This window comes from Mycobacterium sp. IDUB_9 (assembly GCF_055419505.1).
Genome location: NZ_JBVAXU010000005.1, coordinates 56,586 through 112,730 on the forward strand (window position 1 = coordinate 56,586; position 56,145 = coordinate 112,730).

At 66.7% G+C, this 56,145-nt stretch carries 55 protein-coding genes, 1 tRNA gene, 1 other RNA gene and 1 pseudogene (1 of these 58 cut by a window edge); 30 read left to right on the forward strand and 28 right to left on the reverse strand.

The annotated features are described in order from the left end of the window. Positions 1-136 precede the first annotated feature (136 nt). Complete coding sequence (locus ACZY08_RS21440) at positions 137-979, forward strand: alpha/beta hydrolase (protein ID WP_463746642.1); 843 nt, start codon at positions 137-139, stop codon at positions 977-979. Here ACZY08_RS21440 and ACZY08_RS21445 read toward each other — a convergent pair. Further along, complete coding sequence (locus tag ACZY08_RS21445) at positions 889-1,800, reverse strand: diacylglycerol kinase (RefSeq protein WP_463746643.1); 912 nt, start codon at positions 1,798-1,800, stop codon at positions 889-891. The genes ACZY08_RS21440 and ACZY08_RS21445 overlap by 91 nt on opposite strands. Continuing rightward, positions 1,797-3,377 (reverse strand): FAD-binding oxidoreductase, encoded by a 1,581-nt coding sequence (locus ACZY08_RS21450; RefSeq protein WP_463746911.1) that lies wholly within the window; start codon positions 3,375-3,377, stop codon positions 1,797-1,799. Before ACZY08_RS21450 ends, ACZY08_RS21445 begins: the two co-directional genes overlap by 4 nt. Before the next feature lie 50 nt (positions 3,378-3,427). On the opposite strand from ACZY08_RS21450, the gene ACZY08_RS21455 reads away from it, so the two are divergent. The 3 genes from ACZY08_RS21455 to ACZY08_RS21465 all read left to right on the forward strand — a co-directional run bounded on the left by ACZY08_RS21455 (position 3,428) and on the right by ACZY08_RS21465 (position 6,757). Next, on the forward strand, positions 3,428-4,015 hold the full coding sequence (locus ACZY08_RS21455) for a TetR/AcrR family transcriptional regulator (protein WP_463746644.1): 588 nt from the start codon (positions 3,428-3,430) through the stop codon (positions 4,013-4,015). Continuing rightward, positions 4,012-5,559, forward strand: a complete 1,548-nt coding sequence (locus ACZY08_RS21460) for a glycerol-3-phosphate dehydrogenase/oxidase (protein WP_463746645.1) — start codon at positions 4,012-4,014, stop codon at positions 5,557-5,559. Before ACZY08_RS21455 ends, ACZY08_RS21460 begins: the two co-directional genes overlap by 4 nt. A 79-nt stretch (positions 5,560-5,638) precedes the next feature. Further along, positions 5,639-6,757: a DUF2235 domain-containing protein gene (locus ACZY08_RS21465; RefSeq protein WP_463746646.1), complete on the forward strand. Its 1,119-nt coding sequence runs from the start codon at positions 5,639-5,641 to the stop codon at positions 6,755-6,757. Here the strand turns inward: ACZY08_RS21465 and ACZY08_RS21470 are convergent. After that, on the reverse strand, positions 6,754-7,632 hold the full coding sequence (locus tag ACZY08_RS21470) for a LysR family transcriptional regulator (RefSeq protein ID WP_463746647.1): 879 nt from the start codon (positions 7,630-7,632) through the stop codon (positions 6,754-6,756). The two genes, ACZY08_RS21465 and ACZY08_RS21470, sit on opposite strands and share 4 nt — an antisense overlap. An 87-nt stretch (positions 7,633-7,719) precedes the next feature. Between ACZY08_RS21470 and ACZY08_RS21475 the strand changes: the two genes are divergently transcribed. Further along, the gene (locus tag ACZY08_RS21475; protein ID WP_463746648.1) at positions 7,720-8,469 is read left to right on the forward strand and encodes an SDR family oxidoreductase; all 750 of its coding nucleotides are present in this window, start codon (positions 7,720-7,722) and stop codon (positions 8,467-8,469) included. A gap of 90 nt (positions 8,470-8,559) precedes the next feature. On the opposite strand, the gene ACZY08_RS21480 is transcribed toward ACZY08_RS21475, so the two are convergent. The 7 genes from ACZY08_RS21480 to aceE all read right to left on the reverse strand — a co-directional run bounded on the left by ACZY08_RS21480 (position 8,560) and on the right by aceE (position 18,267). Continuing rightward, positions 8,560-9,984 carry an acyl-CoA carboxylase subunit beta gene (locus ACZY08_RS21480; RefSeq protein WP_463746649.1) on the reverse strand — a complete coding sequence of 475 codons (1,425 nt, stop codon included), beginning with the start codon at positions 9,982-9,984 and terminating at the stop codon, positions 8,560-8,562. Between the two features lie 47 nt (positions 9,985-10,031). Further along, entirely contained in the window at positions 10,032-11,285 is a 1,254-nt protein-coding gene (gene kasB, locus ACZY08_RS21485; RefSeq protein ID WP_463746650.1) for a 3-oxoacyl-ACP synthase KasB, read from the reverse strand. Between the two features lie 78 nt (positions 11,286-11,363). Next, on the reverse strand, positions 11,364-12,614 hold the full coding sequence (gene kasA, locus ACZY08_RS21490) for a 3-oxoacyl-ACP synthase KasA (RefSeq protein WP_463746651.1): 1,251 nt from the start codon (positions 12,612-12,614) through the stop codon (positions 11,364-11,366). Next, positions 12,611-12,907, reverse strand: a complete 297-nt coding sequence (gene acpM, locus ACZY08_RS21495; RefSeq protein WP_003884427.1) for a meromycolate extension acyl carrier protein AcpM — start codon at positions 12,905-12,907, stop codon at positions 12,611-12,613. The genes kasA and acpM overlap by 4 nt, the downstream gene beginning before the upstream one ends. A 93-nt stretch (positions 12,908-13,000) precedes the next feature. After that, entirely contained in the window at positions 13,001-13,921 is a 921-nt protein-coding gene (locus tag ACZY08_RS21500) for an ACP S-malonyltransferase (protein ID WP_463746912.1), read from the reverse strand. Positions 13,922-14,093: 172 nt separating this feature from the next. After that, positions 14,094-15,377, reverse strand: coding sequence for a PucR family transcriptional regulator (locus tag ACZY08_RS21505; protein ID WP_463746652.1), 1,284 nt, complete (start codon positions 15,375-15,377; stop codon positions 14,094-14,096). Between the two features lie 100 nt (positions 15,378-15,477). Further along, positions 15,478-18,267 carry a pyruvate dehydrogenase (acetyl-transferring), homodimeric type gene (aceE, locus tag ACZY08_RS21510; RefSeq protein WP_463746653.1) on the reverse strand — a complete coding sequence of 930 codons (2,790 nt, stop codon included), beginning with the start codon at positions 18,265-18,267 and terminating at the stop codon, positions 15,478-15,480. Positions 18,268-18,412: 145 nt separating this feature from the next. On the opposite strand from aceE, the gene ACZY08_RS21515 reads away from it, so the two are divergent. The 4 genes from ACZY08_RS21515 (at position 18,413) to ACZY08_RS21530 (ending at position 20,156) form a co-directional block, all read left to right on the forward strand. After that, positions 18,413-18,985 (forward strand): hypothetical protein, encoded by a 573-nt coding sequence (locus tag ACZY08_RS21515; RefSeq protein ID WP_463746654.1) that lies wholly within the window; start codon positions 18,413-18,415, stop codon positions 18,983-18,985. Positions 18,986-19,133: 148 nt separating this feature from the next. Further along, complete coding sequence (locus ACZY08_RS21520; RefSeq protein WP_463746655.1) at positions 19,134-19,568, forward strand: DUF3052 domain-containing protein; 435 nt, start codon at positions 19,134-19,136, stop codon at positions 19,566-19,568. After that, entirely contained in the window at positions 19,568-20,029 is a 462-nt protein-coding gene (locus ACZY08_RS21525) for a peroxiredoxin (protein ID WP_463746656.1), read from the forward strand. Before ACZY08_RS21520 ends, ACZY08_RS21525 begins: the two co-directional genes overlap by 1 nt. 52 nt (positions 20,030-20,081) lie before the next feature. Beyond that, positions 20,082-20,156: transfer RNA gene (locus ACZY08_RS21530), tRNA-Val, on the forward strand. Positions 20,157-20,228: 72 nt separating this feature from the next. Here ACZY08_RS21530 and ACZY08_RS21535 read toward each other — a convergent pair. From ACZY08_RS21535 to ACZY08_RS21550, 4 genes are read right to left on the reverse strand one after another with little or no spacing between them, the layout of a single operon-like run. After that, positions 20,229-20,504 (reverse strand): hypothetical protein, encoded by a 276-nt coding sequence (locus ACZY08_RS21535; protein WP_463746657.1) that lies wholly within the window; start codon positions 20,502-20,504, stop codon positions 20,229-20,231. Positions 20,505-20,522: 18 nt separating this feature from the next. Continuing rightward, positions 20,523-20,852 carry a hypothetical protein gene (locus tag ACZY08_RS21540; RefSeq protein WP_463746658.1) on the reverse strand — a complete coding sequence of 110 codons (330 nt, stop codon included), beginning with the start codon at positions 20,850-20,852 and terminating at the stop codon, positions 20,523-20,525. Positions 20,853-20,887: 35 nt separating this feature from the next. Further along, entirely contained in the window at positions 20,888-22,057 is a 1,170-nt protein-coding gene (locus tag ACZY08_RS21545) for a polymorphic toxin type 44 domain-containing protein (protein WP_463746659.1), read from the reverse strand. After that, complete coding sequence (locus ACZY08_RS21550) at positions 22,054-22,329, reverse strand: hypothetical protein (protein ID WP_463746660.1); 276 nt, start codon at positions 22,327-22,329, stop codon at positions 22,054-22,056. The genes ACZY08_RS21545 and ACZY08_RS21550 overlap by 4 nt, the downstream gene beginning before the upstream one ends. Positions 22,330-22,779: 450 nt before the next feature. Between ACZY08_RS21550 and ACZY08_RS21555 the strand changes: the two genes are divergently transcribed. Then, positions 22,780-23,874: a hypothetical protein gene (locus ACZY08_RS21555; protein WP_463746661.1), complete on the forward strand. Its 1,095-nt coding sequence runs from the start codon at positions 22,780-22,782 to the stop codon at positions 23,872-23,874. Between the two features lie 82 nt (positions 23,875-23,956). Further along, a complete protein-coding gene (locus ACZY08_RS21560; protein ID WP_463746662.1) occupies positions 23,957-24,151 on the forward strand; it encodes a hypothetical protein in 195 nt (64 codons plus the stop codon). Between the two features lie 363 nt (positions 24,152-24,514). On the opposite strand, the gene ACZY08_RS21565 is transcribed toward ACZY08_RS21560, so the two are convergent. From ACZY08_RS21565 to ACZY08_RS21575, 3 genes are all read right to left on the reverse strand, one after another. Further along, positions 24,515-24,820 (reverse strand): hypothetical protein, encoded by a 306-nt coding sequence (locus ACZY08_RS21565; RefSeq protein WP_463746663.1) that lies wholly within the window; start codon positions 24,818-24,820, stop codon positions 24,515-24,517. 175 nt (positions 24,821-24,995) lie between these two features. Then, on the reverse strand, positions 24,996-25,499 hold the full coding sequence (locus ACZY08_RS21570) for a hypothetical protein (protein WP_463746664.1): 504 nt from the start codon (positions 25,497-25,499) through the stop codon (positions 24,996-24,998). A gap of 61 nt (positions 25,500-25,560) precedes the next feature. Next, complete coding sequence (locus ACZY08_RS21575; protein ID WP_463746665.1) at positions 25,561-25,953, reverse strand: VOC family protein; 393 nt, start codon at positions 25,951-25,953, stop codon at positions 25,561-25,563. Positions 25,954-26,079: 126 nt separating this feature from the next. Here ACZY08_RS21575 and ACZY08_RS21580 point away from each other — a divergent pair, with 126 nt between their 5' ends. After that, positions 26,080-27,039 carry a cobalamin biosynthesis protein gene (locus tag ACZY08_RS21580; protein ID WP_463746666.1) on the forward strand — a complete coding sequence of 320 codons (960 nt, stop codon included), beginning with the start codon at positions 26,080-26,082 and terminating at the stop codon, positions 27,037-27,039. On the opposite strand, the gene ACZY08_RS21585 is transcribed toward ACZY08_RS21580, so the two are convergent. Genes ACZY08_RS21585 through ACZY08_RS21595 form a run of 3 tightly spaced genes read right to left on the reverse strand, consistent with a single transcriptional unit; the run spans position 26,993 to position 29,002 of the window. Then, positions 26,993-27,823: an SURF1 family cytochrome oxidase biogenesis protein gene (locus tag ACZY08_RS21585; RefSeq protein ID WP_463746667.1), complete on the reverse strand. Its 831-nt coding sequence runs from the start codon at positions 27,821-27,823 to the stop codon at positions 26,993-26,995. The genes ACZY08_RS21580 and ACZY08_RS21585 overlap by 47 nt on opposite strands. Further along, entirely contained in the window at positions 27,823-28,332 is a 510-nt protein-coding gene (locus ACZY08_RS21590; protein WP_463746668.1) for a low molecular weight protein-tyrosine-phosphatase, read from the reverse strand. Before ACZY08_RS21590 ends, ACZY08_RS21585 begins: the two co-directional genes overlap by 1 nt. Next, the gene (locus tag ACZY08_RS21595; RefSeq protein ID WP_463746669.1) at positions 28,325-29,002 is read right to left on the reverse strand and encodes an HAD-IA family hydrolase; all 678 of its coding nucleotides are present in this window, start codon (positions 29,000-29,002) and stop codon (positions 28,325-28,327) included. The genes ACZY08_RS21590 and ACZY08_RS21595 overlap by 8 nt, the downstream gene beginning before the upstream one ends. Before the next feature lie 75 nt (positions 29,003-29,077). Between ACZY08_RS21595 and cobC the strand changes: the two genes are divergently transcribed. Genes cobC through ACZY08_RS21615 form a run of 4 tightly spaced genes read left to right on the forward strand, consistent with a single transcriptional unit; the run spans position 29,078 to position 33,119 of the window. Then, positions 29,078-30,109, forward strand: a complete 1,032-nt coding sequence (gene cobC, locus ACZY08_RS21600; RefSeq protein WP_463746670.1) for an Rv2231c family pyridoxal phosphate-dependent protein CobC — start codon at positions 29,078-29,080, stop codon at positions 30,107-30,109. After that, positions 30,106-31,254: a Nif3-like dinuclear metal center hexameric protein gene (locus tag ACZY08_RS21605; protein WP_463746671.1), complete on the forward strand. Its 1,149-nt coding sequence runs from the start codon at positions 30,106-30,108 to the stop codon at positions 31,252-31,254. The genes cobC and ACZY08_RS21605 overlap by 4 nt, the downstream gene beginning before the upstream one ends. Positions 31,255-31,308: 54 nt before the next feature. Beyond that, positions 31,309-32,037: a zinc ribbon domain-containing protein gene (locus ACZY08_RS21610; RefSeq protein ID WP_463746672.1), complete on the forward strand. Its 729-nt coding sequence runs from the start codon at positions 31,309-31,311 to the stop codon at positions 32,035-32,037. Further along, complete coding sequence (locus ACZY08_RS21615) at positions 32,034-33,119, forward strand: bifunctional RNase H/acid phosphatase (RefSeq protein ID WP_463746673.1); 1,086 nt, start codon at positions 32,034-32,036, stop codon at positions 33,117-33,119. Before ACZY08_RS21610 ends, ACZY08_RS21615 begins: the two co-directional genes overlap by 4 nt. 1 nt (position 33,120) lies before the next feature. Here ACZY08_RS21615 and ACZY08_RS21620 read toward each other — a convergent pair whose 3' ends face one another. Further along, on the reverse strand, positions 33,121-33,702 hold the full coding sequence (locus ACZY08_RS21620) for a helix-turn-helix domain-containing protein (RefSeq protein WP_463746674.1): 582 nt from the start codon (positions 33,700-33,702) through the stop codon (positions 33,121-33,123). Between the two features lie 47 nt (positions 33,703-33,749). On the opposite strand from ACZY08_RS21620, the gene ACZY08_RS21625 reads away from it, so the two are divergent. After that, complete coding sequence (locus tag ACZY08_RS21625) at positions 33,750-35,303, forward strand: FAD-dependent oxidoreductase (protein WP_463746675.1); 1,554 nt, start codon at positions 33,750-33,752, stop codon at positions 35,301-35,303. A 361-nt stretch (positions 35,304-35,664) separates the two neighbouring features. Further along, positions 35,665-36,816 carry an LLM class flavin-dependent oxidoreductase gene (locus ACZY08_RS21630; RefSeq protein WP_463746676.1) on the forward strand — a complete coding sequence of 384 codons (1,152 nt, stop codon included), beginning with the start codon at positions 35,665-35,667 and terminating at the stop codon, positions 36,814-36,816. A 226-nt stretch (positions 36,817-37,042) separates the two neighbouring features. On the opposite strand, the gene ACZY08_RS21635 is transcribed toward ACZY08_RS21630, so the two are convergent. Both ACZY08_RS21635 and ACZY08_RS21640 read right to left on the reverse strand, forming a co-directional pair. Continuing rightward, positions 37,043-37,891: an alpha/beta fold hydrolase gene (locus ACZY08_RS21635; protein ID WP_463746677.1), complete on the reverse strand. Its 849-nt coding sequence runs from the start codon at positions 37,889-37,891 to the stop codon at positions 37,043-37,045. A 58-nt stretch (positions 37,892-37,949) separates the two neighbouring features. Beyond that, a pseudogene (locus ACZY08_RS21640) lies at positions 37,950-38,144 on the reverse strand (ATP-binding protein); the annotation flags it as partial. 52 nt (positions 38,145-38,196) lie between these two features. On the opposite strand from ACZY08_RS21640, the gene ACZY08_RS21645 reads away from it, so the two are divergent. Next, positions 38,197-39,486, forward strand: coding sequence for a DUF222 domain-containing protein (locus tag ACZY08_RS21645; RefSeq protein WP_463746678.1), 1,290 nt, complete (start codon positions 38,197-38,199; stop codon positions 39,484-39,486). A 7-nt stretch (positions 39,487-39,493) separates the two neighbouring features. Here the strand turns inward: ACZY08_RS21645 and ACZY08_RS21650 are convergent, their stop codons facing one another. Both ACZY08_RS21650 and ACZY08_RS21655 read right to left on the reverse strand, forming a co-directional pair. Beyond that, on the reverse strand, positions 39,494-39,913 hold the full coding sequence (locus ACZY08_RS21650) for a VOC family protein (protein ID WP_463746679.1): 420 nt from the start codon (positions 39,911-39,913) through the stop codon (positions 39,494-39,496). Between the two features lie 9 nt (positions 39,914-39,922). Then, positions 39,923-40,375 carry a helix-turn-helix transcriptional regulator gene (locus tag ACZY08_RS21655; protein ID WP_463746680.1) on the reverse strand — a complete coding sequence of 151 codons (453 nt, stop codon included), beginning with the start codon at positions 40,373-40,375 and terminating at the stop codon, positions 39,923-39,925. A gap of 29 nt (positions 40,376-40,404) precedes the next feature. On the opposite strand from ACZY08_RS21655, the gene rnpB reads away from it, so the two are divergent. After that, positions 40,405-40,800: RNase P RNA component class A (gene rnpB / locus ACZY08_RS21660), an RNA gene on the forward strand. 20 nt (positions 40,801-40,820) lie between these two features. On the opposite strand, the gene ACZY08_RS21665 is transcribed toward rnpB, so the two are convergent. Continuing rightward, positions 40,821-42,317, reverse strand: coding sequence for a CYTH and CHAD domain-containing protein (locus tag ACZY08_RS21665; RefSeq protein ID WP_463746681.1), 1,497 nt, complete (start codon positions 42,315-42,317; stop codon positions 40,821-40,823). A gap of 161 nt (positions 42,318-42,478) precedes the next feature. Between ACZY08_RS21665 and ACZY08_RS21670 the strand changes: the two genes are divergently transcribed. Both ACZY08_RS21670 and ACZY08_RS21675 read left to right on the forward strand, forming a co-directional pair. Beyond that, positions 42,479-43,174, forward strand: coding sequence for a TetR/AcrR family transcriptional regulator (locus tag ACZY08_RS21670; protein WP_463746682.1), 696 nt, complete (start codon positions 42,479-42,481; stop codon positions 43,172-43,174). A 10-nt stretch (positions 43,175-43,184) separates the two neighbouring features. Then, entirely contained in the window at positions 43,185-43,970 is a 786-nt protein-coding gene (locus ACZY08_RS21675; protein WP_463746683.1) for an enoyl-CoA hydratase/isomerase family protein, read from the forward strand. Here ACZY08_RS21675 and ACZY08_RS21680 read toward each other — a convergent pair. Then, entirely contained in the window at positions 43,967-44,830 is an 864-nt protein-coding gene (locus ACZY08_RS21680; protein WP_463746684.1) for an oxidoreductase, read from the reverse strand. The two genes, ACZY08_RS21675 and ACZY08_RS21680, sit on opposite strands and share 4 nt — an antisense overlap. Before the next feature lie 89 nt (positions 44,831-44,919). Here ACZY08_RS21680 and ACZY08_RS21685 point away from each other — a divergent pair, with 89 nt between their 5' ends. Beyond that, a complete protein-coding gene (locus tag ACZY08_RS21685; protein WP_463746685.1) occupies positions 44,920-45,351 on the forward strand; it encodes a MarR family winged helix-turn-helix transcriptional regulator in 432 nt (143 codons plus the stop codon). Positions 45,352-45,394: 43 nt separating this feature from the next. Here ACZY08_RS21685 and panB read toward each other — a convergent pair whose 3' ends face one another. Then, positions 45,395-46,240, reverse strand: coding sequence for a 3-methyl-2-oxobutanoate hydroxymethyltransferase (panB, locus tag ACZY08_RS21690; protein ID WP_463746686.1), 846 nt, complete (start codon positions 46,238-46,240; stop codon positions 45,395-45,397). Positions 46,241-46,398: 158 nt separating this feature from the next. Here panB and ACZY08_RS21695 point away from each other — a divergent pair, with 158 nt between their 5' ends. The 7 genes from ACZY08_RS21695 to ACZY08_RS21725 form a co-directional block, all read left to right on the forward strand. Next, positions 46,399-47,790, forward strand: a complete 1,392-nt coding sequence (locus tag ACZY08_RS21695) for a WS/DGAT/MGAT family O-acyltransferase (RefSeq protein WP_463746687.1) — start codon at positions 46,399-46,401, stop codon at positions 47,788-47,790. Positions 47,791-47,855: 65 nt separating this feature from the next. Further along, positions 47,856-49,373 carry an alpha/beta hydrolase gene (locus ACZY08_RS21700; RefSeq protein ID WP_463746688.1) on the forward strand — a complete coding sequence of 506 codons (1,518 nt, stop codon included), beginning with the start codon at positions 47,856-47,858 and terminating at the stop codon, positions 49,371-49,373. An 88-nt stretch (positions 49,374-49,461) separates the two neighbouring features. Beyond that, on the forward strand, positions 49,462-50,985 hold the full coding sequence (locus ACZY08_RS21705) for an alpha/beta hydrolase (RefSeq protein WP_463746689.1): 1,524 nt from the start codon (positions 49,462-49,464) through the stop codon (positions 50,983-50,985). Positions 50,986-51,037: 52 nt separating this feature from the next. Then, positions 51,038-52,378 (forward strand): type I glutamate--ammonia ligase, encoded by a 1,341-nt coding sequence (glnA, locus tag ACZY08_RS21710; RefSeq protein ID WP_463746690.1) that lies wholly within the window; start codon positions 51,038-51,040, stop codon positions 52,376-52,378. 9 nt (positions 52,379-52,387) lie between these two features. Then, positions 52,388-55,393, forward strand: coding sequence for a bifunctional [glutamine synthetase] adenylyltransferase/[glutamine synthetase]-adenylyl-L-tyrosine phosphorylase (locus tag ACZY08_RS21715; protein WP_463746691.1), 3,006 nt, complete (start codon positions 52,388-52,390; stop codon positions 55,391-55,393). A 96-nt stretch (positions 55,394-55,489) separates the two neighbouring features. Continuing rightward, positions 55,490-56,119 carry a PaaI family thioesterase gene (locus ACZY08_RS21720; protein ID WP_463746692.1) on the forward strand — a complete coding sequence of 210 codons (630 nt, stop codon included), beginning with the start codon at positions 55,490-55,492 and terminating at the stop codon, positions 56,117-56,119. Next, positions 56,116-56,145, forward strand: partial view of a TIGR03619 family F420-dependent LLM class oxidoreductase gene (locus tag ACZY08_RS21725; protein ID WP_463746693.1) — the beginning only. Its footprint extends 834 nt past the window's final position; only the first 30 of its 864 coding nucleotides appear in the window; the start codon lies at positions 56,116-56,118; its stop codon lies beyond the right edge, outside the window. Before ACZY08_RS21720 ends, ACZY08_RS21725 begins: the two co-directional genes overlap by 4 nt.

Here is a 56,145-nt window from a genome sequence, read left to right on the forward strand (position 1 = left end):
TCGCCGAACCCTTCTCGTACAGATACGCAGATCGGTTGCCTACCAAGGGGATCGATCCGCAGAGGATCGCCTCTCCGCGATCGGTCGTCGCATCAACGCGCTCGCGCGGCTCCAGCGCCTTCGCCCGCGGCGGGGGTTGCGGGTCAGCCGTATCACGCTCGGTCATGTCACGATCGAGTCCGTCCGGACAGCCGAGTCGGCTCACCGCCCGCTTTCCGACGGCGCCATCCTGTACCTGCACGGCGGGGGGTTCTTTCTCGGCGGCTTCGACACCCACTCGCATGTCGTGGTCGCACTCGCTCGACAGACGCAACTTCCCGTGGTGCACGTCGAGTACCGTCAGCACCCCCACGTGACGGTCGACGAGTCCGTCGCGGACTGCCTACGCGCCTACCGCTGGCTGTTGGACCAGGGCGCGGAGCCGGCCAAGACGGTCATCGCAGGCGATTCGGCAGGTGGATTCCTCGCGTTCGCAACTGTTCTCGCCGCCCAGGAGCAGGCGCTGGATGCGCCGGCCGGCGTCATCGGCATCAGCCCGCTGCTCGAACTCGACGGTGAACGCCGCGCCGGCCATCCCAACTTCACTGCCGATCGGATGGGGATCGGACTGGCCCTGCCGATGGTCGTCGGATGCGTCGGCCCCAAGAACTCTGACCACCACGCGCTGTCCCCGGTCAACGGCGTACTCACCGACTTTCCGCCCAGCCTGATCATCGCGGCGGAGTCCGAGGCTCTGCGTTGCGACGCCGAACGCATGCATGAGATGCTGACACAAGCCGGCCGGTCGAGCACCCTCAAGCTCTGGCCAGGACAGCTCCACGCTTTCCCGGCGTTCCTGCCGTTTCTGCCGGAGAGCCGTGAGGCCCGCGACTACATCGTGGAGTTCATTCAGGACTGTTTGGGCACGAGCAAGCGCAGTGCCCCCGGCACCGCTGACACCGTGACCGGCAACGGGAGGGCGAAATCCCCGTCGGCGTAGGCATTGATACTTGGGGAGCTGCCCGGGCACTCGACATGAATTGTCTTGGCACGCTTGGTCGTCACCTCGTCGAGGTCGACGTGGGTGCCCTTGAAAACGGTCGGGAACAGGCGCACCAACCTGGTGCGGGACGCCGAGGTGATCATCGTGACGTCGAGCAGTCCGTCCGAATGGTCGGCGCCCGGGCAGATCAACATGCCGCCGCCATAGCTGCGGGTGTTGCCGAATGCCGCCAGGGTGAGGTCGGTGCGGATCTCCGGGCCGTCGTCGAATGCGAGACGGAACGGCAGCAGTCGTAGCCTCGAGATCTCGGCGACCATCGCCACGTTGTAGCGCATCCGGCCGTGAGGCCAACGCATCCGATTGGTCCGGTCGCTCACCAGCGAATCGAACCCGGCGGCCATCACGGTGCCGAACCACTTGACTGCGCCGGCGACGTCCTCGATGCGGCCGAGATCGACCGTTTCGGTGTGGCCATCGGCCACGATGTCGGCCGCCGCCTCGGGATCGCCTGTCGGCAGACGATATTCGCGGGCATGGTCGTTTCCCGTCCCGGCGGGGACGATACCCAGCGGGACATCGCCTTGGGCCAGCGCCTGCAGGGCCAGCGAGATCACCCCGTCGCCGCCGACCACGACAAGTGCGTCGGTGCCGCGGTCGAGTGCCTCATCGACCAGACGGCGGGCATGCGCGGCGTCGGTCCCGACGATCGCGCACACGTCGATGCCGCGCCGCTGGAGCTGTGCGACTGCCCGCTCGGCGGCATGCGGCGCATTGCCGTGTCCCGACATGGGATTGGTCAGAACAGTGACCCGATTCACGGAATCAGCTTGCCCGGGTTGAGGATTCCGGCCGGATCCAGCGCGGCCTTGACTGCGCGCAGTACCTCGGCGCCGAGATCGCCGATCTCCTCACGCATCCAAGGGCGGTGATCCGCGCCGACGGCGTGGTGGTGGGTGATGGTGCCGCCGCCCCGCACCATCGCGTCGGAGGCCGCGGTCTTGGCGGTGTGCCACTGCTCGATCGGATTGCCGCGCTGGGCGGCGACGACCGTGAAGTAGAGCGAGGCGCCGGTGGGGTACACATGCGAAATGTGACACATCACCAGGGCCGGCGTGCCCGATTCAGCGAGCGCGGAGGTCAGGGCGCCGGTGACCGCGGCCTTCAGCGTGGCCAGGTTGGACCACGTGGTGGCGGTCTCCAGCGTCTCGCACAATGCGCCCGCGGCCAGGAGCGAATCGCGTAGATACGGTGCGTTGAACCGGCCGTGTTCCCAAGCCCGGGCCGGCGCGTCACCCAGTGAGGTGCCGCCGTGGGCTTCCATCACCGCGCGAGTCTCCTCATGGCGGCTTTCGGCGTGCGCCGCGGTGCCCTCGAACAACGTGATGGCCAGGCAGCCGCCGGTGATGCTCTGCTCGCCGATGCTATCCGTCGTGGCCAGGTTCACCCCGGTCTCGACCTCGTCGGAAAGCCGGATCACCGTGGGGCCGGTGCCGGTCTGGGTGACGGACCGCAGAGCCTCGGCTCCGGTGGCGAAATCAGGGAAGGACCAGGCCTCGTAGCGCGTGGTTTCGGGCACCGGATGCACCCGGACCCGGACCCGGGTGATGACGCCGAACACGCCCTCCGAGCCGAGAAGTAGCTGACGCAGGTCCGGTCCGGCTGCCGAGGCCGGAGCGCGACCGAGGTCCAGCGTCCCCGCCGGGGTCACCGCGCGCAGGCCGCGGACCATATCGTCGAAGCGGCCGTAGCCGGCCGAATCCTGCCCCGAGGAGCGGGTCGCGGCGAACCCGCCGATCGTGGCGAACTGGTAGCTCTGCGGAAAGTGGCCCAGTGAGAAGCCTTGTGCGCCAAGCAACGCCTCGGCCTGGGGCCCGGTGACGCCCGCGCCGAGTTCGGCCTCACCGGTCACCTTGTCGAGACTGTGCAGCTCGTCGAACCGGCGCAGGTCGAGCGCGACAACCGCGGTGAAATCACCGCGCAGCGGATCGAGGCCACCCACCACGCTGGTCCCGCCACCGAACGGGACGACCGCGATCCGGTGTTCGGTGCAGTAGGCCAGGATTGCGGCGACTTCGTCTTCGGTAGCCGGGAGCAGCACTGCATCGGGCGCATCCTGCATGGCGGAACCGTTGCGGCGCAACAGGTCCAACGTGGACTTGCCCCCGGCGTGCAGCAGGCGGGACATGGTATCGGTACCGCAGTGCGGTGCGCCGACGATGGCGGCGAGTGCCTCACGATCGCCGTCGGGCAATGCCGACGGTCGCAATTGCACCTGCTCGGGTGCCGGCTCTGCGACCGGCGCGCTGTCGACGCCCAGCGCCTGCTGCAAGAGAGCCCGGATTCCGTCGGAGAGCGGCTTGGCTGCCTGTGGGTCGCCCCAGGCATTCCATTTCATCGGAGGCAGAAACTGTTCGGCCGGCTGAGTCATGCGTTACAGTATTACACATGATGTCAATCAGTAACGAAGGATCGCTGAGCGACCAGATCTTGGATGCGGCCGCCAGTTGCGTCCTGGCATTCGGCGTGGACCGGGTGACGCTGGCCGAGATCGCCCGGCGGGCCGGGGTCAGCCGGCCCACCGTGTACCGGCGCTTTCCCGACACCCAGTCGATCCTGGCTGCGCTGCTCACCGCGCGGATCGTGGGTGTTCTGGACGAAACCGGGGGTCAGGGGCCAGGCCGGACCGCCTTGGTGGACCGCATGGTCACCGTGGCCGCACGGCTGCGCCACGACGAGGTGATCATGGCGGTCCTGCACTCCGCGCCGGAGGTGGCGATGGTCTACATCGCCGAGCGGCTGGGCACCAGCCAGCAGATCCTGATCGACGCACTGGCCGGGGAGCTCAAGCTCGCGCAGGAAGTGCGCTCGAAAGGAGACCGCGTCCGGGCCGGGGATCCCCGCCAGCTGGCCACCATGTGCCTGCTGATCACCCAGTCGGCAATCCAGTCCGCGCAGATGGTCGAGCCCATCCTCGATGCCGACGCCCTGGCGGCCGAGCTCACCCACGCTCTGAACGGATACCTGGAATCGTGACCGGCCCGACAGCACTCAACCGCACCAGGCGCGCAACCGAACTGGCCGCGCTGGCCGACGGGCAACAGATCGACCTGATCGTCATCGGCGGCGGGATCACCGGCGCGGGCATCGCGCTGGATGCGGCCGCCCGAGGTCTGAGTGTGGCGCTGGTGGAGAAGCACGATCTGGCGTTCGGGACCAGTCGGTGGAGCTCGAAACTCGTGCACGGCGGGCTTCGCTATCTGGCCACGGGCAACATCGGGATCGCCCGCCGCAGTGCGATCGAGCGCGGAATTCTGATGACCCGCAACGCACCTCATCTCGTCAAGGCCATGCCGCAACTGGTGCCCCTGTTGCCCTCGATGAGCCGCGCGTCGCGCGCGTTGGTGCGCACCGGATTCGTCGCCGGTGACGGCTTGCGCAGGCTCGCCGGAACCAGCGCGTCGACCCTGCCGCGGTCGAGCCGGGTGGACGCACATCGTGCCGTCGAACTGGCGCCTACCGTGCGCACCGAGGGGCTCGACGGCGGCTATCTGGCCTACGACGGCCAGCTCGTCGACGACGCCCGACTGGTGACCGCGGTCGCCCGCACCGCGGCGCAACACGGGGCGCGCATCCTCACGAGAGTCTCTGCCGGCGCGGCCGACGCCACCTCGGTACGCCTGACCGACGAACTGACCGGGGATTCCTTCGAGGTGACCGCGCGCATGGTCATCAACGCCGCCGGAGTGTGGGCGGGCGATCTCGATCCGGCACTCACGCTGCGGCCCAGTCGCGGAACACATCTGGTTTTCGACGCTGAGGCCTTCGGCAATCCCACCGCGGCCCTGACCATTCCGATACCGGGGGAGCTGAACCGGTTCGTCTTCGCCATGCCCGAGCAGCTCGGCCGCGTCTACCTCGGGCTGACCGACGAAGACGCGCCGGGGCCCATTCCCGATGTGCCACAACCGACTCCGGGGGAGATCCGCTTTCTGTTGGACACCGTCAACACCGCACTGGCCACCGAGCTGACCACTTCAGATGTTCGTGGCTCCTATGCCGGGCTGCGGCCGCTGATCGACACCGGAGAGGGCAAGACCGCCGACGTGTCCCGCGAGCACGCGGTGGTGGAATCGGCGAGCGGCGTGATCAGCATCATCGGCGGAAAGCTCACCGAATACCGGTACATGGCCCAGGATGTCCTGGACCGGGCGCTGGCCCTGCGCGGGCTGTCCGCCGCGGCCTGCCGCACTGCCAACCTGCCACTGGTGGGTGCCCCGGCCAATCCGGTGTCCACCCTGCGATCTGAGCACCCATTGCCGTCCTCGCTGGTGGCCCGGTACGGAGCCGAGGCGCCTACCGTAATCGCCCGGGCTCGCTGCGCCCGCCCCACCGACCCGGTGGCCGACGGAATCGACGTCATCCGTGCCGAATTCGAGTACGCCGTCACCCACGAAGGCGCGCTGTGCGTCGACGACGTCCTCGACCGGCGTACCCGTATCGGGCTCGTGAGCGGCGACCGGGATCGTGCAGTTGAGGCGGCTGCCGAGATGCTCGCCGAATTCGGGGAACTCGAGTAGTCCACTACGCATGGCGTGATCGCCCGGCACGCGCACACTGAGCATGAGGCGCGTACCGGTGCGGTGAGGGAGCTCAGTCATGGCGAAGCGACTGGTGGTGTGCTGCGACGGCACATGGAACACACCTGATCAGACAACAGATGGCAAGCCCACGCCGACAAATGTCGCGAAAGTGGCGATGGCGCTGGCCTCTCACGATGGTGAAGGGCGAGAGCAGCGCCTGTTCTATCACCGCGGGGTGGGCACCACCCGGTCGGACCGCCTGCTCGGCGGGGCCTTCGGTGCCGGTCTGTTCCGCGACGTCTGCGAGGCCTATCGATTCGTCGTCCAGAATTACGAAGAGGGCGACGAGTTGTTCTTCTTCGGATTCAGCCGCGGGGCGTACACGGCACGCAGCACAGCAGGCCTCATCCGCAACTCGGGCGTGCTGCATCGCGACAGTGCCGATCAGATCGAACAGGCGTATGCGCTGTACCGGGCCGGAAACAAGAACACCAATCCGCGCAGCGTTGCGGCGGCACTGTTCCGGAAGATGTACTCCTGCGAACCCGAGATCCGGTTCATCGGTGTCTGGGACACCGTTGGTGCCCTGGGGATTCCGTCAGTCGGGGGGTGGCTGGCCCGTCAATTCAACAAGCGGTACGAGTTTCACGACACCACTCTGAGTTCGAGGGTCGGGGAGGCGTACCAGGCACTCGCGATCGACGAGCGGCGCGGTCCGTTCGTACCCACCATCTGGTCCCAGTCGAATATGGCTCCCGCCGCGCAGCGTCTGGAACAGGTGTGGTTCGCCGGAGCGCACTCCGATGTGGGCGGCGGCAACGAGAACCACGGACTCAGCGACATCGCGTTGTGCTGGATGCTGGAGAAAGCTCGGGGCGCGGGACTGGCGTTCGTCGACACAGCATTCCGGCCCGGCGTGTTCCCAGGTGAGGCGACAACGGTCGACGACATTGTTGACGCATACACTCGCATCAATCCGAATCCCACCCAGGCGGCGCAGAATTCGCGCAAAGGCATCTACCGTTTCTTACCGCCACACTCGCGCGAGGGCGGAGCAGGCGGCAACGAGTACATTGCCTCGACAGTCGACCGGCATCAGCGGTTACGTGGTTGGTGGAAAGCGCCTGTACCCAACAACGATCCGGAGCAACGGGTCGTGCCGATCGAAGTGGGTAATTTGAGCCGGATCGGCTAGACGTGCGAGAGCAGTGCGTCGCGCACCGCTGAACTGGTGTGCCGCTGCCACATTGCCTGGGCGCCCACCAATAAAGGAGGCTCGAGTTCGGTGACCACCACGCGCCCGTCCATGGCCGGGCCGGCGGGAGTGGTGACGAACGTGACGGCGCCGGTGGTGAGAGGGGCGGCGACGGTGGCCGCGCCCTGGACCCGGCTGACGACGTAGTCGGGTTCGAAACCGGCACGCCGGCACGCACCCATCAGAAAGTCGCTGTAGTACGACGCTCCCGGAGGTGCCCACAACGCGATGCGCTCCCCAGCGAGTTCGTGAACGTCGACGGTGGGCTGCCCTGCCAGCCGGTGTTCGCGGAGTACGGCCAGCCGCACGCGGTCGTAACCCAGGATGGCCGTGGCCAATTCGTTGGTGGGCACCACTCCGCGGCGCAAGCCGAGTTGCACTGTGCCGTCGAATACCGCATCGATGAGCTGATCGGGGTAGAGCTGGCGGAACGTGAAGGAGGTCTCCGGGAACGCCGTGATGGCCGGTTCGAGGCGGGTGTAGGCTTCGCCGCCGCTCAGTGCCGGGGTGTGGCCGACGACAAAGACCTCGGCTGCACCCTCGGCGGTCTGTTCCACTCGGTCGGCCACGGTGTGCGCCGCTGCCAGCAGTGTTCGGCCTTCGGCCAGAAGCAATTCGCCGGCCGGAGTGAGTGTCAGACGACGACCCTCGCGCCGGAACAGTGTGGCGTTGAGCTCCTTGTCCAGTTGCTGCATGGAGCTGCTGAGGGCTTGCTGGCTAATGTGCATCGCGGCGGCCGCCGCGGTGATGCTGCCGGAATCTGCGATCGCGATGAATTGACGCAAACGTCGTAGATCGGGGACTGTCTCTGACATCCGTCAATCCTATCCACAACCAAAGCTTGTGGATACTTCGATCTTTTGCGTTATCCATATGTGGATTGCGAAACTACGCTGCTAGCCATGAGCAAACTGGAAGGCAAGTCGGCAGTCGTTGCTGCCGGCGCGAAGAACCTTGGCGGCCTGATCAGCACGACGTTGGCTGCCAACGGTGTCAACGTCGCTGTCCATTTCAACAGCGCCAGCAGTGAGGCCGATGCCGACAAGACGGTGGCGGCAGTGCATGATGCGGGCGTCAAGGCCGTCAAAGTACAAGGCGACCTGACCGTCCCGGCCAACGTCGAACGACTCTTCGACACTGCCGTCGACGCATTCGGCAGCGTCGACATAGCGATCAACACCGTAGGCAAGGTGTTGCGGAAGCCGTTCGTGGAAACCACCGAGGGCGAATACGACTCGATGTTCGACATCAACGCCAAAGCCGCCTATTTCTTCCTGCAGCAGGCGGGCAAGCGGCTCAACGACAACGGCTCGGTGGTGACCATCGTGACCGCGTTGCTGGCGGCCTACACCGATGGGTACTCGACCTACGCAGGCTCCAAAAGTCCGGTCGAGCACTTCACCCGGGCGGCTTCCAAGGAGTTCGGCGTCCGCGGCATCAACGTCAACAACGTCGCTCCCGGTCCGATGGACACGCCGTTCTTCTATCCGCAGGAGACCCCGGAGCGGGTCGAGTTCCACAAGTCGCAGGCCATGGGCAACCGGCTGACCGAGATCACCGACATTGCCCCGCTCGTCGTCTTCCTCGCCGGCGAGGGGCACTGGATCAACGGGCAGACCATCTTCGCCAATGGTGGCTACACCACCCGCTAGCACGCCGAACGGACGTAAACCTGCCCATTTTCACGCGGAAATGGGCAGGTTTGTGTCTGCTCGCGGGGAGAAGGTGCTCGCGCTGAAGAGTTACAGCGGGATGTTCTTATGGCGACCGCGGCGGTGCGGGGCCTCGGCCAGCGCCTGCGTCAGCTTGCTGCGGGTGTGGGCCGGATCGATCTTCTCGTCGACCACGCCGATCTCGATCGCCGAATCCACACCGCCGGCGATCCTCTCGTGCTCCAGCGCGAGTTCCTCATGCAGCGCGTCGCGTTCTGCAGCGTCTTCCACAGCCGCCAGCTTGCGCTTGTGCAGGATGCCCACTGCGGCCTTGGCGCCCATCACGGCGACCTCGGCGTCGGGCCAGGCGAATACCTTGGTGGCGTTGAGCGACCGCGAGTTCATCGCGATGTAGGCGCCGCCGTAGATCTTGCGGGTCACCAGGGTGACGCGGGGGACCGAGGACTCACCGAAGGCGTGCAGCAGCTTGGCGCCGCGGCGCACCACGCCGCCCCATTCCTGATCCACGCCGGGCAGGTAACCGGGGACGTCGACGACGACCACCAGCGGAATGCCGAACGCGTCACACAGCCGCACGAAACGTGCTGACTTCTCGGCGCTTTCGGAGTTCAAGCAGCCACCGAGGCGCAGCGGGTTGTTGGCGATCACACCGACCGACCGGCCGGCGAGCCGGCCGAGACCGACCACGATCGACGGGGCCCACTTGCCCTGGAACTCCTCGAACGGCACGCCCTCGTCGAGCAATGCCTCGATGATCGGATGCACGTCGTAGGCGCGGCGGGCCGACTCGGGCATCAGCGCGGTCAGGTCGGTGTCGCCTGCCTCGGCCTTGCTGCGATCGAAATGGCCCTGCTGGCTGAACAATCCGACCAGACGGCGGCCGCGCTCGTAGGCATCGAGCTCGTCGTCGGCCACGATGTGGCACACACCGGACTTCTTGTGGTGGGCGTCGGGGCCGCCCAGCGACACCATGTCGACGTCCTCGCCGGTGACACTGCGCACCACGTCCGGACCGGTGACGAACACCTTGCTGTCCGGCGCCATGATGATGACGTCGGTCAGGGCGGGCCCGTAGGCCGCACCGCCGGCGGCGAAGCCGACGACCACCGAGATCTGCGGGATGTAACCCGACGCCCGGATCATCGCCTCGAAGACCAGACCGACCGCGTGCAGCGCCTTGACGCCCTCGGCCAGCCGAGCGCCGCCGGAGTGCCAGATCCCCACGATCGGGCTCTGCTCCTCGATCGCGTTGTCGTAGGCATTGACGATGTGGGCACAGCCCTCGATGCCCATGGCGCCGCCCATCACGGTGCCGTCGGTGCAGAACGCCACCGTACGAACGCCGTTGACGGTGCCGGCCGCGGCCAGCACGCCGGAGCGGTCCCGCTCGTGCAGCAGCTCGACGCTGCCGTCATCGAAGAAGGTCTGCAGGCGCAGCAGTGGATCGCGGGGGTCGAGCGATTCAGCGGCAGCTTCGGGGGCCATGATCGTCATAAAGGTCTCCTCTAGTGGAAAGCGCTGGGTCGCCGTAGTTCGGAAGCTCAGTACTTCCCGAAGGCGAGCGCGACGTTGTGCCCACCGAATCCGAATGAATTGTTGATGGCGTACTTGTAGTCGCCTTGTCGCGGCTCACCGGCCACCACGTCCAGATCGATCTCCGGATCGAGGTTGCGCAGGTTGAGCGTCGGGGGAATGACGCCATCGCGCAGCGCCATCACCGTCAGGATGGACTCGACCGCACCGACCGCACCGACCGAGTGGCCGAGCGCGGACTTGGGCGCGTATACCGCGGGCACATGGCCGCCCATCGCATTGTTGATTGCCTTACCCTCGGCCACATCGCCGACGCTGGTGCCGGTGGCATGCGCGTTGATGTGATCGATGTCGTTGGGCTGCAGGCCCGCCAATTGAATGGCGCGGGTCATGGCGTGAGCGGCCTGCTCGCCGTTGGGGTCCGGCGCCACGATGTGGTAGCCGTCCGACGTCACACTCGCACCCATGATCCGACCCAGGATGTTGGCGCCGCGCGCCTTGGCGTGCTCCTCGGTCTCGATGACCATCAAGGCGCCGGCCTCGCCGAAGACGAAACCGTTGCGGTCTCTGTCGAACGGTCGGCAGGCGCCAGGCGGATCGTCGTTGTTGTTGGACAGCACGATCCGCATCTGAGCGAACCCGGCGATCGGCACGGCCTCGATCTTTGTCTCCACACCGCCGCAGATCGCCATGTCGGCCTCACCGAGCACGATCTGGCGCCACGCATTGGCGATGGCCTCGGACCCCGACGCGCAGGCCGAGATCGGGGTGCTGACCCCGGCCTTGGCCTTGCGGTCCAGACCGACGGCTGCGGCTGCCCCGTTGGGCATGTACATCTGCACGACCAGCGGCGACACCGCCCGCAGGCCCTTGTTCCGCATGCCGTCGTAGGCGAACAGGAGTTCCTCGGAAGACCCCATACCGGTGCCGATGGACACCATGAGGCGGCGACCATCGACCTCCGGGGAGCCTGCATTGGCCCAAACCCGGCGGCCGATGACCGTCGACATCTTCTGCAAATATGACAATCGGCGCAGTTCAACCCGCGTCAGCTCATGATCGAAATCCTCGAGGAGATGACCGCCGATGCGAACCGGCAAGTCGTATTCCTCGACAAATGGATCTGTCAGCAACCGGATGCCGCTCTGGCCATCGAGCAGCTTCTTCCAGGTGCTTTCAGCATCAGTTGCCAGCGCCGTTGACATGGCTACGCCGGTGACAACCACATTGGGAAAACCATTCCCCGTGGACAATCCCGCCATATTTACGGAGTTCTTCCTTCCGTGCATTCCCTCGGTTGTTTCACCGTCCGGGGTTACCTACCGGGCCGTGTGCCCGCCTCAGTACTTCCCAAAGGCCAGAGCCACATTGTGGCCACCGAACCCGAATGAGTTGTTGATGGCGTACTTGTAGTCGCCATAACGAGGCTCGCCCGCAACCACATCGAGATCGATCTCGGGATCCGGTGTCTGGTAGTTCAGCGTCGGGGGGATCACCCCGTCCCGCAATGCGAGCACCGTCAACACCGACTCCAGCGCACCGACCGCACCGATCGAGTGGCCCAGCGCCGACTTCGGTGCGTAGACCGCAGCGTTCTGACATCCGGCAACCCGGATGGCATTGGCCTCGGCGGTGTCACCGATCGGGGTGGCCGTGCCGTGGGCATTGACGTGGTCGATGTCCTTGGCCTCGATGCCGGCGGTCTCCAGCGCACGCTTCATCGCGGCACCGGCACGCTGACCGTTGTCGGCCGGAGCCACCATGTGGAACGCGTCCGAGGTGATACCGGCACCCATCACCCGGGCCAGCGGCTTGGCGCCACGAGCCAGGGCGTGCTCTTCGGTCTCGATGATCATCATCGCGCCGGCCTCACCGAACACGAAGCCATCGCGATCCTTGTCGAACGGCCTGGACGCGCCCGCGGGATCGTCGTTGCGGGTCGACATGGCGCGCATCATCGAGAACGCCGCGATCGGCAGTGCCTCGATACCGCCTTCCACGCCGCCGACGACGGCGAAGTCCGCGTCACCCATCACGATCTGACGCCAGCCGTGGGCGATGGCCTCAGATCCCGACGAGCATGCCGACACCGGGGTGATGACCCCGGCGCGAGCACCCAGCTCCAGGCCGGCGACTGCGGCCGCACCGTTGGGCATGATCATCTGAACGGCGAGCGGGCTGACCTTGCGGATCCCGCCCTCGTTCATCGCGTCGTAGGTCTCGACGATCTTCTCGCCACCACCGAGACCGGTGCCGATCACGACCGCGAAACGATCCGGATCGACCTCGGGCGCACCCGCGTTTTTCCATAGCCGGCGAGCCAGCACCAGAGACATGCGCTGCACGTAGGAATTACGGCGCAACTCGATGCGAGTCAGGTGACTGTCGATGTCGTCGACAAGGTGACCACCGATACGCACCGGAAGGTCCCACTTGGTGACGAAGTCGTCGGTCAACTCACGGATGCCGCTTTCTCCGGCCAGGAGGCCCTTCCACGTGCTCTCGATGTCAGCAGCGAGCGCCGTGGTGGCCTCCACGGCGGTCACCACGACGTTCGGGAAGCCTCCGTTAGCAGTGGAAGGTTTGGTCATTCCGAGCCAAACTTCTCGCGCAGGGCGGCAGCGGCCTCGGGGTTCTCTTCTTCGAGCTTCTGGATGTAGGAGACGACGTCACCGACGGTGCGCAGGCCGGCCAGGTCCTCGTCGGGGATCTTCACGCCGTACTTGTCCTCGGTCTGCACGGCGATCTCCACCATCGACAGCGAGTCGATGTCCAGGTCGTCGACGAACGACTTCTCCGGGGTCACCTCAGACGGCTCGATGCCGGTGACCTCTTCGATGATCTCGGCGAGACCGGCGATGATTTCTTCTTGACTGGCGGCCACAATGGCTCCTTCTTGTTGTTGACAGCGCCCTCCGGGTGCGGAGGGCTGTTCGGGACGTTCTGTTGGTTACTGCTTATTCAGTTGTCGCTGGACTTACAGCTCGTCCAAGCCCTCCAGGTCCGCGGGGGCCTTGATCGCCCGCGTAGGTGTGCCCTTCAGTTCGCGCTTGGCGATACCGACCAGGGTGCCCGCCGGTGGGAACTCGACGATCCCGGCGCGCTCGGCGCCCTGGAAGCGGTCCCGGATGGTGGCGGAGCACAGATCCCAGCGCACCGGCTTGGTCAGCTGGGACACCAGCTTCTCCATGGCATCGGCGGCCGAGGTGACGGGCCGGCCGTCCGCGTTCGACAGAAGTGTCGCGGTGGGCTCAGAGGTTGTTACAGATTCGGCGGCGGCGGCGTACCCGTCCAGCGCGGAGGCCATGTATCGGGTGTGGAAGGCGCCTGCGGTGGCCAGCTGACGGACGCGGGCCTTGGCCGGCGGGTCCTCGGCGAGCTTCTCCAGCGCCGCGATCGCGCCGGCGGCCACGATCTGGCCCGCGGCGTTGCGATTGGCGGGGATCAGGTCGAGCGACTCGAGCCGGGCCAACACCTCGGCCTCGTCGCCACCGAGCACCGCGGACATGCCGGTCGGCTCGGCCGCGCAGGCCTTGGCCATCTCGGCGCCACGGGTGGCGGCCAGCTTGACGGCGTCGTCGGCAGAGATGACGCCGGCGATGGCGTAGGCGGCGATCTCGCCGACGGAATGGCCCGCGACGAGTGTCTCGGCGGTCTCGGGGACGCCGCGTTTGGTCAGTTCCTCATAAGCCAGCAGCGTGGCGGCCACCACGAGCGGCTGCGTCACCGCGGTATCGGTGATCTCCTCGGCGGTGGCGGTGGTCCCCAGGCGCGCCAGATCCAGGCCGCTGATCTGCGACCAGGTGGCGAGGCGGTCGGCCGCACCGGGCAGCTCCAGCCATCCGGAGAGCATGCCGGGCGTCTGCGATCCCTGTCCGGGAGCAAGCAATGCGAGCATGGGTTGAGGCACGTCTTTAAGAGAACACTGTGAAGTCGGTTTTGTGGGGTGTAAGAGATTATGAACCTTGTCTTATGTTTTTGTAGGTTCTCCACAAAAGTGCATGTGATGCGACATTGCCTTCACCGCAGCGAAATATGTCACACCCTCCGGGACGCCCCGCCGGCCCAGTTCAGGCCCCCGGTCTGACCGAATGCGCCGGGCGAATCGCCGGGATCACGATGGTTCCGGCGTTTGGCGTGCTCGGCTGGTATGCCTGTTTGCTCAACCTGCCAACGGTCGAAGCCACGCGCAGCACGTAAGCATCCCGCGGCACGGCGGGATCGCGGCCGGTGAAATCGCCGATCCGTTTCAGGCGGTAGCGCACCGTGTTTGGATGAACGAACAATTTGCGTGCACAAGCTTCTATGGCGCCCCCGGAATCGAGGAACGCGTCGAGCGTCTCCGTGAGCGCTGGGCCTGCATCGGCCAAGGGCCGCATGACCTCGGTTTCCAGTGCCGCGACGGCGGTCCCATCGCCCAGCAGGGCCCGTTCGGGCAGTAGCTCGCGCGCCGACACCGGTCGCGGTGCGCCGGGCCAGCCGGCCACGGCGTTCATCCCGGAGATCGCCTCGGTGGCGCTGCGGTGCGCGGCCGTCAGCGTCGGGGAGGTCGGCCCGACCACCACCGGGCCGTCGGCGAACACCGACAGCAGGTCACCCAGGAAGCGGTCGGTTGCTGACAGCGGGCCCGACACGATCGTCACCAGCCACGTCCCGTGCACATCGGACAGAGCCGCCCGGGCATGGCGCTTCACGACGTCGTGGATGTCATCGCGGGCCAGATCCAACCGATCCGGACGAGGTAGGCCCACGATCACCGTGGCCGGCGCGGTGGCGTCCCAGTTCAGCGCTGCGGCCTGCGACGTCAGCTCGGGTCCGGTATCGCCGCGCACCACCGCGTCCACCACGTTGGCCTCCATCCGGAGGTCCCAGGCCCCCCGCGCCTCGGCCTGGTCGGCGTAGGCGCTGGCCGCCGCGAACGCCAGGTCTCGGCTGTAGCGCAGGATGCCCGCGGTGAGCGCATTGAGCTGCTCTTCGGACCGGGCCAGTAGCGGCACCACCTCTTCGAAGAACTCCATGGAGGTCCGCACCATCTCGACCGACTGGCGCAGGGCGATCCGGCGGCGCAGATCCTGCGGCACCACTTCGAAGGCCTGGGCGGTGTAGCTGACGTCGCTTTCGGGGTCCCGCATCCATTCGACGAAGTTGACCACGGCGGTCTGCACCACCAGCTGCACGCTGGCCCGCTGCGACGCGTCCAGATCACTGAAGAAGTCGAGACGCTCGGCCATGGCGTGTACCGCCTCGGTGGCCAGCCGCCCGGAATACTGCTTCAGCCGGCGCAGCGTCGAGTCAGGCACGGTCTCAAGGACCTCGACCGTGGATTTCGGCGGAATGAACCGCTTGTCGGGCATTCCTAAAAGCTACGCCAGTTTTCTGGTGGATTCCTCCAAGCGCCTTTCTCGGGCGGGCGGTCGTTTCCTTATTGAGCGACCACCCGCCCAAGAAACTCGGCTAGGCGCTGCCGGTGTCCACGTAGGACACGGCCGCGGCGAACACGTCGTCGATCTTGTACTGCTTGGCTGCCGCGATGGGCACCGACGGATCGATCTCGCCGTCCCGCGCCAGCCCCTCCAGCGCCGCGACCACCACGGACTCGGCGTCGGTGTTGAAGAAACGCCGTGCCGCCGGCCGGGTGTCGGAGAAGCCGAAGCCGTCGGTACCCAGCGTGATGTAGGTGCCCGGGACCCACGGCCGGATCTGCTCGGGCACTGCCCGCATCCAGTCCGACACCGCCACCACCGGGCCTGCCGCATCGGCCAGGGCGCTGGTGACGTGCGGGGTGCGGGCGGGCTGATCCGGATGGCGCAGCCGGTGCCGCTCGATCTCCACGCCTTCGCGGTTGAGCTCGCCCCAGCTCGTCACCGACCACACGTCGGCCGCGACATCCCACTCTGCCGCCAGCATGTCCGCCGCCCGGAGTGCCTCGGGCATCGATACCCCTGACGTCAGGATCTGGGCGGTGTTCGTGCGCTGTTCGGGAGCCCGGCGGTAGCGGTACATGCCGCGCAACAGCGCCTCGGTGTCCAGGTTGGCCGGCTCTGCGGGCTGTACATAGGGCTCGTTGTAGATGGTGATGTAGAAGAACACGTTCTCGGCGTGCTCGCCGTACATCCGCTGCAGACCGCTCTCGATGATATGGGCGATCTCGTAGGCGAACGCCGGGTCATAGGTCACCGCGGCAGGGTTGGTCGACGCGAGCAGCAGCGAATGGCCGTCGGCGTGCTGCAGACCCTCGCCGGTCAACGTGGTGCGCCCGGCCGTCGCTCCGAGCACGAAGCCCTTGGCCATCTGATCGGCCGCCGCCCACAGGCCGTCGCCGGTGCGCTGGAACCCGAACATCGAATAGAAGATGTAGATCGGGATCATCGGCTCGTTGTGGGTGGAGTACGAGGTGCCCACCGCGGTGAACGACGATGTCGACCCGGCCTCGTTGATGCCCTCGTGCAGGATCTGGCCGATCTCGGATTCCTTGTAGGCCAGCATCAATGCCGAGTCCACGGACGTGTACAGCTGCCCGTTGCGGTTGTAGATCTTCAGGCTCGGGAACCACGAGTCCATGCCGAAGGTACGCGCCTCGTCGGGGATGATCGGCACCAGGCGAGGGCCGATTTTCTTGTCCCGCAACAGTTCCTTGAACGTACGCACCGTCGCCATGGTGGTGGCCACGGACTGGTTGCCCGAGCCCTTCTTCAGCGCCGAGTAGGCGTCAGCCGCCGGTAGCGCCAGCGGCGTGGACTTGTTCCGGCGGGCCGGCACGAACCCGCCCAGGGCGCGGCGCCGATCCAGCAGGTACCGGATCTCGGGGGTTTCCGGTCCCGGGTGGTAGTACGGCGGCAGGTACGGGTCCTGCTCGAGCTGCTCGTCGGTGATCGGCACCCGCGTGACGTCACGGAAATCCTTGAGATCTTGCAGCGCAAGCTTTTTCATCTGATGGGTGGCATTGCGGCCCTCGAAGTGGCTGCCCAGTGTGTAGCCCTTGATGGTCTTGGCCAGGATGATCGTGGGCTGGCCCTTGTGCTCCATCGCGGCACGGTATGCGGCATACACCTTGCGGTAGTCGTGACCGCCGCGCTTGAGGTTCCAGATCTCCTGATCGGTCATCGGCTCGACCAGAGCCTTGGTGCGGGGGTCGCGGCCGAAGAAGTGGTCCCGCACGTAGGCGCCGTCGTTGGCCTTGTAGGTCTGGTAGTCGCCGTCGGGCGTGGTGTTCATCAGGTTGACCAGCGCGCCGTCGCGGTCGGCGTGCAGCAGCGCATCCCACTCGCGGCCCCACACGACCTTGATGACGTTCCAGCCGGCACCGCGGAAGAACGACTCCAGTTCCTGGATGATCTTGCCGTTGCCGCGCACCGGCCCGTCCAGGCGCTGCAGGTTGCAGTTCACCACGAAGGTCAGGTTGTCCAGTGCCTCGTTGGCGGCCACCTGGATCAGGCCGCGGCTCTCCGGCTCGTCCATCTCGCCGTCGCCGAGGAATGCCCACACGTGCTGATCGGAGGTGTCCTTGATGCCGCGGTCATGCAGGTAGTGGTTGAACCGGGCCTGGTAGATCGCGTTCATCGGGCCCAGCCCCATCGACACCGTCGGGAATTCCCAGAAATCGGGCATCAGGCGCGGGTGCGGATAGGACGGCAGGCCGCCGCCGGGATGGCTGTGTTCCTGGCGGAAACCATCCAGTTGGTCGGTCGTCAGCCGGCCTTCCAGGAAGGCGCGCGCGTAGATGCCGGGGGAGGCGTGCCCCTGGATGAAGACCTGGTCGCCGCCACCCGGATGGGATTTGCCGCGGAAGAAGTGGTTGAACCCGACCTCGTACAGCGACGCCGACGACGCGTACGTCGAAATATGCCCGCCCACACCCACTCCCGGGCGCTGGGCGCGGTGCACCATGATGGCCGCGTTCCACCGGATCCAGGCGCGGTAGCGTCGTTCGACGTCCTCGTCGCCGGGGAACCAGGGCTCCAGTTCGGTGGGGATCGTGTTGACGTAATCGGTCGACGTCAGGGCCGGGATGGCGACCCGCTTCTCGCGTGAGCGTTCCAGCAGTCGCAACATCAGGTACCGGGCACGGGCCGGACCCGATCGCTCCAGCAACTCGTCGAACGACTCCAACCATTCCGCGGTCTCGTCGGTGTCGATGTCGGGAAGGTAGGAGGCAACCCCCTCCCGGATGACCCGTACCCGGTCGGGTTCGGCTGCGGTAGAGGAGTTTTGGGCCAGGTCCTGGCGCACGAACTCGGTGGTCAACTTCCGCTCCTTGTTAGGCGGTAACAACTGACAGTGCTTGTGGCACCTTCTATCGTCCCCCCATCTTGCCGCCTCCGTGCCGCTGGGGGTGGCGGTGCGCAAGTTACCCATCGGTTGCTTTGTGAACCGGTAACGTCTGCAGATCGTGCCGGTTGATGGGCGGTTTGGGGCAAAGGCGAGGATCGCCGCACGCGCACTGGGTGGCGCCGCGGTGATCGCGATGGTCGTGGTGGGTTGCACGTCCGTTACCGGCGGTACCGCGGAGGTCGATTCGGCCGCGGCCCCCGATTACCGCGCGTCGGTGAAGGCGTCCGTCGAAGAGTCCTCGGCGAGTTCGGTGACCCGCGAATCCGAACGCCAGGCCTCACTGACCACGCGTGCCGTACACACCGTGTGCGAGGACCTCAGCACCTCTGCCGTGGACGCGGTCAATGCCGTCAACGGCTACGTCGAGGCCGTCAACAACGGTGGCGACACCGCGGCCAAGGCCGGCCCGGCGATCGACGGGCTCAACCGGAGCGCAGATCTGGTCAGTTCCGGCCTGTCCGACGCGCTGTCCCCGGATCTGCATGCCGCCCTGACCGAGTGGATCGACTCGGCGAGAGTCCTCGTCAGCGCCATTTCCGGCCATGTCGGCCCGGACGAGTTCAACTCGGCATCACAGCGCTCGAACACCGCCCGGGAGAACGCACTGACCAGATGCGACAAGGCTTACTGACAGGTGGACGGCACAAACTCGCCCGCCGGACACCCGCACTGATGCCTCGCCGTGCGACGATAGGTCGCAACACGCATCGCGCACGCGCATGAATGAGTGATGGTCAAGTCTTGAGAGAGGCTCGAAGAAAAGTTAAGGAGGACCGAAGGTGGTCGCGGCGGGGACGGACTCAGGCCCGAACTACGCCCAAATACTGGGCATCCATAAGGATCAGATTGTCCAGGAACTGGGTTGGGACGAGGATAGCGACGACGACATCCGGGCCGACGTCGAAGAAGCGTGCGGATCTGAGCTGGTCGATGAGGATTCGGACGAAGTAGTCGATGTCGTATTGCTCTGGTGGAGGGACGACGACGGGGATCTTGTCGACCGGCTGATGGATGCCATCACCCCACTCGCCGAGGACGGCGTGATCTGGGTGGTGACTCCCAAGACCGGTAAACCCGGGCATGTGCAGCCCGCCGAGATCGCCGAATCGGCGCCGACGGCCGGGCTGATGCAGACTTCGTCGGCGAAATTGGGGGACTGGACGGCGAGCCGGTTGGTGCAGCCGAAATCGAAGGCCGCGGGCAAGCGCACCTGATGCTCGCTGTCGGGACCCCGGCACCCGATTTCACGCTTCGGGACCAGAACGGCAGGCCGGTCACCCTCAGCGCATATCGGGGTGCCAAGGACGTGCTGGTGGTGTTCTTTCCATTGGCGTTCACCGGCGTATGCGAAGGCGAACTCGGAGAGATCCGCGACAAGCTGCCGCTGTACGAGAACGACCGCACCGCGACCCTGGCCATCTCGGTCGGCCCGCCTCCGACGCACAAGATCTGGTCCATCGAAAGTGGATTCACGTTCCCGCTGCTGTCGGATTTCTGGCCGCACGGCGCCGTCACCCAGGCCTACGGCGTGTTCAACGCCGACGCCGGATACCCCAACCGCGGCACGTTCGTGGTCGACAAGGCTGGGCAGATCCGCTTCGCCGAGATGATGGACCCAGGCCAGGCGCGCGATCAGGCGGTGTGGCGGGAGGCATTGGCGGCAATGCAGGCTTGAGCAGGCTTGAATTTCCGGTGACGCCCTTGCGGCGTGTACCGTGCCTGCGACGGGGCGCGTAGCTCAGTGGTAGAGCTCTGGTTTTACACACCAGCGGTCGGCGGTTCGATACCGTCCGCGCCCACCATCAAATCCCCTAATAGAGGCCGGTTTTCCGGCGTGGCGCTTGGCCCCGATTAACCCCCAGTGGGCCAACGGATCAGGCTTCGCCGCTGCCGGTGGCGCGTGACCGGCCCAGCAGCGCATCACCCGCTGAGGCCAGCGGATCGTCGTAGACGTGGCCGTACACCCGCAGCGTGATGGCCGGATCGTGGCCCAGCCACTTGGCCGTTGCCGAAGGTGTGGTGCGGCCGTCGAGTAGCATCGTGGCGGCCGTGTGCCGAACGTCGTGCAGCCGGATCACCGGCAACCTCCGCAGCCACGCAGTAACGCTGCGGCCGGTCCCGGCCAGCGCCGACGGCTGCGAGGTGGTCACGTTGCCGGTGCTTGGCGTCTAGAACGGCCACCAGGACGGAGTGCCATCGGCACACCTTGAGGTTGCTACCGGCTCGTACATCTGATTGACGGCAACCGGCATGATGACCGCAGCAGCAACTATTGCCAGGGTGGCGGCGGCGTACACAGACCATGTTCGCTGCACGAGCATCACCGTCAGCGAATAGAGCACCGCCGTCGCAATCAGCGTTCCGACGATGATGATCGGTGCAGCAACGACTACCCCTAGACCCTCGCCGGGGGTTGTCTCAATCTCGCAGGCGACGAGTATTTCCGCTCTCAGCTTGATCGCGACGAAGAAGACAACCACTGCCAGCAGAGGGCACATGACGCACCCCAGAAGCACGACTGCCCATTTCGGCATTATTTGTACCCGTATTTCAGCGACACGTTCTTCCCCTCTTGTTTCGCCGAGTCCAACTGATTAACAGCCTCCAGGAACGCGGAGTGAAACTCCGCGCGTGTCATGTCGGGTCCGTACTTATCGAACATCGCGATGCCCGCCGATACGGTGATGAGGTCACCGTCATCATTGACGCCCGTGTCGGCGGTCCCCAAGGTCGGTGCCAGTTCAATGATCTCGTCGGGTAGCCCGGCAGCTCGGGCGGCGTAGCCATAGTGGATGTTGGAATAGATGTCGTAGTACACCTGGCGATTTGTCCCAGGTTCCTGGAAGTACAGGCCATCGCCTTCGTGAATGCCGACCTTGCGCCGAATCACCGGCTTGTGGTCCCAGATGCCGTTCGCCTTGAACGCTTCCTTGAGTTGCGTTGCGGCCTGGTACTTCCCCCAGATACCGGACTGCCACTTTTCGCGGGAGTCCTCGGTGAAGCGGGACTTGGCGTTGTGCATCATCTCGTCGTAGATGAAATTCTCGATGTCGGTGAAGTTCCGTTCCGACGGTGTCGGGTGGATAACCGGTGGCGGCGGGTCCAGCTTGATCTCGTTGCTGGCCAGATGCACCGAGCCATCGCGCCCGTCGCCCTCGCCGTCGAACCGGATTCCGTCGAGTTCGGCGGCCTTGTCCTGAAGCCGTTGACCCACCAGACTGTCGGTCTGGACGAGCTGCCCGGCACGCCAGCGGATGTCCTCGGCGTGCTCGGTGGCAGCGCGGTTGCGGTCTCGGATAGTGGTGATGTCGTATCGGCGGGTGTCGGTGACCCTCAAGTTCTCCGAAACCTTGAAGCTGTCTGCCTCAGCCTCGCTGATGGCCGTCAGCACATCGCGCTTGGCAGCCTGGATGTCGTGGTCGCCGTCCTCGGCAAGGTTGGCACCGTCGCGCAGCACGTCCCCCTGTCGGCGCACCACGGCCTGGTCGTTGGTCACCCGGTCCAGTGCGGCGTCTTTGGCGTCACCATCCCAGGTCGTCCCGCCGGGTGACGCGACGTTCTGACGATGCTGGTCGAACGCGTCGTCGGATTCGGCAGCTGCCTGCCGCCACGTCAACGCAGCAGTGGTGAGGTCGGAAGTGTCCCAGTTTTCGATCTTTGAGCGGGTCGGCAAGCCATCAGAACCGCTGGCGGCTGGGCTCACAGCCTCACCGTCGTGATGGCGTCTGCGCTGTTGCCGTCTATGCTGTCGTACCGCGCGCTACTCACCGAAAGGTCGGCAGCCTGGCCAGACATGCGCTTTGACTGGCGGCGGCGCGCAGAGGCCAACGCCGCATGCAGCGCGGCAACCCCGGCGCTGCTGGGCTGTGATCGCGACGCGCATGCGGCCACGCCGGTCAATGCGGTGGCTACATCATCGCTACCGACGGCAGCCACACGGAGGCCGTCCGCATCGACGTTCAGATCGTTTGCCATGCCATCCCCCCAACAGGTCAACCTACGGCAGAAGGTTACCCAGCCCGTTGGGGGGGAATGGGTCAGGGTCAAGCCGACTCGAACAGCTGGTCGAGGCGACCCCAGCTGGGCCAAGAATGGGTCAGTACGCGCAGTAACTGGTCGATACGAGACGGCATGGAACATATGAAAAGTGTTGTGCCATAGTGAATTTCACCAACTAGGTGATGCGGAAAAACGCCAGGTAAGCAGATCGACATAGATCTACACACCAGTGGTCGGCGGTTCGATACCGTCCACGCTCACCATCAAAACTCCAGTTCAGGGCATGTTTGGCGGTCATGGCAAATTTGAGAAAGGCACACCGATTCGCGGCCATGTTGCCAAGAGGTTGTCAGCGGACGGCGGCAGCGCTGCTACTGGCCTGGCGGCGCAACCTCGTTGGTGTCATTGGCGTCCGTCTGAGGGAAGATGAATCCGCTGAAATCCGGGGGTTCGTTTCGGCTGAATTTCGTACCGGAAACCGCCAGTTTGCCTGTGTCGAGATCGACCGCGCTCCAACGGAGTCCCACTGAAACGGGGATGGACGGCGGCGTCAGCCACACGCAGTCCGGCAAGATCAGCGGCGAACTATCTGGTGGCGTCATCAAGGGCGGCGGCGACAAGGGCAGCAGCGTCACCCGAGATCGCAAGATGACCGAACGCACGTCGGTGTCACCAAAAAGAGCGAGCAGGAAGAAGCTGCAGGAGAATCCAGACCAGGTCATCATCATTGACGATTTTCATTATGTCCCGCCTGACGTGCAGGTCGAGGTCGTCCGTGGTCTGAAGGACCTTGTGTTTGACGGTGTGGGGTTCATCGTGGCTGCTGTGCCGCATCGTGCATACGACGTAGTCAAGGTCGAGAAGGAAATGACGGGGCGAGTTGCCCAGTTGGAGGTCGGTTTCTGGAGTGATGACGACCTCAAAAAGATTGCGACGTCAGGATTCTCCGCACTGAACGTGGTCGTAAACGATGCCCTCGTCACTCGGCTTGTGCAGGAGTCGTTTCAGAGCCCGCACCTGATGCAGGAATTCTGCAAGCAGTTGTGCGCGGACAACGAGATCAGCGAGACCTGCGAAGCGCCGACCGGCATCGGTGACCCTGATTGGGACGCGTTCTTTGCACGTCTTGCTCCGAGCGCATCCAAGGCTGCGTTCGATCTTCTCGCGCGGGGTCCCCGTCAACGCACAGATCGGAAGGTTCGGCATCTACGAGACGGACAGGAGACCGACATCTACGGCGCCGTCCTACGAGCCATCGCGCACACAGGCCCGCTCACCGAACTCACGTATGAGCAGCTTCGTGCGGCTCTCCGCGCGGTTCTCGCAGCAGCTGACGAACCACCCCAAAAGCATGAAGTCACGCGAGTCTTGGACGAGATGACCCGCATTGCCCGCGAGCAAATCGACGGCGAGCCCGTGGTCGACTACGACGGTGACCTTGCGACCCTCTACATCTCCGACCCATATTTCGCGTACTGGCTACGGTGGGGCACTCGCAGGAGAGGCGGCGACGAGGCCTGAGCGTGCTGGGGGTGGGCATGCGTGTGGCCGTGGATGGCCCGACCGGCGGCGAGGTGTCGGTGCGCGGTCGTAGAGTCCGGCCATGGCACCAAGTCCAACACCGCAAGCTGTGATCGAGGGATTCCTGTTGCGGTCGCGTCGGGTGATCGCCCACTCGCTGATCCGCAAACAGACCGCGCTGATGTCGAAGCTGCATTCCGGTGCGGTCATCCTGCTGGTCACGGTGAACACCAAGACGAGTGAGAAGCCCACCGGATCAAGGGCGAGTCCCTCTTGAGGAGGCGCTCGAGTCGCTGGCGAGCCGAGTCCGCCCGCTGATTTTGAGCTCGGAGCCCATCTACTACGACAAGGCGCTCAGCGCGTTGGAGGACCTGGTTGGGGCCGAGGTATTGAACGACGAGATTGACCTGGCGTGGTGGCGTGCTACTAGCGGCATGCGGTCGATGCAAATCTGGAAGCGCAGGCATTCTGGGTCTCGACGCCCGACGGCTCAACCACCGACCGGAAACTGATGTACGTGTGGCTGTACGGCGATGTGATTCACGCGAAATCGTCCAGATCGCCGGTTATTCGCGGCCTGAGTATCGACCGCCGTCACCGTGCCGCCGCTCCCGGCATCGCGCATCCGCCACCGCGTGATCTATACCCGGATCATGCTCATGGGTTGATCGATAAAGGTCTGCTGACTGTCGATCCCGACGTGCTCAGCACAGATGCGGTTGTCATGAATACCACCGTGGACGAGCCCATCGAAGTGTTCGTAGGCCCAATCGGTGAGCCGGTCCCGGACAGCCTCACCACCGTCGGACCGGCTGCGCCGGACCCAGCCATATGGAAGTCGCCACACCACGAAATCACCGAAGGCGGCTATACAGAGGGCGTCACGCCGTCGGCAGCCTGCGGTGCTCGAACAGGCGTTCGCGGTGTTGCCGCTCCACTGACTCAAACTTGCCAAGATACGGCCGGACGCGGTGGACATAGCGTCGCGCGGTGCACGTTGACAGGTAGTTGACGTGCACGTTATGGACGCTATCCGAACAAGGGTTTACGTCCTTCGGTCCCTTTACACACCAGCGGTCGGCGGTTCGATACCGTCCGCGCCCACCATCAAATCCCTGGTCCTACGACCACACCGCCTTCGCGCGCTGCAGCGCGAGCCGTTGGCCGCGCATCGCGGTATCGCCACGGCACGAGGGGCTTTCCCGGGAGAACTTCATGTTCACGAATCCCGTGAGATCGGGCCGGATGACGTATTTGAACGGAACCGGGCCCGTCTTGTACTCGGGACTGCCCGGCCGGCACCGCATGCCGGGGTTGACGCGCTCACCAACCCACGCGCCCTGGTGGCGATCGGCGGCCGAGTCCCAGTCCAGATCCAGCTGCCACGCGCCCTCCGGCGCGGGCGAGAGCACCCGCAGACACTGCGGGCCGCACCCCGACAAAGTCCAGTTGTAGGGCTCCGGCGCGCGGTCGGCAGAGGTCTCGGTGACCGTGTAGAGGCCTGGCCGAGGCAGCGGGGGAACCGGTGACTCCGGGGCGGCCACCGGCGGACCGGATGACGGGAGGCCGCCGATCGCGAAACCGATTGCCAGAGAAGCGGCAACCGGGGCAATGAGCTCTTTCAAGGGTTCCTCCGCGTCGGATCATATCCACCGACGCGGCGACACCCGGCCTTACCGCCAGAGTTCAGGCCCCGGCGAAGAACTCCAGTGCGATGCCGTCGGGATCGCGGAAACTGAGCCCGGACCCGTACGGCGCGTCGATGATCCCGCCGTGGGCGATGCCCAGCCCGTCGAGCCGGTCTACCCAGGTCTGCAGTTCCGAACGCGACGCGCAACCGAAACCGACGTGGTCCAGGCCCACCCGGAACTCGCTGAAGCCTTCATCGGGAGCCGGAGTCTGATGCTGATGGATGCCGAACAGCGTGCCGCCGTCCAGCAGCCAGACCAGGTGATGGAAGCCGGCGTCGGTGTCCTCGTCGAGCACCGGATCGGCGCCGAACAACGTGCGGTACCACGGCCCGCTGACCGCCAGGTCTCGTACGGTGACCGCCACATGAGCGAGTGCGGGGAACGTCATCTTTGCCTCCTGGTTGAGTCGAGATCAGACCACCCGCGTGCCGAGTCGTCGGCTGTCCCGTTGCTGCCTTCGTGGCGGACCCAGCCTCATGACGTCGAGTAGACCACCTTGTGAGACGCTGCCGGGGTGTTTGCGCGTAGATGCCACCGGCGGGCCGCCGGCATCGCCGTCGGGTTCCTGGCCGACCTGCTGCTGGGCGATCCGCGCCGCGGGCATCCGGTGGCCGGGTTCGGCACTGGCGCAGCACGGTTGGAAAAGCTGACCTATGCCGACAAACGCGGGGCAGGTGCGGTCCACACCGGGCTGCTGCTCGGTGGTCTGGCCGGGCTGGGCTGGGCTGCGGGACGCGGCGACCGGGTCTGGGTGACTGCGGTGGCCACCTACGTCGCGCTCGGGGGAACCTCGCTCAACCGGGTCGGCCACCGGATGGCGACGCTGCTCACCGACGGCGACGTGGCGGGGGCCCGACAACTGCTGCCCTCGTTGTGCGGGCGGGATCCGGCCGCGCTGGACGTCTCGGGCCTGACCCGGGCCACGGTGGAATCGCTGGCCGAGAACACCTCTGACGCACAGGTGGCGCCGCTGTTGTGGGCGGCGATCGGCGGAGTGCCCGGGGTGCTCGTGTACCGGGGTGCCAACACGCTGGACGCGATGATCGGGCACCGCTCCCCGCGGTACAACTACTTCGGTTGGGCGGCAGCCCGATTCGACGATGTGCTGAACTATCTGCCGGCCCGCCTGACCGGGGTGCTGGCAGTGCTGTGTGCACCGGCGGTGGGTGGGTCACCACGGGCGGCGCTGAGCGCCTGGCGACGAGACGCATCCCGCCATCCCAGCCCCAACGCTGGCGTGGCCGAGGCGTCCTTCGCGGGCGCGCTCGGGGTGCGCCTGGGGGGTCCGACGCAGTACGCGCATCAACTGGAGATCCGGCCCACCCTGGGCGACGGCCGCATCCCCGAGGTGATGGATGTGGCCCGGGCCGTGCGACTCTCGCGCGCGGTGCAGGCCTCGGCAGCCATGGTGGCGGTGCTGCTGGCGGTCAGCGGCGCTTGCCGTAGCGGTCGGCGATCTTCTCCTCGCCGGTGAGCTCCCGGGCCGGCTCGTCGGACGCTTTCTGGGCGGCGGCCCGCTCGCGCCGGCGCTGCTGCAATTCCGCATAGATGAAGTAGCCCATTCCGAGTGGGGCGACGATGCCGAACGCGATCCACTGGATTCCGTAGGACAGGAACGGCCCGGCGTCGAGGTGCGGAAGCGGAATCTCCCCGAGACCGCCGGGCTGATCGCCCACCAGTTGCAGATAGGACCCGGTCAGTGCAACGCCGGTCAGCGAGGCGATCTGGTCGGTGTTGATCGAGTACACCTGCTGTGCGCCGTCGTCGCCGCGGAACGGTTCCTTGCCCACGACGAGGGCTTCCGCATCACGCACCCGGGCGGTGATCGTCACCCGGCCGGCCGGAGCGGACGCGAACTGCGGCACCTTGTTTCCGTCGATCGGCTTGATGAAGCCGCGATCGACAAGCACCACCGGCCCACCGTCCACGGCGAACGGCGTGAGGACCTCGAAGGCCGGCTCACCGTCGACCACCCGCAGCCGGGCCAGCACCTCTGACTTCGGCAGGTAGTGCCCGGTCGCCGTGACCCGTTGCCACTGGGCATCGGCTGCAGCCGAATCCTGCTGTGGCAGAACGCTGGTCACCGGAACCGGATCGGCCTGCAGCGAATGTGAGATCTGGTCGTTCTCCCGCGAGGTCTTGGTGTTCTTGCCCAGCTGCCACGGTGCCAGCACGGTGAAACACAGGTAGGCGAAGGCCGCCACCACGATGAACAACGCCACCCACTGGGGTCGCAGCAGGAAGGTCAGGCGCCGCATCAGGCCACGATTCCCCGGCCGGCCAGCTCCGCGTCGACCCAGGCGTGCAGACCGGGCAGGGACGCCTCGATCACGGTGAACACATCCTCGAAATCGGTCTTGTCGCCGTAGTACGGATCCTCCACGTCGAGGGCGTGTGCGCCCGACCGCGGGTCGAACGAGCGCAGCATCCGCAGCCGGTCGCCCGCCACGCCCAGATCGGTCAGGATGCGCACGTGGTTGCGGCCCAGCGCGACCACCATGTCGGCACCCAGATGGTCATCGCAGACCTGGGCGGCGACGTGGTCGCTGCGATAACCGCGCTCGCGCAACACCAGGCAGGCGCGGCTGTCGGCGCCGTCACCGGCGTGCCAGCCGCCGGTACCGCCGCTGCTCACCCGGACCACCTCGGCCAGGCCACGATCGCGGATCTGGTCGGCGAACATCTTCTCGGCCATCGGGGACCGGCAGATGTTGCCCGAGCATACGAACGTCACATGCAGAAGCGGTGCACTCCAGGACTCAGACACCGAGCACCTCCCGCAGCCCGGCGACGGTGTCGACGTGGGCGTGGGCGGCCACCGCGGTGGGGCCGGTGAAATCCGTGGCGCCGTAGCCCCAGCCGACCACCACGGTGTTGATGCCGTGCGCGGCCGCGCCCTCGACATCGTGCATGCGATCACCGACCATCAGGACGCGTTGCGGCAGGGGTTGCAGTTGGGTGAGCGCATAGGCGACGACGTCGGCCTTGGCCGCCCGGACTCCGTCGGGGCTGGCTCCGGCGATCACCTCGAAGTACCCGTCCAGGCCGAAGTGTTCGAGGATGCGCCGCGCGGTGGGCTCGGCCTTCGAGGTGGCCACCGCCAGCTGCACCCCTGCAGCCTGCAGGTCTGCCAGCAGTGTCTCGATGCCGTCGAACAGGCTGTTCATCGCCCAGCCGCGGCTGGTGTAATCGGCGCGGTAGGCCGCGATCGCGGCGTCGGGATCGAAGCCCGACTCGCCCAGACTCAACGCCTGCAACGTCTCGTGCATCGGCGGGCCGACGATGCGTCCGGCCAGGTCACCGTCTGGGATATCGGCACCGACGTGGGCCAGTGCGTGGCGGAAACTCGACACGATCCCGGCCGCCGAATCGGTCAGGGTGCCGTCGAGGTCGAAGAGCACCAGCTGCGGTCGGGTGAGTTCCAGCGTGTCAGTCACGTGCCCATTCTCCCGTATGTCGCTGCGAGTCCTCCGGATGCCCAGTTGAGAGCCCCTGACCACTAGTGTCGTGCTGTGCTGTGTCCACCCCAAGGCGAGACCCGCGCGGGGGCCCGCTATCACGGCGACCAGGCCGCATTGCCGGGCATGCTGGACTTCGCGGTCAACGTCCGCCCCGGTGGTCCGCCGGCCTGGCTGACCGACCGCTTGGCCTCCCGGCTGCCCGACCTGGGCGGCTACCCGAGCCAGGCCGATCAGCGCCGTGCCACCGAAGCCGTCGCGACCCGGCATGGCCGCGCTCCCGACGAGGTGGCGCTGCTGGCCGGGGGAGCCGAGGGATTCGCCCTGCTGGCCGGCTTGCGGCCGCAGCTGGCCGCCCTGGTGGCCCCGTCGTTCACCGAACCGGAAGCGGTGCTGGCCGCGGCCGGTGTGCCGATTCAGCATGTGGTGCTGCCGTTCCCGTTCACCCTCGGTGCGACGGTTCCGGACGAGGCAGACCTGGTGGTGATCGGGAACCCGACCAATCCGACCGGGGTGCTGCACCGCCGCGAGGACATCCTCGCGCTGCGACGGCCGGGCCGGCTGGTGGTGGTGGACGAGGCATTCGCCGACGGCATTCCCGGTGAGGCGCAGACGCTGGCCGGCGAATCGCTGCCCGACGTGCTGGTGCTGCGCAGCCTGACCAAGACCTGGTCACTGGCCGGGCTTCGGGTGGGCTACGCCCTCGGTGCGCCCGACGTGCTGGCCCGGCTCACCGCGCCGCGGCCGCACTGGCCGCTGGGCACCCTGCAACTGGAGGCCATCGCCGCGGCCGGCAGTCCCGAAGCGGTGGCCGAGGCCGATGCCGGTGCGCGGCGGCTCGCTGGGCTGAGGGCCTCGATGGTCGGCGGGCTCCGTGCGCTCGGGCTGGGCGTGGTGGCCGGCGAGGCGCCATTTGTACTGTTCACAGTGCCTGACGCGGAGTTGATGCGGAAACATCTGGAAAGCAAAGGCATCGCGGTACGGCGTTGCGATACTTTCGTGGGCCTGCCGGAGAACTACCTGCGTGCCGCCGTGCGGCCGGAGTGGACGGTACTCATCGACGCCATGAGGGAGGTGCTGCAATGAGCGCGCGACCGGCCGGGGCGCCGTTGGCCGGAATCAGACTTGCCGACGTGATCGCCGCCCTGGATGCGGCGTACCCACCGCACCTGGCCCACGATTGGGACTCGGTCGGGTTGGTGTGCGGCGACCCCGACGAAGCCGTCGAATCCGTGACCATCGCGGTCGACGCGACCGCCGCCGTGATCGACGACGTGCCCGACCGCGGGCTGCTGCTGGCCCACCATCCGCTGCTGCTGCGGGGTGTGGACACCGTGGCCGCCGACACCGCCAAGGGCGGCCTGGTCCACCGGCTGATCCGCACCGGCCGGGCCCTGTTCACCGCCCACACCAACGCCGATGCCGCGTCGCCCGGTGTGTCCGACGCACTGGCCGAGGCGTTGGGCCTGACCGTCGAGGCAGTTTTGTCGCCGGCAGCGCCGGGCCCCGACCTGGACAAATGGGTGGTATTCGTGCCTGCATCTGACGTGGCGGGTCTGCGCGAGGCGCTGTTCGACGCCGGGGCCGGGCGCATCGGCGACTACTCGCACTGCAGTTGGAGCGTGCCGGGAACCGGGCAGTTCCTCCCGCACGACGGAGCCGCCCCGGCCATCGGCGAGGTGGGCACCGTCGAGCAGGTGGGTGAGGACCGGGTAGAGGTGATCGCGCCCTCGCGGCTGCGTGCCACCATCCTGTCCGCGCTGCGCGCTGCGCACCCCTACGAGGAGCCGGCCTTCGACATCTTCGCCCTGGCGCCGATCCCCGGCGATGTGGGCATCGGCCGGATCGGTGCACTGGGCCGGCCGGAGCCGTTGTCGGCCTTCGCATCCCGGGTACGGGCCGCGCTGCCGGCCACCTCGTGGGGGGTGCGGACCTCGGGGGATCCGGACGCCATGGTGTCGCGGGTGGCGGTCTGCGGGGGTGCCGGTGACTCACTGCTGGGCACCGTGGCCCGTGCCGACGTACAGGCTTACGTCACATCGGATCTGCGGCACCATCCCGCTGATGAGCACCGGCGCGCCTCACCGGTCGCGCTCGTCGACGTGGCGCACTGGGCCAGCGAGTTCCCCTGGTGCGCTCAGGCCGCCGGGGTACTGCGCGAGCAGTTCGGTGACGCGCTTGCGGTGCGGGTGTCCTCGGTGCGCACCGACCCGTGGAACGTCGAGTGCTGACCACAGTAAACGTACGAACACAGAAGAATCCCATAGCAACATGAAAGTCAGGGCATGAAAGCCGAAGTAAAACAACAACGTTCGCTTCTCGCGCTGACCGAGGTCGATGCCGAACTCGGACGCCTCGCACACCGTGCCAAGAACCTGGCCGAACAGAAGAAGATGGACGAGGCACAGGCCGAGCACGCTGCCGCCGGCGACGGGGTGGGCGTTCTGGGCATCGCGCTGGAAGACCTGGACGCCCAGGTGACCAAGCTCGAAAGCGAGATCGACTCGGTCCGTCAGCGTGAGGATCGCGACCGCAAACTGATTGACGGCGGCACAGTGGGCGCCAAGCAGGTCGCCGAAATCCAGCATGAGCTGGAAACCTTGCAACGCAGGCAATCCAGCCTGGAAGACTCGCTGCTGGAACTCATGGAACGCCGCGAGGAACTGTCCGGCCGGCAAGCCGAGGCGTTACAGCGCATCGATGACCTGCAGGCCGCGCTGTCGTCGGCACAGCAGGCCCGCGATGCGGCACTGGTGGAGATCGACCAGTCCAAGCATCAGGCGGTGACTCGCCGCGCAGGCCTGGTTGGTCTCATCGATCCTGAACTCGTCGAACTTTACGAAAAGCAGCGAGCCCGTGGCGGTGCGGGCGCCGGGTTGCTGCAGGGCCGGCGCTGCGGTGCCTGCCGGATCGAGATCGACCGCGGCGAGAGTGCCCGGATCGCCGCGGCTGCCGAAGATGACGTACTGCGCTGTCCCGAGTGCGGGGCGATCCTCTTGAGGTTCAAGCAGTGAAAGTTCTCGTCGAGGCCGACGGCGGGTCCCGGGGAAATCCCGGACCGGCGGGCTACGGCGCGGTGGTGTTCGACGCCGAACACACCGCAATCCTGGCCGAACGCAAGGAGGCGATCGGCCGGGCCACCAACAACGTCGCCGAATACCGCGGTCTGATCGCCGGTTTGGAGGCTGCCGCCGAGCTCGGCGCCGCCCAGGTGGCGGTCTCGATGGATTCCAAGCTCGTGGTCGAGCAGATGTCAGGGCGCTGGCGGGTGAAGCATCCAGATTTGATCGAACTGCAGCGCCGGGCGGCTGAGCTGGCCGCCGGCTTCGATCAGGTCAGCTACACGTGGATTCCGCGGGAGCGCAACAGCCATGCCGACGCGCTGGCCAACGAAGCCATGGACGCGGCGGCCGACCTCGGCACCGAGAAACCCGCCGAAGCCGAGAAGCTCGCGTTGTCGGCACCCGGCTGGACCGGTGCCACCGGAGCTCCGACCCGGCTGCTGCTGCTACGCCACGGCCAGACCGAATTGTCCATCGCTCGGCGTTATTCGGGGCGCGGCAATCCGGTGCTGACCGAGGAGGGGCGCAGGCAGGCCGACGCCGCCGCACGTTATCTGGGCGCACGCGGGGGCGTCGCGGCCGTGGTCAGCTCGCCACTGGAGCGGGCATATGAGACGGCCGCGGCGGCGGCCAAGGCGCTCGGTGTCGACGTCCGTGTCGACGATGACCTAATCGAGACGGATTTCGGTGAGTGGGAAGGGCTGACGTTCGCCGAAGCCGCGCAACGGGATCCGGAACTGCACCGGCGCTGGCTGCGGGACACCAGCGTCGAGCCGCCTGGTGGCGAGAGTTTCGACACGGTGGCGCGCCGGGTCCGTCGGGCCCGCGACCGGATCATCGCCGAGCACGGTGCGGCAACGGTTCTGGTCGTCTCGCACGTGACCCCGATCAAGACGATCCTCCGATTGGCACTCGATGCCGGCGAGGGCATCCTGTACCGGCTGCACCTGGACCTGGCATCGCTGTCGATCGCCGAGTTCTACGGCGACGGAGGCTCATCGGTGCGGCTGGTGAACCAAACCGCCTACCTGTAGGTCAGGCGTGCAGGTGTAACTGCTCGCCGTGCGGGCCGAGGATGGTGATCGCCTCGACCGGGCCGTCGACCACCCCGAACCAGTGCGGCGTCCACGTCGAGAATTCCACGGCCTCACCGGGATTGACGACGAAGTCCTGTTCGCCGAGGATCAGGCGCAACTGTCCGGACAGCACATACATCCAGTCGCGTCCTTCATGCACGGGGAATTCGGCGGGAGGCTTCCGGCGCTTGGCGCTGATGCGGATCTTGAAGGCGTGCAGCCCCGCCGCCGGGCCCTGGCGGGTCAACGGCCAGTACGTGATGTCGTGGTGGGTGTGTGAGCTGCCGGTGACCCGGGGATCCTCGGCCTGCGGTGCGCGCAGCAACTCGTCGGTGGTCACCGACAGGGCGGTTGCCAGCCGTGGCAGGTGGTCCAAGGCAAGTCGGCGCTTGCCGGATTCCAGCCGGCTCAGCGTGGAGACGTCGATCTGTGCGCGCCGCGCCACGTCTTCCAGGGTGAGTCCGCGTTCGGCCCGCAGCTCGCGAAGCCGGCCGCGGACCACGGCGTCGATGTCGGCCGGCTCGGCCGCGTTTGCCTGCATGGCAAAATAGCTTGGCATTTTGCCATGTGATTCGGCAAGCTCGAGGCATGGACAATGTTTGGGATTGCGTCATCGTCGGCGGGGGAGCGGCCGGCCTGAGTGCGGCGCTGGTGCTGGGCCGGGCCCGACGCCGCGTACTGCTGGTCGACGCGGGGAATCAGAGCAACCTGGCCGCACATGGAATCGGTGGCCTGCTGGGCAGCGACGGCCGTCCGCCCGCCGACCTCTATGCGGCGGGCCGCACCGAGCTGGCCACCTATCCGACGGTCGAGGTGCGTACCGGCGAAGTCGTGCGTGGGGAGCCGGGATTCATGCTCGAGCTGGCCGACGGGGCCCGCGAGCGGGCCAGGACGGTGCTGCTGGCCACCGGCATGGAGTACCGGGGTCCAAGTATTGCCGGGGTCGAAGGGCTTTGGGGCGCTTCGGTTTTTCATTGTCCGTTCTGCCATGGTTGGGAGATGCGCGATGCGCCGGTGGCGGTGATCGCGCAGGGGGATCGCGCCGTGCACTCGGCGTTGATGATGCGCGGCTGGACCGACGACCTGGTGGTACTCACCAACGGGGACAGCGGTCTGGACGAAGCACAGCGCAAGCAGCTGGCTGTCGCAGGGATCGGGGTGGACGAGCGTTCGATCGCACGACTCGTGGCTCACGACGGCGCACTGGAGGCAGTCGAATTCGCCGACGGCGCCCGGCTGGCCAGGCGCGGCGCACTCGTCGCCGCCACGCTCCACCAACGGTCGCCGCTGGCCGCGCAACTCGGCGCAGTCTCGGCACCCGGACCGATCGCCGCGGATGCACTGGTCGTCGACGGGTTCGCCCGCACCTCGGTGCCGGGCTTGTTCGCCGCGGGTGACCTCAGCGCGCAGATGCCGCAGGTGGCTGCGGCGGTGGCTTCGGGCAGCCAGGCCGGTGCCGCCGTCGTGCAGCATCTGCTCGGCGAGGACGTCGGACTCCCGGTGCCGCCGTGGCCCGCGCAGACGGCCGTCACGGCCCAGTACTGGGAACGCCACTACGGACAGCGCGGCCGCATCTGGAGTGGTCGCGTCAACGCCCAACTGGCCAAGATCGCCGCGGATCTGCCCGCGGGCCGGGCGCTGGATCTCGGCTGCGGCGAGGGCGGGGACTCCGTCTGGCTGGCCGAAAAAGGTTGGCAGGTCACGGGCGTCGATGTCTCCGACACCGCGCTCGGCAGGGCCGCCGCCGAAGCGCAGGCCCGGGGTGTGGCGGAGAAGATCACGTTCGAACGCCACGACCTGTCCGAGAGCATCCCGGACGGCCGCTTCGACCTGGTTTCGGCCCAGTTCCTGCAGTCGCCGATCGCGATGGACCGCGCCGGCGTGCTGCGTCGCGCCGCCGGTGCCGTCGCGTCCGGAGGACTGCTGGTCATCGTCGACCACGGGGCCGCGCCGCCCTGGGCCCCCGAGCACGTCCGGAGATTCGCCTTCCCCAGCGCCGGCGAGGTCGTCGACTCACTGAACCTGGATGACGGGCAATGGGAACGAATCCAGGTGGGCACCGACGAGCGCGAAGCCACCGGGCCCGACGGGCAACGTGGCACCTTGATCGACAACGTGATGGTGCTGCGGCGTCTGGGCTGAACCGGCTTGTCGTAGGGGCTTTCGACAGTTCCCATGACTAACATCGACGGATGAGGACCGTCGGGGTGGGTGTTGTCATCGCCGTCGCGGGACTCGTGGCGGGTTGCGCGGGAGTAGGCGAGACAGCGTCGGCGCCGAATCCAACGGAGCGAGGCGGCCCGTGAGGACCAACGCCGTCAGACTTGCCGGGATCCATGCACGCGCACATGAGCTCTGCGATTAGCTGATTGACCTAGACCTCGTGGCTTTGATCGCGACCAGCAGTGCTCAATGACCGCGTGTCAGGCGGGTAGTCCGTTACTCAGGCAGGCTCGTTCGCGGCGGCTGATAATCGGGTTTCCGTCGGACGTGAGGAACTTCCATGTCAGGATTTCGAGTCGGCCTAATCGACACACTTGCCTACACGCGCATCGGCCCGCTGGCCATGACTCGCGCGAACTACCTCACCGCCGTCACGGCAGGGGTCGACTCATTCTGGGTGGCCGATCACCTCAATGCCCTGACACCGCGGTCCATCATGACGGAAAAGTACCTCGGCTCCACGGCCGCCAAGTTGATGCCCAGACCCGACGCCGTCAGCGAGCCGTGGACGGCATTGGGGTACCTGGCCGCCAAGAATCGATTCGCACGACTGCGACTCGGGACCGCCGTCACCGACGCCGGCCGCCGCAACCCCGCGGTGACCGCGCAGGCGGCCGCCACGCTGCACCTGCTCACCAAGGGCAGGGCGATCCTCGGCATCGGCACCGGCGAACGCGTGACCAACGAGCCCTACGGCGTGGAATGGTCCAAACCGGTCGGACGGCTGATCGAAGCCCTCGCCACGATTCGCGCGTTGTGGGACTCGAACGGTGAACTCGTCACCCGCGAATCCGAATTCTTTCCCTTGCACAACGCGATCTTCGAGCTACCGCCCTATCGCGGGAAATGGCCCGAGATCTGGGTGGCGTCCCATGGCCCGCGCATGCTGAAGGCCACCGGTCGCTACGCCGACGCCTGGTTTCCTGCAGCGCTTGTCCATCCGAAGGACTACGCGGCCGCGCTCGATGTCGTCCGGGCGGCGGCTTCCGACGCAAGTCGTGACCCGATGTCAATCGTGCCCGCCGGCCTCGTCATGGTTGTGACGGGCCGCAGCCGCGATGAGGTCGACGAAACGCTCGGCTCCCAGCTCATTCGCACCTTCGCGCTCAATATCCCCGCCTCCGAATGGTCCCGGCACGGGGCGCGGCACCCATTCGGGGACGACTTCACCGGCATGCAGGATCTCATTCCGCAGACCCTCGACGAGCAGGCCGTGCTGGCCGCGACCAAGAACGTTCCGCAGTCACTGCTGACCGCGAGCATCCTCAACGGCACGCCCGACGAGGTGATGGAACAGGCGGCGGAGCTGCGTGACGCTGGACTGCGCTACGCCGTGGTGGTCAACATGAGTGCGGCGCAACCTGATATGAAGCGCGGCATGGCCGCGAGCGTCCCCTTCGTCAGGATCCTGCGGCGGCTGCGGAAACTCTAGCCTCCGGAGCCTCCGTTCGAAGCGAACATGACCACACCGGCCAGTCAGACCGTTCTGGCCGAAAACTGTTACTGATCGTGCGGGAGAACCACCGCCATCGACGAGGTTGCTCAACAGGTACGGCGTCGCATTACTACCTCTGCATGATGTGGCGCGCCGACACAGCCAACAAACGCCCGGCAGAAACGCCGCATCGGTCAGCTCGTGCAATCGCTGGCGTTGATGTTCAGACCGGATGGGCGGCGAACCATTCGAGCAGTAGATCGGCTACCGCCTCGGGATCCTCGTCAGGGATCCAATGAGACACCCCGGGCAGCATCTCGAAGCGGTACTCGCCGCTGACACCGCGGCCGCACGCATGCGCACCTTCAGCAGTAAGGAAAGTGTCACCGTCGCTGAACACGTGCATCGTCGGCACCGTTATCTTGGTGCGGAGGAGGCGAAGAAAATTATTCAGCGGCATCGCCCGGTACCAGTTGAGGGCGGCCGTGAACGCGCCTGGTGAGGCCATCGCCTGAGCGTCGCGTTTGGCGCACTCGGCTGTCTGCCCATGCGCGCGAAGGAATTTCGATAGTCCGGCCGCAGTGCCGCGGCTGCCCATGAAGACGCGCTCGGGGATGCGAGGCAGCTGGAAGAGGTACACATACCAGGACGCGAAAGCCTGCCGACTCGATACGAGCGCCTTGAGGCCACCGATGGGATGCGGCGTCGACAACGCTGTCGCTGTGGCCAAGCGATCGGGTATCTGTGCCGCGGCGAACCACGTCACAAGGGCGCCGAAGTCGTGACCGACAAGGTGTACACGCTGTGCGCCGCTGGAGTCGATCAGCGTGCGGATGTCCCCGACCAGCTCTGACATCCGGTAATCCCGGCGGCGTGTTGGTCGTGCGCCGGGTGAGTAACCCCGCTGGTTAGGTGCGAGGCAGCGATAGCCCTCAGCGGTGAGTCTCGGAGTCACCGCGTCCCAGCTGGTGTTCATCTGAGGAAAGCCGTGCAACAAAATCACGACGGGTCCGTCGGCAGGGCCGGCATCGATGACGTCGAAAACCTGCTCCCCGCGACTGTAATGATCCACTCGCACTTCCCTTCCGGTAATCAGCTTGCCACGGCCACGGCCGCGGCTGCGCGGGCTTTGTTGTGGCGAGTCGGTAACTGTGGGTGCCCGTTTCGATGATGCTTCCACCGAAGGTGAGGCGATGGACAATGGCGGCGCACAGCCGTGGGTCGGTGAAGGTCTTAGTTCAGCCCGAGTAGCTGTCGTTGGAGGCGATCGCCACGGAGTTCTTCTCCTCGCGTTCGGTGAGAACCTGGAAGAGCAGCTCAGCGCCGCATTTCTGATGAGTCAACGCGTTGTCGTACCGGCATGGAATAATCGCAAGTATGTTCGATATCTCGGGATTGGCGCAGGTCAACCCGCATGCTGATGAGGGCGACCTGCATCGACGCATCGAAGAACTCGAGCGGGCGAAGTCGGCCGCGGCCGCCGGTCAGGCCCGGTGCGCGGCCCTGCTGGACGCAATGCGCCGGGCTGCCGAGGCGGCCGCGGGAGTGCCTCGCGCCAAACGGGGCCGCGGGGTGGGTTCAGAGGTCGCGCTGGCTCGTCATGACTCGCCGAACCGGGGGAGTCGGCATCTCGGCTTTGCCAAGGCGTTGGTGCACGAGATGCCGCACACGTTGGCGGCGCTGGAGTCCGGCGTGTTGTCGGAATGGCGGGCCACTCTGATCGTGCGGGAGTCGGCATGTCTGATGATCGAGGATCGCCAGGCGCTGGATGCCGAGATGTGCGCCGACGTTACGAAGCTCGACGGTATGGGGGACAAGCGGATTGAGGCAGACGCCAAGAAGATCGCTTACCGCCTGGATCCGCAGGCGGTCGTCGACCGGGCAGCGAAGGCGGCGGAGGATCGGAATGTCTGGATCCGGCCGGCGCCGGACTGCATGGCGCGGCTGACGGTGTTGCTGCCGGTACAGAAGGGCGTCGGTGTGTATGCGGTACTCAAGCGCAGCGCTGATACGACGTTCGACGGCCGGACCCGCGGCCAGGTGATGGCCGACACCGTGGCGGAGCGGGTGACCGGCCGCCCGGCCGAGGTGCCCGAACCGGTGGCGGTCGACCTGGTGCTCTCCGACCAGACTCTGCTCGGGGGCGACGAGAATCCGGCAGTGGTGGACGGCTATGGGCCGGTGCCGGCGACGGTGGCCCGCAACCTGGTGAGTGACGCGGTGGCCGACGAAAGTTCGCGCGCCACTCTGCGGCGGCTCTATCGACACCCGAAGTCCGGTGCGCTGGTGGCGATGGAGTCACGGTCGCGGCTGTTTCCCAAGGGGCTGGCCCAATTCATCGGGTTGCGGGATCAGACCTGCAGAACGCCGTACTGTGATGCGCCCATCCGCCATCACGACCACGCCCGACCGCATGCCCGGGGTGGTGCCACCACTGCGCTGAACGGTCTAGGTGAGTGCGAACGGTGCAACTACGTCAAGGAATCACCGGGATGGACGGTGACGACCAGTGACGAGAACGGTGTGCACACAGCCGAATTCGGGACTCCGACCGGAGTTCGTTACCGCTCCACCGCGCCGCCACCACCTGGGCCCGTCGAAATATATGAATGCGTCACCGAACTACGAATGGCCATCGAGTTCGGTAGGTGCGCGCTGGCTGCTTAGTCGCGGCTCAGTCGGTGCGCTGGGTCAGCCGGATGCTGTTGCCCGACGGGTCGCGGAATCCCGAGTCGATGCCGTAGGGCATCTGGTTGGGCGGTTCGGTGAACTCGACACCGCGTGCGGTCAGCTCCTCGTAGCTCTTCTGGCAGTCCTCGGTGGTCAGAAATACCGTGCCCGCGAAGCCCTTTGCGGTCAGGTCCAGGACCTGTTTGCGGGTGGATTCATCCATCACCGGCTGACCGGGCACCGCCATCAGCACGATGCCGACATCGTCCTGCCCGGGCGGACCGACGGTGACCCACCGAAACTCACCCATCTCCTCCGGGAACGAAACATCTTCGCGCACTTCCATTCCGACCTTCTCGGTCCAGAAATTCAGTGCGGCTTCCTGATCGTGAACCCACAGATGCGTGTATGCGATTTTCATCATGGCCTGACGCTACGTTCGGTCCGGCCCCGGCGTCTTCTCCGTTTGTGCTGTCTTGGCTCGGCCGGGATGGGAACGCCGGGTATCGCGCGCCAGAATGCAACTGGGCACCGGGGCGCGCAGCATCGCCGACGGCAGGCCGGCTCGGTAGGCCGCCGGAGGCTTGCCGTACACCCGGGCGAAGCTGGTGGTGAACGAGCCGACACTGTGCAGCCCGACCATCACGCAGATATCCGCGACTGAACGGTCGGTGTTGCGCAGCAGCGCCGCGGCCCGCTCGAGACGCCGCGTCTGCAGATAGGCCCGCGGGGACTCACCGAAGGTGCGGGTGAACATGCGGCTGAAATGTGCGCGGGACAAACCTGCCGCCGCGGCGAGGTCGTCCACGGTGATCGGATCCGCATAGCGGGCATCCGCCAGATCCTTGGCGCGGAGCAAATATCGTGCCGGTGGCACCTGAGCCATGAGTTTGAGGGTACGGTGATCAGCGCGAACGAGTTGGCTGGGCGGCCGCGGCACCCTTGGGTGTCGAGGAAAGTCCGGACTTCACAGAGCAGGGTGATTGCTAACGGCAATCCGAGGCGACTCGCGGGAAAGTGCCACAGAAAACAGACCGCCACCTGAGTCCTTGAGGCCAGGGGGTAAGGGTGAAACGGTGCGGTAAGAGCGCACCAGCACCCCGGGTGACCGGGGTGGCTAGGCAAACCCCACCCGAAGCAAGGTCAAGAAGGCCGCAACCTGGTTGCGGCCGCGCAGGCGTTCGAGGGTTGCTCGCCCGAGCCTGCGGGTAGACCGCTCGAGGCACCCGGCGACGGTGTGTCCAGATGGATGGTCGCTGCCTTGCCTTTCGGGGCAAGGGACAGAATCCGGCTTACAGGCCAACTCGTTCGCTCCAACCCGCAACCGGTCCCTAGTGGGCCTTGCGTACCGCCTTGGCGAGCTTCTTCAGCGCGTCGTCGAGCACCGCCCGGGACTGCTGGGCGGTGTCGTGCTCCTGTTGATAGAGCAGGCCGTACGTGAACGTGTCCTCACCGGCGGCGTGTGCGGCGTCGGCTTGAGTGCTCAAGTGGGCCTTGCTCACCACACTGTCCTGGTGATCGCCCAGCAACGTCTGGATGGTCTTCGCCCGATCGGACACCTTGTCTGCCCCGGTAGCCGCCGCGGTGTAACGAAGCCGCTTGGCGCCCTTACGAATCCGGTGTAGCGCCTCGTCCTTCTCCTCGGCGCTGGCATCGTCGGCCGCCACCGCCGCGGCAGCCTTGGCGGCCTTGCGAACCCGCTTGTACGCGGCGTCGATGGTCACCGAAGGCGCAGAGGCGTCCGCGGATTCCGGCTTTTCGGCGCTGACCAACTCCTCCAAAGCGTCCAGCAGCCGGAAGTAGCGCGGCGACCGCATCGCCAGCAGTGAACGACGCCAGCCCGCGGTGTAGCGGCGGTTCGCGCCCTCGACCAGTCGCTGGCGCACCGGGCCCCGGACCAGCTCGGCGGGCATCTCGTCGAGCGCACGTTGGTAGCGCTCGCCCAGCACCTCGGCGTCGCGGGCCACCCCCAGCACTGCGGCCAACGCCCGCAGCTCGTCGAGCACCCAGCCGTCGTCGTCCAGTCCGAACGAGTCCTTGGATTCCTGCAGCAGGCTGCGGATCTTGCGGGTTGTCACCCTCATCTGATGTACCGAGTCGTAGGCGTCGGCACGTACGGCGCGGTCCCACACCAGCATCGCCTCGATCTGCTCGGCGATGGCCCGGTGCACCGGGTCGGCCGGGGGAGTCGGCGCCGGGGCCTGATCGGTGCCGAGCACCTTGGCCAGCTTCGAACCATGCCCGGCCGGCGCCGCCCCGGCATCCGCCAAGCGATTCGCCAGCCGATCCATCAGGTCATCGGGCACATCGGCGGTGAGCAGCTCCAGCTCCCACTCCCGCCAACTTTGTTGATCGGCTTCCTGGCCGGTGGCCGATGCGGTCACCCGGTCATCGCAGAACTCGGCCAGCGCGACGCCGTCGGCTCCGTGCAGTACCTCGACGTTGCGCTCGGTGCTGATCCGGGCCACCGGGGCCAGCGGACGATCCCGGACGATTGCCAGCACGATGTCGCGCAGATCCTCGGGCACCGTGTCGGTGCCGGCGCCGAGAGGCGTGCGGATCTCGGTGCGGGTGTCGGCCCCGGCCGGAACCTTCAGATGCCAGCCCGCGTCGTTGCCGCCGGTGCGGCGCCGCAAGGTGATGCGGTGTGCGGCCAGGTCGCGGTCCGGGGTGTCGAAGTACACCGCATCCAGATGCTGTGTTTGCGTGCGCTCAACCTCGGTGACGGCCGACAAACCCTCGAACGACGGCGAGACGGTGTTCTCGGTGACCGCGAACTTCCGCTCGATTTCGGTGTACCTGGCGGTATTGGGCTTGCCGGAGGCCATAGTCACCTTCGCTGTACCGGAGGCGGGAGATTGGATGGCACCAGCGTGCCACATCCGGGCAGGCGCTACGACCTGTGTCTTGGTCACAGCCACATCAAGACTTGCCGCTGTCCCCACCGCGCCGCGGGTCAGACCCGAGGATGTCTCTTAGTGTTGCTGACATGGCTGAGACGACACCGGCGAACACCGCGGCAGGGCGCGGGCGTCCACGTCTGACGCGGCCACGTCGCCCGGGCACCACCGCCCGCGAGCAGATCCTCGACGCGGCTGCCGAGCTGTTCACCAACCACGGGTACGCCAGTACCTCGACTCGGAGGATCGCCGATGAAGTCGGGGTGCGACAGGCCTCGCTTTATCACCATTTCGCCACCAAGGACGACATCCTCGATGCGTTGCTGGCCGGCACGGTCGATGAAGCCCTGCACCTGGGTGCCGAACTGCTCGACAGCTCGGGCCCGGCGGCTGCGCATCTGCACACCCTGGCCGTCGCCGATGCGCACCAACTGTGCGCGGGCCGGTGGAACCTGGGCGCCCTCTATCTGCTTCCCGAACTCCGCACCGACCGGTTCGACCCGTTCCGGCGCCGGCGCGCCGACCTTCGCGAGGTGTACCGCAGGCTGTCTGAGGCGGTTATTGCCGAGTGCGGTGGTCCGCCCGATGCTGCCGACCTGCCGTTCCGGCTGGTGGAATCGGTGATCAACACCCGTTCCGACGATGTCGAGGGCACGCCGGCGCAGCCCTGGGTGATCGCGGGAGGGGCGCTTCGGGTCCTCGGATTCCACGGCGATTTCGGCCCACTCGTGAGTGCCACCGCGGCCCGGCTGGGCGTGCGACCGCCGCGAACTCCGGCCCGCTAGAGTTCGGGCCGTGACCGAGCCCACCTATGAAGCCATCTCGTTCGAGCAGTCCGGCGCCGTCGCGCGCATCACGCTGAACCGCCCGGACGCCGCGAACGGCATGAACGACACCATGACTCGCGAATTGGCCGACGCAGCCCGGCGCTGCGACACCCCCGGTGTCAAAGCCGTGGTGCTGACCGGTGCGGGCCGGTTCTTCTGCGCCGGCGGCGACCTCAAATCGTTCGCCACCGCGCCCGACCGCGGCCGCTTCATCAAGGGTGTCGCCGACGACCTGCACCAGGCCATTTCGTCCTTCGCCCGGATGGACGCCGTGCTGATCACCGCGGTCAACGGCACCGCGGCCGGCGCCGGCTTCAGCCTCGCCGTTGCCGGCGACCTGGTCCTGGCCGCCGAGCCCGCCACGTTCACCATGGCCTACACCAAGGTGGGACTGAGTCCCGACGGCAGCGCGTCCTATCACCTGCCGCGACTCGTCGGCCTGCGTCGGGCGCAGGAGCTCATCCTCACCAACCGCACGCTCTCGGCCGCCGAGGCGCAGGAGTGGGGACTGGTCACCGAGGTGGTCGTCGGCGACGAATTGGCCGCGCGCACAGCCGAACTGGCCGAGCAGGTGGCCGCCGGATCCGGCGGATCCAACGGGGCGGTCAAGTCGCTGCTGGTGTCCTCGTTCAAGAACAGCCTCGAAGAGCAGATGGCGGCCGAAGGCCGGTTCATCGCCGAGCGGGCCAACTCCACCGACGGCCGCGAGGGTGTCGACGCGTTCCTGGCCAAGCGCCGGCCTGACTTCGCTTAGAGCGTGAGATCCGCCGGCAGTTCGATGTCGGCGACGGCCAGGTTCTCCTCCAGGTGAGCCACCGATGACGTACCTGGAATCAGCAGGATGTTCGGCGCCGCACTCAACGTCCACGCCAACGCAATCTGCGCCGGCGTGAGGTTCAGTTCGGTGGCGACTCGCCGGATGGCCGGATTGCCCAGCACCGGGTTCTCCGGCACAAACGCCGAGCCCAGCGGAAAGAACGGGACGAAGGCGATGTTGCGTTCGATGCAGAGGTCGAGCACCGGCTGAGAGGTCCGGTCGGCGAGGTTGTAAGCGTTCTGCACGCAGACGATGTCGGTACCTTGGAGCGCGATTTCCAAGTGTTCGCGCGTGATGCTGCTCAGCCCGATACCAGCGATCAGACCTTCGTCGCGGGCGGCGATCATGGTCTCCAGTTGCTTCTCGAACAGGTCGCGATCGACCTCGCCCGGGCTCGCGGCGTCTGTTCCGAAGACCCTCAGGTTTACCGCGGCAAGCTGGTCGACGCCCAGGGTGTGCAAGTTCTCTTCGATACTGCGGCGCAGCTCGTCCGGCTGTGATGCCGGCAGCCAGTTGCCCTGGTCATCGCGCTTGCCGCCGACCTTGCTGACCAGCGCCAGGTTCGCGGGGTAGGGATAGAGCGCCTCGCGGATGAGTTCGTTCGCCACCGCCGGCCCGTAGAACTGAGCGGTGTCGATGTGATCGACCCCGAGCTCGACGGCACGCTGCAGGACGGAGATGGCCTCGTCGTGGTCGCGCGGCGGTCCGAACACTCCGGGCCCTGGCAATTGCATCGCGCCGAATCCGACGCGGCGGACGGTGAGCGAGCCGAGAGGGAACGTCTGGGGAAGGGACATGTCCGACCTTTCGTTAGACATCTAACTATATGAGACCGAACTATATGAGGGCTGATATTCTCTGTCAACGAAACAGAGGAGAACCGGTCGTGGGCGACGATCTGCAGACTTCGGCTGAACTTGCCGACGCTTTCGGCCGTGCCGCCAAATCTGTGGTCCGAGCTTTCGACGAGCGCCTCGGCGATCGGGGCGTGTCGACACCGCGGTCCAAGCTGCTCGCCGAGATCGAACGGCTGCAGCCGGTCCGGTCAGCGGAGGTGGCGCGAGCGGTCGGCGTTACCCAAGCAACCGCGTCAACCCTGGTCGAAGCGTTGGTGCGGGAAGGTCTGGTAGCCCGCGCGCCCGACGAAAATGACCGTCGCGCAGTGCAATTGACCACCACGACGGCAGGTGGGGAGCAAGCGCGACGCTGGCGAGCCGACTACCACGCCGCCGCGCACGAGCTGCTCGCCGTGTTCACCGACGACGACAAGAAATTGCTGACCCAGTTACTCACCAAACTCGGCGACGCGCTGGCCTGAGATCGACCATCGTGCGCGCCGCCGGTCGGTGCGGCGAGGGTGGTCAGTAGGAGTGCTCCTCGGCCGGGAACACCCCGCTCGCCACGTCGTGGGCGTACTGCGTTGCCGCACGGTGCAGTTCGCCGCCCACGTCACCGAAACGCTTGACGAACTTGGCGGTCTTGCCGCTGGTGAGCCCGGCCATGTCCTGCCAGACCAGCACCTGGGCATCGCAGTTGGGGCCGGCACCGATGCCCACCGTGGGGATGGTCAGCTTGCCGGTGATCTGGGTGGCCAACTCGGCCGGCACCATCTCCAGTACCACCGCGATCGCGCCGGCTTCCTGTACCGCGATCGCATCGTGGATCGTCTGGTCGGCGGCGTCACCGCGGCCCTGCACGCGGAACCCGCCCAGCCCGTTGACACTCTGCGGCGTGAAGCCGATGTGCGCCACCACCGGGATGCCCGCGGCGGACAGCGTCGCGATCTGGTCGGCCATCCGCTCACCGCCCTCCAGCTTGATCGCCTGCGCGCCCGTCTCCTTCATGAAGCGGGTGGCAGTGGCCAGGGCCTGGGCGGGGCTGCTCTCGTAGCTGCCGAACGGCAGATCGGCGATCACAAGGGCGTGCGGGGCGCCCTTGACGACCGCGCGGGCCAACGGGATCAGCTCATCGATGGAGATCGGCACGGTGGTGTCGTAGCCGTAGACCACGTTTGCGGCCGAGTCGCCGACCAGCAGTACCGGAATCTCGGCTTCATCGAACACCCGCGCGCTGGAGTAGTCGTAACACGTGAGCATCGCCCACTTGTGTCCTTCGGACTTCCACTTCTGCAGTGTGAGCGTACGGACCTTGGTGCGCGGCTTGGCTTCGGCAGAAACGGAAGCACCATAAACAGATTGTTCAGACATCGTCGTCCCTAGTGGTGGTCGGTTCGATCCTCGAGGCCGCATCGCGGTCCCCGGGTTCGGCTGACAACTGCAAGTCTGCCACCGCGGGCAATGAAGGCAAAAGCGACGTTCGAGTGGATTTCCTCACAGTTGGTGTGCGGAGCCCTAACATCAGCGGCATGCAACGGCTCAGCGGACTCGACGCCAGCTTCCTGTACCTCGAAACCGCCGCCCAGCCGATGCACGTGTGCTCGGTGCTGGAACTGGACAGCTCGACGATGCCGGGCGGTTACACGTTCGACCGGATGCGTGACGCGCTCTCGTTGACCATCAAGGCCATGCCGCAATTCCGGGAGAAACTGGCCGACAGCCGGTTCAATCTCGACCATCCGGTGTGGGTGGAAGACGCGGACTTCGACGTCAACCGGCACCTGCACCGGATCGGGCTGCCCGCCCCGGGTGGGCGTGCCGAGCTGTCCGAGATCTGCGGCCACATCGCCTCACTGCCGCTGGACCGGACCCGGCCGCTGTGGGAGATGTGGGTCATCGAGAACGTGGCGGGCACCGATGCACACGACGGTGGCCGCCTGGCGCTGATGACGAAGATCCACCACTGCGGGGTCGACGGCGTGACCGGGGCCAACCTGATGTCGCAGTTGTGCACCACCGAGGCCGACGCTCCGCCACCCGATGCGGTCGACGGCGTGGGCGGGGCCACCGCCGCCGAGATCGCCATCAGCGGGGCACTGAGGTTCGCCGCGCGCCCACTAAAGCTGGCCAATGTGCTGCCCACCACGGCGACGACGGTCGTCGACACGGTGCGCCGGGCGATCAGCGGGCAGGCGATGGCGGCCCCGTTCAACGCCCCGAAAACCGCGTTCAACAACAACATCACCGGCCACCGCAGCGTCGCGTTCGCGCAGCTGGACCTCGAGGACATCAAGACGGTCAAGAACCACTTCGGCGTCAAGGTCAACGATGTGGTGATGGCGCTGGTGTCCGGCGTGCTGCGCACATTCCTGCGCGACCGCGACGAGCTACCCGAAAGCTCGCTGGTCGCGATGGTTCCGGTGTCGGTGCACGACCGTTCCAACCGGCCCGGCCGCAATCAGGTGTCCGGGATGTTCTCCAAGCTGGAGACCACCATCGACGATCCGGCCGAGCGGCTCGCGGCCATCGCCGCGTCGAATTCGGTTGCCAAGCAACACAGTTCTGCGATCGGCGCGACGCTGCTACAGGACTGGACACAGTTCGCGGCACCGGCGGTGTTCGGTGCTGCGATGCGGGTGTACGCGGCAAGCCGGCTGTCGGGGGCCAAGCCCGTCCACAATCTCGTCATCTCCAACGTGCCCGGGCCCCAGGACCCGCTGTACCTGCTGGGTTGCGAGGTCAAGGCCATGTACCCGCTGGGGCCGATCTTCCATGGTTCCGGGCTCAACATCACCGTGATGTCGCTGACCGGCATGCTCGACGTCGGCATCGTGTCGTGCCCGGAATTGCTGCCTGACCTGTGGGATATGGCCGACGATTTCCATGTCGCGCTCGACGAACTCCTCGCCGCTACCCGATAGTGTCACGACGCCTCGTGACCAGGCCCGGCCTGCGGCGATGTCACGTCATGGCAGCATGGGCAGCCATGAAGTTCAGGATGAGGTTCGGCGCGCTGCTGGCGCTGACGGCTGTGGCCGTGGCGGGCTGTACCCAGGTGGTCGAGGGCCAGGCCAGGATCGCGGTCCCACGGCCCGGAACGCCGGTGCAATGGCTGCCGTGCAACGCCGGTTCGGGTGACCACGTGCAGATCCCCGACAACGCCGAATGCGGGATGCTGTCGGTGCCGGTCGACTACTCGAAGCCTGACGGTGACATTGCCCGCCTGGCGATGATCCGATTCCCGGCCGCCGGCCAGAAGATCGGCTCGCTGGTCATCAACCCGGGCGGGCCCGGCGAATCCGGCGTGGAATCGGCCGTGTCCCTGCTGTCGGGTCTACCGCAGTCGGTCAAGGACCGCTTCGACATCGTCGGGTTCGATCCGCGCGGTGTCGGTTCCTCGACTCCCGCGGTGTGGTGCAACTCCGACGAGGACAACGACCGGCTGCGGGCCGATCCGACGGTGGAGTACACCCCCGAAGGCGTCGAGCACCTGGAGAGCGAAACCAAGAAGTTCGTTCAGCGCTGCGTCGACAAGATGGGCAAAGAGTTCCTCGAGAATGTCGGCACCGAGAACGTCGCCAAGGACCTGGACGCGATCCGCGCCGCCCTCGGCGACGACAAACTCACCTACCTGGGGTACTCCTACGGCACCCGCATCGGCGCGACCTACGCCGAGCAGTTCCCGCAGAAGGTCCGCGCGATGATCCTCGACGGTGCCGTCGACCCCAACGCGGATCCGGTGGAAGAAGACATCCGTCAGGCGGCGGCATTCCAGAAGGCATTCGACAACTACGCCACCGACTGCACCACCAAGAACCCCGACTGCCCGCTGGGCACCGACCCGGCCAAGGCCGTCGAGGTCTACAAGAGCCTGGTCGATCCACTGGTGGAGCACCCGGCCAAGACCCGCGATCAGCGCGGGCTGGGCTACAGCGACGCCACGGTGGGCACCATCCTGCCGCTGTACTCGCCGAACCTGTGGCGCCACCTGACCGAGGGCCTCACCGGGCTCAAGAACGGCAACGGCGATGTGATGCTGGCTTTGGCCGACCTCTACATGGGTCGAGATGCCAAGGGCCACTACAACAATTCGACCGACGTGCGTGTCGCGGTCAACTGCGTGGACAAGCCCGCCATCACCGACCGGGCCACCGTCGTCGAAGAGGACCGGCGAGCCCGCGAGGTCGCTCCGTTCATGAGCTACGGCGAGTTCACCGGTAACGCGCCGATGGGAACCTGCGCGTTCTGGCCGGTACCCCCCACCAGCAAGCCGCACGAGATCTCGGTGAAGGGGTTGCCTCCGACGTTGGTGGTCTCGACCACCAACGACCCGGCGACTCCCTACCAGGCGGGCGTCGACCTGGCGCGCCAACTCGGCGGCACGCTGGTGACCTTCGAGGGCACCCAGCACACCGTGGTGTTCCAGGGCAACCAGTGCATCGATGACATCGCCGCGACTTACCTCGTCGACGTGACGGTGCCGCCGCCCGGGACTCGCTGCTGACCGATCCGAACGGCAAGGTCACCGGAGGGTCTCCGGCCGGTCTCTGCTCGGCCTCAGGCACAGACCCGGCGGCGTCCGCCGTGCGACCATGACAGCCGTGCGGTGGGCGGGCGGGGCGATACGCGTTATGGCGGCGGCGCTCCTCGGCGCCGCCACCGTGCTGTGCCCCGTCGCCGTACCGGTCGCGGGCGCCGTGCCGGAATCCGGGCCGGAGTGGGGAAGTTGCGCCCAATGGGTGCCAGACCCGGCACGGATTCCGACGGCGCAGTGCCGCACCCTGCCGGTACCGCTGGACTGGAACTCCGCGGATCCCCAAGGCGCACAAGCTCAATTGGCCGTCATCCGGATTCCGGCCACCGGCAACCGGATCGGTGCCCTGTTCATCAACCCCGGCGGCCCCGGCGCGTCGGCGGTGGACACCGTCGCCGGCATGGGCGCAGCACTGGCAGGGTCCCCACTCACCGATCATTTCGATCTGGTCGGGTTCGACCCGCGCGGCGTCGGGCATTCCACGCCGGAACTGCGCTGCCGCACCGACGCCGAGATCGACGCCTACCGCCGCGAGCCGTTGGCTGACTACAGCGCGGCCGGGGTCGCCCACATCGAAGACGTCTACCGGCAATTCGCCCAGCAGTGCCTGGACCGCATGGGCGCACCGTTCTTGGCCAACGCGGGCACCGCGTCGGCGGTGCGGGACATGGACGCGGTGCGGGCTGCGCTGGGGGAGGAACAGATCAACTATCTGGGCTTCTCCTACGGCACCGAGCTGGGTGGCGCCTACGCCGAACAGTTCGGCGACCGGGTGCGCACCATGGTGCTCGACGGCGCCATCGACCCCAGCCAGGATCCGATCACCAAGAACGTCCGCCAACTCGCCGGCTTCCAGAAGGCCTTCGACACCTATGCCGCGGACTGCGCGAAATCAGCCGACTGCCCGTTGGGTACCGACCCGGCCCAGTTCGTCAGGCGGTTCCAGCAGCTCGTGGATCCATTGGTGACGACGCCGCACCTCACCGCGGACCCGCGCGGACTCGGCTACGCCGACGCGATCACCGGTACCGGCAATTCCCTCTACTCAGCGCGGTACTGGCCCTACCTCACCAGCGGACTGCTCGGCTTGACGCGCGGCGCCGACGCCGGGGACCTGCTGTTGCTCGCCGATGACTACTGGCGTCGCGACCAAGCCGGGCACTACCAGAACATGCAGGACGCGTTCACCGCGATCCGGTGCGTCGACTCGCCGTTCCCGACCGACCCGGCGGTGTGGGCCGACGCCGATCAGCAGATCCGTGCCGCGGCACCGTTCATGTCCTACGGCGAGTTCACCGGGTACGCGCCCCGGGACATCTGCGCCCTGTGGCCGGTGCCCGCGACGTCGGCGCCGCACCCGATCACCGGCCCCGGACCGGGCAAGGTCGTGGTGGTGTCCACCACCGGCGACCCGGCCACGCCATATCAGGCGGGGGTGGATCTGGCCCGGCAAATGGGCGCGGCACTGATCTCCTTCACCGGCACCCAACACACCGTGGTGTTCAACGGGAACGCCTGCGTCGATACCGCGGTGCTGGGTTTCTTCGTCAATCAAGTCTCCCCGGGCGACCTCTCCTGCTAACTCCTTGCAGGGCTGTAACACAGATTTAACAGCCGATGCCTACGCTGCGGGCATGGACCGCCAGAAGGAATTCGTGCTGCGCACCCTGGAGGAACGCGATATCCGGTTCGTTCGGTTGTGGTTCACCGACGTCCTCGGCTACCTCAAGTCGGTAGCGATCGCGCCCGCCGAACTCGAAGGGGCCTTCGAGGAGGGCATCGGTTTCGACGGGTCCTCGATCGAGGGCTTCGCCCGCGTCTCGGAATCCGACACCGTCGCCCGGCCCGACCCGTCCACCTTCCAGGTGCTGCCCTGGACCACCAGTGCGGGCAAGCACTACTCGGCGCGCATGTTCTGCGACATCACGATGCCGGACGGCTCGCCCTCGTGGGCCGACTCCCGGCACGTGCTGCGTCGCCAGCTGGCCAAGGCCAGCGACCTGGGCTTCACCTGCTACGTGCACCCCGAGATCGAGTTCTTCCTGCTCGAGGCCGGACCAGACGACGGGTCGGTGCCCATTCCGGCCGACAACAGCGGCTACTTCGACCAGGCGATCCACGATTCGGCCCCCAACTTCCGCCGCCACGCCATCGAGGCACTGGAGCAGATGGGCATCTCGGTGGAGTTCAGTCACCACGAGGGCGCACCCGGCCAGCAGGAGATCGACCTGCGCTACGCCGACGCGCTGTCGATGGCCGACAACGTGATGACCTTCCGCTACCTGGTCAAGGAGGTCGCCCTGGCCGACGGCGTGCGCGCATCGTTCATGCCCAAGCCGTTCGGCGAGCACCCCGGCTCAGCCATGCACACACACATGAGCTTGTTCGAAGGCGACACCAACGCCTTCCACAGCCCCGACGACCCACTGCAGCTCTCCGATGTGGCCAAGTCCTTCATCGCCGGCATTCTGGAGCACGCCAGCGAGATCAGCGCCGTCACCAACCAGTGGGTGAACTCCTACAAGCGCTTGGTGCACGGCGGCGAGGCGCCCACCGCGGCCTCGTGGGGCGCGGCCAATCGCTCGGCGCTGGTGCGGGTTCCGATGTACACCCCCCGCAAGGCATCGTCTCGGCGCGTCGAGGTCCGCAGCCCCGACTCGGCATGCAACCCCTACCTGACGTTCGCCGTCCTGCTGGCCGCCGGTCTGCGCGGTGTCGAGAAGGGTTACGTGCTGGGCCCGCAGGCCGAGGACAACGTCTGGAGCCTGACACCCGAGGAGCGGCGTGCCATGGGCTACCGCGAACTGCCGTCCAGCCTGGGCAATGCGCTGGAGTCCATGGAGAACTCCGAGCTTGTTGCGGAAGCGTTGGGGGAGCACGTATTCGACTACTTCCTGCGTAACAAGCGCGCAGAGTGGGAGAACTACCGCAGCCATGTCACGCCCTACGAGCTGAAGAACTACCTGTCGCTGTAACGTCGGGGGATGGCCAAGCCTGCGAGCGATCGCCCGAAACTGCCCAGTGTCGGTCGGCTCGGTCTGGTGCATCCGCAAGCCGCAGCCGAACTGGAACACCTCGGCTGGAACACCGAGGCGCACGTCGAGCTGCTGTGGTCGTTGTCGCGCGCACCGGACCCCGATGTCGCGCTGGCGGCCATGGTCCGGTTGGCCGATGCGCTCGGGGCCGGCGCCGACGAACTCAACCGTCAGCTCCTGACCGACAAGGCACTGCGGGGCCGGCTGTTCGGTGTACTCGGATCCTCGTTGGCCCTCGGTGATCACCTCGCAGCCCATCCGCAATCGTGGCGGTTGCTGGCCGGTGCGGTGACACTCCCCGGCGCCGACGAGCTGCACAGTATCTTCACCTCGGCCGGACACGCTGCCGAGATCGACCGGGGCACAAGCAGTGCCGTGCCTGCACTGCGGGATCTCTACCGTGACCGGTTGCTGGTCCTGGCCGCGCTGGACGTGGCCTCGACCGTCGAGAACGAGCCGGTGCTGCCCTTCGTCGAGGTCGCAGCTCACCTGTCCGACCTGGCCGACGCCGCGCTGGGTGCAGCCCTGACGGTGGCGAACCGCGTGGTGTGCGAGGACGGGATGCAGCCCCGGCTGGCGGTCGTCGCCATGGGCAAATGCGGTGCACGCGAACTGAATTACGTCAGCGACGTCGACGTCATCTTCGTCGGGGAGCCTTTGGTAGATGAAGCCGACGGTAAGACGGACGACAACCTCGCCACGGTCACCCGGGTGGCCGGCGAGATGATGCGGTTCGCCGCCGACGCATTCTTCGAAGTCGACGCCGCATTGCGCCCCGAAGGCAAACGCGGCCAACTTGTTCGGACGCTGGATTCCCATGTCGCCTACTACCAGCGCTGGGCGAAAACCTGGGAATTCCAGGCACTGCTCAAGGCGCGGCCCGCCGCGGGCGATGCCGAACTCGGCAAGGCCTATATCGAGGCACTCATGCCCATGGTGTGGACTGCCTGTGAGCGTGAGGATTTCGTTCCCGAGGTGCAGGCCATGCGCCGCCGCGTCGAGGAACTGGTCCCGGCCGGAGTGCGGGCGCGCGAGCTCAAGCTGGGCACCGGCGGCCTGCGTGACGTCGAATTCGCCGTCCAGCTCCTGCAATTGGTGCACGGACGCAATGACGAATCCCTGCATGTGGCGTCCACCGTCGATTCGCTGGCGGCCCTCGGCGAGGGCGGTTACATCGGTCGCGACGACACTGCCAACCTGACTGCCTCCTACGAATTCCTGCGGCTGCTCGAGCACCGGCTGCAGCTGCAGCGGCTCAAACGCACCCACATGCTGCCCGACGACAGCGACGACGAGGCGTACCGCTGGCTGGCCCGGGCCGCGCACGTGCGCCCCGACGGCCGCCACGACGCTCAGGGCGTACTGCGCGAGGAACTCAAGCGGCAGAGCATGCGGGTGTCGCGATTGCACGCCAAGCTCTTCTACCAACCGCTGCTGGAATCGGTGGGCCAGCCGGCGCTGGGCATCGGCGCCGGCATGAGCACCGAGGCGGCCGAACGACAGCTTGCCGCACTGGGTTACGAGGGGCCACAGAGCGCGCTGACCCACCTGGCGGCACTCACCGGCCAGAGCGGACGCCGCGGCCGGGTACAGCAGGTGCTGCTGCCGACCCTGCTGGACTGGTTGTCCGACACCCCCGACCCGGACGCCGGCCTGCTGGCGTACCGCCGGATCAGCGAGGAGCTGGCCGAGCAGCGCTGGTATCTGTCGACGCTGCGCGACGAGGGGGCGGTGGCCAAGCGGTTGATGCGGGTGCTCGGCACCTCGGCCTACATCCCCGAACTGCTGATGCGCGCCCCCGAGGTGATCCAGCTGTACGCCGACGGGCCCAACGGCCCGAAGCTGCTCGACGGCGATCCCGACAGCATGGCCCGCGCGCTGGTGGCCTCTGCCGGCCGACACCCTGACCCGGTGCGCGGCATCGCCGCCGCCCGCACGCTGCGCCGTCGGGAACTGGCCCGCATCGCCTCGGCGGACGTGCTGGGCCTGCTCGACGTGACTGACGTGTGCAGGGCGCTGACCGCGGTCTGGGTCGCCGTGCTGCAGGCTGCACTGGTTGCGGTGATCCGGGCCAGTACACCCGAATCCGGTGCGCCCGCACGCATCGCCGTGATCGGCATGGGCCGACTTGGTGGCGGTGAGCTGGGATACGGGTCCGACGCCGACGTGATGTTCGTGTGCGAGCCGAACACCGGCGTCGAGGAATCGGCCGCCGTGCGCTGGTCGGTGAGCATCGCCGAACAGGTCAGGGCCCTGTTGGGGACACCGAGCGCCGACCCCCCGCTGGAGGTCGACACCGGGCTGCGCCCGGAGGGCCGCAGCGGGCCGCTGGTGCGCACGCTGGCGTCATATGCGGCCTATTACGAGCAGTGGGCCCAACCGTGGGAGATCCAGGCTCTGCTGCGCGCCCACCGGGTGGCCGGTGATCTGGAACTCGGCGAACGCTTCCTGCTCATCGCCGACAAGACGCGTTATCCCGCCGGCGGGGTGTCGGCCGAAGCCGTCCAGGAGATCCGTCGGATCAAGGCACGCGTCGATGCCGAACGGCTGCCCCGCGGTGCGGACCCCAACACCCACACCAAGCTGGGCCGTGGCGGGCTGGCCGACATCGAGTGGACCGTGCAGTTGCTTCAGCTGCGCCACGCACACAATCTGCCTGCGCTGCACAACACTTCGACCTTGCAGACCCTCGACGCAATCGGCGCGGCCGAACTGGTCGCCGAGACCGACGTCGAGCTGTTGCGGGACGCCTGGCTGACGGCCACGCGGGCACGCAATGCCCTGGTGCTGGTGCGCGGCAAGCCCACCGATCAGCTGCCCGGCCCGGGCCGTCAGCTCAACGCGGTCGCTCTGGCGGCCGGGTGGGGCAGCGACGACGGCGGGGAGTTCCTGGACAACTACCTGCGGGTGACGCGGCGGGCGAAGGGCGTGGTTCGGAAGATTTTCGGCGGCTGAGCCGCCGATGGATGCAGCGGGGAGTAGTGCCCCGCGTGCAGGGCGTCGCAGTGGGTGGTGTTAATAAGGGCGTATAACCAATTCACTGGGAGTCCGATGAAGCACACGTTCGACGTCATCACCGCGGCCGAGCACGACCGGCTCGAAGCACTCTATGAGCCGTTTGCCCGGGCCATGCGCGAACTCGTCGACGCCGGGGTGCGCACCGAGGTCGACTCGCAGACCATCGCCGAGGCGACCACGGCTGTCGAGGCCGTCACCGCGGCACTGCGCCGCGAACAGCGCGACGGGCCACAAGCCATGCTGCACGCCGAGACGAACCGTCCGGTGGTGTGGGCAAACCCGGTCGTCGGTCTACGTAATGCGCTGGCCCCGCCACTGGTGATCGAGCACGCCGACGATGGCAGCTGCTGGAGTGAATTCGTGCTGGGCGCTGCCTACGAGGGGCCGCTGGGCTGGGTGCACGGCGGGATCTGTGCGCTGGTGCTCGACCACATTCTCGGCGAGGTGGCCAGTGGGGGACTGAACGAGCCTCGCTACACCGGCACCATCACGTGCCGGTACCGCCGCGGCACGCCGCTGGGGCCGCTGCGCGCCGAGGCGTACATCGACCGGACCGAAGGTGTCAAAACCTTTGCGAGGGGCCACATCAGTGACGGCGACGGGATCACCGTCGAGGCGGAAGGCGTCTTCATCACTCCGGCCTGGGCACGGGACGCCGGATGAAGTTCTACGTGAGCATGGCCTTCATG

Bases quoted from the DNA above. Each gene is read 5' to 3' on its own strand.
- ACZY08_RS21525 (WP_463746656.1), top strand. From the start codon at position 19,568: ATGCTCGCTGTCGGGACCCCGGCACCCGATTTCACGCTTCGGGACCAG.
- ACZY08_RS21625 (WP_463746675.1), top strand. From the start codon at position 33,750: ATGGACAATGTTTGGGATTGCGTCATCGTCGGCGGGGGAGCGGCCGGC.
- ACZY08_RS21455 (WP_463746644.1), top strand. From the start codon at position 3,428: ATGATGTCAATCAGTAACGAAGGATCGCTGAGCGACCAGATCTTGGAT.
- ACZY08_RS21500 (WP_463746912.1), bottom strand. From the start codon at position 13,921: ATGCTCGCATTGCTTGCTCCCGGACAGGGATCGCAGACGCCCGGCATG.
- ACZY08_RS21480 (WP_463746649.1), bottom strand. From the start codon at position 9,984: ATGACGATCATGGCCCCCGAAGCTGCCGCTGAATCGCTCGACCCCCGC.
- ACZY08_RS21665 (WP_463746681.1), bottom strand. From the start codon at position 42,317: ATGGCCTCCGGCAAGCCCAATACCGCCAGGTACACCGAAATCGAGCGG.
- ACZY08_RS21465 (WP_463746646.1), top strand. From the start codon at position 5,639: ATGGCGAAGCGACTGGTGGTGTGCTGCGACGGCACATGGAACACACCT.
- kasB (WP_463746650.1), bottom strand. From the start codon at position 11,285: ATGGCGGGATTGTCCACGGGGAATGGTTTTCCCAATGTGGTTGTCACC.
- kasA (WP_463746651.1), bottom strand. From the start codon at position 12,614: ATGACCAAACCTTCCACTGCTAACGGAGGCTTCCCGAACGTCGTGGTG.
- glnA (WP_463746690.1), top strand. From the start codon at position 51,038: ATGGACCGCCAGAAGGAATTCGTGCTGCGCACCCTGGAGGAACGCGAT.
- ACZY08_RS21720 (WP_463746692.1), top strand. From the start codon at position 55,490: ATGAAGCACACGTTCGACGTCATCACCGCGGCCGAGCACGACCGGCTC.
- ACZY08_RS21680 (WP_463746684.1), bottom strand. From the start codon at position 44,830: ATGTCCCTTCCCCAGACGTTCCCTCTCGGCTCGCTCACCGTCCGCCGC.
- ACZY08_RS21655 (WP_463746680.1), bottom strand. From the start codon at position 40,375: ATGGCTCAGGTGCCACCGGCACGATATTTGCTCCGCGCCAAGGATCTG.
- ACZY08_RS21610 (WP_463746672.1), top strand. From the start codon at position 31,309: ATGAAAGCCGAAGTAAAACAACAACGTTCGCTTCTCGCGCTGACCGAG.
- ACZY08_RS21645 (WP_463746678.1), top strand. From the start codon at position 38,197: ATGTTCGATATCTCGGGATTGGCGCAGGTCAACCCGCATGCTGATGAG.
- ACZY08_RS21470 (WP_463746647.1), bottom strand. From the start codon at position 7,632: ATGTCAGAGACAGTCCCCGATCTACGACGTTTGCGTCAATTCATCGCG.
- ACZY08_RS21700 (WP_463746688.1), top strand. From the start codon at position 47,856: ATGAAGTTCAGGATGAGGTTCGGCGCGCTGCTGGCGCTGACGGCTGTG.
- ACZY08_RS21540 (WP_463746658.1), bottom strand. From the start codon at position 20,852: ATGTGCCCTCTGCTGGCAGTGGTTGTCTTCTTCGTCGCGATCAAGCTG.
- ACZY08_RS21575 (WP_463746665.1), bottom strand. From the start codon at position 25,953: ATGACGTTCCCCGCACTCGCTCATGTGGCGGTCACCGTACGAGACCTG.
- ACZY08_RS21555 (WP_463746661.1), top strand. From the start codon at position 22,780: ATGAATCCGCTGAAATCCGGGGGTTCGTTTCGGCTGAATTTCGTACCG.
- panB (WP_463746686.1), bottom strand. From the start codon at position 46,240: ATGTCTGAACAATCTGTTTATGGTGCTTCCGTTTCTGCCGAAGCCAAG.
- ACZY08_RS21560 (WP_463746662.1), top strand. From the start codon at position 23,957: ATGGCACCAAGTCCAACACCGCAAGCTGTGATCGAGGGATTCCTGTTG.
- ACZY08_RS21505 (WP_463746652.1), bottom strand. From the start codon at position 15,377: ATGCCCGACAAGCGGTTCATTCCGCCGAAATCCACGGTCGAGGTCCTT.
- ACZY08_RS21630 (WP_463746676.1), top strand. From the start codon at position 35,665: ATGTCAGGATTTCGAGTCGGCCTAATCGACACACTTGCCTACACGCGC.
- ACZY08_RS21705 (WP_463746689.1), top strand. From the start codon at position 49,462: ATGACAGCCGTGCGGTGGGCGGGCGGGGCGATACGCGTTATGGCGGCG.
- ACZY08_RS21550 (WP_463746660.1), bottom strand. From the start codon at position 22,329: ATGGCAAACGATCTGAACGTCGATGCGGACGGCCTCCGTGTGGCTGCC.
- ACZY08_RS21695 (WP_463746687.1), top strand. From the start codon at position 46,399: ATGCAACGGCTCAGCGGACTCGACGCCAGCTTCCTGTACCTCGAAACC.
- ACZY08_RS21585 (WP_463746667.1), bottom strand. From the start codon at position 27,823: ATGCGGCGCCTGACCTTCCTGCTGCGACCCCAGTGGGTGGCGTTGTTC.
- ACZY08_RS21450 (WP_463746911.1), bottom strand. From the start codon at position 3,377: ATGAAATGGAATGCCTGGGGCGACCCACAGGCAGCCAAGCCGCTCTCC.
- ACZY08_RS21715 (WP_463746691.1), top strand. From the start codon at position 52,388: ATGGCCAAGCCTGCGAGCGATCGCCCGAAACTGCCCAGTGTCGGTCGG.
- ACZY08_RS21475 (WP_463746648.1), top strand. From the start codon at position 7,720: ATGAGCAAACTGGAAGGCAAGTCGGCAGTCGTTGCTGCCGGCGCGAAG.
- ACZY08_RS21605 (WP_463746671.1), top strand. From the start codon at position 30,106: ATGAGCGCGCGACCGGCCGGGGCGCCGTTGGCCGGAATCAGACTTGCC.
- ACZY08_RS21650 (WP_463746679.1), bottom strand. From the start codon at position 39,913: ATGATGAAAATCGCATACACGCATCTGTGGGTTCACGATCAGGAAGCC.
- ACZY08_RS21670 (WP_463746682.1), top strand. From the start codon at position 42,479: ATGGCTGAGACGACACCGGCGAACACCGCGGCAGGGCGCGGGCGTCCA.
- ACZY08_RS21620 (WP_463746674.1), bottom strand. From the start codon at position 33,702: ATGCAGGCAAACGCGGCCGAGCCGGCCGACATCGACGCCGTGGTCCGC.